General features: G+C 55.5%; 41 protein-coding genes and 18 pseudogenes (2 of these 59 cut by a window edge). 35 read left to right on the forward strand and 24 right to left on the reverse strand.

From position 1 onward, the window contains the following. From MW898_RS21910 to MW898_RS26345, 4 genes are all read left to right on the forward strand, one after another. Window positions 1-245 carry the 3' portion of a TolB-like translocation protein gene (locus tag MW898_RS21910; protein WP_248910406.1) on the forward strand. 109 nt of this gene lie to the left of the window's left edge, so the window shows 245 of its 354 coding nt (coding positions 110-354); the start codon falls outside the window, past its left edge; it ends in the stop codon at window positions 243-245. 358 nt (window positions 246-603) lie between these two features. Then, a complete protein-coding gene (locus MW898_RS21915) occupies window positions 604-1,761 on the forward strand; it encodes an enolase C-terminal domain-like protein (protein WP_248910407.1) in 1,158 nt (385 codons plus the stop codon). Window positions 1,762-1,863: 102 nt separating this feature from the next. Beyond that, window positions 1,864-2,520, forward strand: a complete 657-nt coding sequence (locus MW898_RS21920; RefSeq protein WP_264556871.1) for an SDR family NAD(P)-dependent oxidoreductase — start codon at window positions 1,864-1,866, stop codon at window positions 2,518-2,520. Between the two features lie 4 nt (window positions 2,521-2,524). Beyond that, complete coding sequence (locus tag MW898_RS26345) at window positions 2,525-2,638, forward strand: SDR family oxidoreductase (RefSeq protein ID WP_368409229.1); 114 nt, start codon at window positions 2,525-2,527, stop codon at window positions 2,636-2,638. Between the two features lie 628 nt (window positions 2,639-3,266). On the opposite strand, the gene MW898_RS21925 is transcribed toward MW898_RS26345, so the two are convergent. Continuing rightward, window positions 3,267-3,425 (reverse strand): hypothetical protein, encoded by a 159-nt coding sequence (locus MW898_RS21925; protein WP_248910408.1) that lies wholly within the window; start codon window positions 3,423-3,425, stop codon window positions 3,267-3,269. Between the two features lie 222 nt (window positions 3,426-3,647). Here MW898_RS21925 and MW898_RS21930 point away from each other — a divergent pair, with 222 nt between their 5' ends. Then, window positions 3,648-4,517 carry an amidohydrolase family protein gene (locus MW898_RS21930; RefSeq protein WP_248910409.1) on the forward strand — a complete coding sequence of 290 codons (870 nt, stop codon included), beginning with the start codon at window positions 3,648-3,650 and terminating at the stop codon, window positions 4,515-4,517. Between the two features lie 8 nt (window positions 4,518-4,525). Here the strand turns inward: MW898_RS21930 and MW898_RS21935 are convergent, their stop codons facing one another. Further along, the gene (locus MW898_RS21935; RefSeq protein ID WP_248910410.1) at window positions 4,526-6,715 is read right to left on the reverse strand and encodes an LUD domain-containing protein; all 2,190 of its coding nucleotides are present in this window, start codon (window positions 6,713-6,715) and stop codon (window positions 4,526-4,528) included. Beyond that, window positions 6,716-7,243, reverse strand: coding sequence for an LUD domain-containing protein (locus tag MW898_RS21940; protein WP_248910411.1), 528 nt, complete (start codon window positions 7,241-7,243; stop codon window positions 6,716-6,718). It abuts the gene before it with no gap. A 194-nt stretch (window positions 7,244-7,437) separates the two neighbouring features. On the opposite strand from MW898_RS21940, the pseudogene MW898_RS21945 reads away from it, so the two are divergent. Next, window positions 7,438-8,100, forward strand: a pseudogene (locus MW898_RS21945) (alcohol dehydrogenase catalytic domain-containing protein); the annotation flags it as partial. Here MW898_RS21945 and MW898_RS26350 read toward each other — a convergent pair. From MW898_RS26350 to MW898_RS21955, 3 genes and pseudogenes are all read right to left on the reverse strand, one after another. Further along, window positions 8,031-8,219: pseudogene (locus MW898_RS26350) on the reverse strand (hypothetical protein); the annotation flags it as partial. The pseudogenes MW898_RS21945 and MW898_RS26350 overlap by 70 nt on opposite strands. Window positions 8,220-8,290: 71 nt before the next feature. After that, window positions 8,291-8,464, reverse strand: a complete 174-nt coding sequence (locus MW898_RS21950) for a helix-turn-helix domain-containing protein (protein ID WP_248910584.1) — start codon at window positions 8,462-8,464, stop codon at window positions 8,291-8,293. Next, the gene (locus MW898_RS21955) at window positions 8,398-8,799 is read right to left on the reverse strand and encodes a hypothetical protein (protein ID WP_248910412.1); all 402 of its coding nucleotides are present in this window, start codon (window positions 8,797-8,799) and stop codon (window positions 8,398-8,400) included. The genes MW898_RS21950 and MW898_RS21955 overlap by 67 nt, the downstream gene beginning before the upstream one ends. Window positions 8,800-8,859: 60 nt before the next feature. Between MW898_RS21955 and MW898_RS21960 the strand changes: the two are divergent. The 8 genes and pseudogenes from MW898_RS21960 to MW898_RS26360 form a co-directional block, all read left to right on the forward strand. Continuing rightward, a pseudogene (locus MW898_RS21960) lies at window positions 8,860-9,210 on the forward strand (zinc-binding dehydrogenase); the annotation flags it as partial. 186 nt (window positions 9,211-9,396) lie between these two features. After that, window positions 9,397-10,602 (forward strand): L-rhamnonate dehydratase, encoded by a 1,206-nt coding sequence (gene rhcD / locus MW898_RS21965; protein ID WP_248910413.1) that lies wholly within the window; start codon window positions 9,397-9,399, stop codon window positions 10,600-10,602. Between the two features lie 2 nt (window positions 10,603-10,604). Beyond that, window positions 10,605-11,633: a TIGR03560 family F420-dependent LLM class oxidoreductase gene (locus tag MW898_RS21970; protein WP_248910414.1), complete on the forward strand. Its 1,029-nt coding sequence runs from the start codon at window positions 10,605-10,607 to the stop codon at window positions 11,631-11,633. Window positions 11,634-11,790: 157 nt separating this feature from the next. Continuing rightward, a pseudogene (locus MW898_RS26355) lies at window positions 11,791-12,572 on the forward strand (IclR family transcriptional regulator). Window positions 12,573-12,598: 26 nt separating this feature from the next. After that, complete coding sequence (gene rhcF, locus MW898_RS21990; RefSeq protein WP_248910417.1) at window positions 12,599-13,450, forward strand: 2,4-diketo-3-deoxy-L-rhamnonate hydrolase; 852 nt, start codon at window positions 12,599-12,601, stop codon at window positions 13,448-13,450. A 391-nt stretch (window positions 13,451-13,841) separates the two neighbouring features. Continuing rightward, the gene (locus MW898_RS21995; RefSeq protein WP_248910418.1) at window positions 13,842-14,780 is read left to right on the forward strand and encodes a formylglycine-generating enzyme family protein; all 939 of its coding nucleotides are present in this window, start codon (window positions 13,842-13,844) and stop codon (window positions 14,778-14,780) included. Between the two features lie 174 nt (window positions 14,781-14,954). Further along, complete coding sequence (locus tag MW898_RS22000) at window positions 14,955-16,280, forward strand: GntP family permease (protein WP_248910419.1); 1,326 nt, start codon at window positions 14,955-14,957, stop codon at window positions 16,278-16,280. Between the two features lie 511 nt (window positions 16,281-16,791). Further along, window positions 16,792-17,259: a zinc ribbon domain-containing protein gene (locus tag MW898_RS26360; protein ID WP_373689898.1), complete on the forward strand. Its 468-nt coding sequence runs from the start codon at window positions 16,792-16,794 to the stop codon at window positions 17,257-17,259. Between the two features lie 745 nt (window positions 17,260-18,004). On the opposite strand, the pseudogene MW898_RS22005 reads toward MW898_RS26360, so the two are convergent. The 6 genes and pseudogenes from MW898_RS22005 to MW898_RS22030 form a co-directional block, all read right to left on the reverse strand. Beyond that, window positions 18,005-18,183 (reverse strand): annotated as a pseudogene (locus MW898_RS22005) (IS6 family transposase); the annotation flags it as partial. An 81-nt stretch (window positions 18,184-18,264) separates the two neighbouring features. Then, window positions 18,265-18,615 (reverse strand): annotated as a pseudogene (locus tag MW898_RS22010) (DUF6166 domain-containing protein); the annotation flags it as partial. Then, entirely contained in the window at window positions 18,612-18,971 is a 360-nt protein-coding gene (locus tag MW898_RS22015) for an HNH endonuclease (protein WP_248910420.1), read from the reverse strand. The gene MW898_RS22015 and the pseudogene MW898_RS22010, both read right to left, overlap by 4 nt. A 303-nt stretch (window positions 18,972-19,274) precedes the next feature. Next, window positions 19,275-19,661: a hypothetical protein gene (locus tag MW898_RS22020; protein WP_248910421.1), complete on the reverse strand. Its 387-nt coding sequence runs from the start codon at window positions 19,659-19,661 to the stop codon at window positions 19,275-19,277. Window positions 19,662-20,187: 526 nt separating this feature from the next. Next, the gene (locus MW898_RS22025) at window positions 20,188-20,601 is read right to left on the reverse strand and encodes a DUF7567 family protein (RefSeq protein ID WP_248910586.1); all 414 of its coding nucleotides are present in this window, start codon (window positions 20,599-20,601) and stop codon (window positions 20,188-20,190) included. A gap of 593 nt (window positions 20,602-21,194) precedes the next feature. Beyond that, window positions 21,195-22,109, reverse strand: a pseudogene (locus MW898_RS22030) (IS4 family transposase); the annotation flags it as partial. Window positions 22,110-22,244: 135 nt separating this feature from the next. Between MW898_RS22030 and MW898_RS22035 the strand changes: the two are divergent. From MW898_RS22035 to MW898_RS22050, 4 genes and pseudogenes are all read left to right on the forward strand, one after another. Continuing rightward, window positions 22,245-22,623: pseudogene (locus tag MW898_RS22035) on the forward strand (transposase); the annotation flags it as partial. A 178-nt stretch (window positions 22,624-22,801) separates the two neighbouring features. Beyond that, on the forward strand, window positions 22,802-24,166 hold the full coding sequence (locus MW898_RS22040) for a BNR-4 repeat-containing protein (protein WP_248910422.1): 1,365 nt from the start codon (window positions 22,802-22,804) through the stop codon (window positions 24,164-24,166). Window positions 24,167-24,452: 286 nt separating this feature from the next. Continuing rightward, window positions 24,453-27,743, forward strand: a complete 3,291-nt coding sequence (locus MW898_RS22045) for a family 78 glycoside hydrolase catalytic domain (protein ID WP_248910423.1) — start codon at window positions 24,453-24,455, stop codon at window positions 27,741-27,743. 142 nt (window positions 27,744-27,885) lie between these two features. Continuing rightward, window positions 27,886-29,538: a sulfatase family protein gene (locus MW898_RS22050; RefSeq protein ID WP_248910424.1), complete on the forward strand. Its 1,653-nt coding sequence runs from the start codon at window positions 27,886-27,888 to the stop codon at window positions 29,536-29,538. A 62-nt stretch (window positions 29,539-29,600) separates the two neighbouring features. On the opposite strand, the pseudogene MW898_RS22055 reads toward MW898_RS22050, so the two are convergent. Then, window positions 29,601-30,210 (reverse strand): annotated as a pseudogene (locus tag MW898_RS22055) (IS6 family transposase). Window positions 30,211-30,310: 100 nt separating this feature from the next. Between MW898_RS22055 and MW898_RS22060 the strand changes: the two are divergent. Continuing rightward, window positions 30,311-31,588: a TolB-like translocation protein gene (locus MW898_RS22060; RefSeq protein ID WP_248910425.1), complete on the forward strand. Its 1,278-nt coding sequence runs from the start codon at window positions 30,311-30,313 to the stop codon at window positions 31,586-31,588. 637 nt (window positions 31,589-32,225) lie between these two features. Here MW898_RS22060 and MW898_RS22065 read toward each other — a convergent pair. From MW898_RS22065 to MW898_RS22075, 3 genes and pseudogenes are all read right to left on the reverse strand, one after another. Beyond that, window positions 32,226-32,586 (reverse strand): annotated as a pseudogene (locus MW898_RS22065) (IS5/IS1182 family transposase); the annotation flags it as partial. A gap of 87 nt (window positions 32,587-32,673) precedes the next feature. Next, entirely contained in the window at window positions 32,674-33,996 is a 1,323-nt protein-coding gene (locus MW898_RS22070) for an endo-1,4-beta-xylanase (protein WP_248910426.1), read from the reverse strand. Window positions 33,997-34,683: 687 nt separating this feature from the next. Further along, a complete protein-coding gene (locus MW898_RS22075) occupies window positions 34,684-36,093 on the reverse strand; it encodes a sulfatase-like hydrolase/transferase (protein WP_248910427.1) in 1,410 nt (469 codons plus the stop codon). A gap of 510 nt (window positions 36,094-36,603) precedes the next feature. Here MW898_RS22075 and MW898_RS22080 point away from each other — a divergent pair. After that, on the forward strand, window positions 36,604-38,847 hold the full coding sequence (locus MW898_RS22080; protein ID WP_248910428.1) for a hypothetical protein: 2,244 nt from the start codon (window positions 36,604-36,606) through the stop codon (window positions 38,845-38,847). A 262-nt stretch (window positions 38,848-39,109) separates the two neighbouring features. Here the strand turns inward: MW898_RS22080 and MW898_RS22085 are convergent, their stop codons facing one another. Then, the gene (locus MW898_RS22085; protein WP_248910429.1) at window positions 39,110-40,492 is read right to left on the reverse strand and encodes a sulfatase family protein; all 1,383 of its coding nucleotides are present in this window, start codon (window positions 40,490-40,492) and stop codon (window positions 39,110-39,112) included. Window positions 40,493-40,646: 154 nt separating this feature from the next. Next, window positions 40,647-40,912: pseudogene (locus tag MW898_RS26365) on the reverse strand (RNA-guided endonuclease InsQ/TnpB family protein); the annotation flags it as partial. Between the two features lie 388 nt (window positions 40,913-41,300). On the opposite strand from MW898_RS26365, the pseudogene MW898_RS26370 reads away from it, so the two are divergent. Together MW898_RS26370 and MW898_RS26375 are read left to right on the forward strand one after the other, a co-directional pair. Further along, window positions 41,301-41,372 (forward strand): annotated as a pseudogene (locus MW898_RS26370) (hypothetical protein); the annotation flags it as partial. A 119-nt stretch (window positions 41,373-41,491) separates the two neighbouring features. Then, window positions 41,492-41,662: pseudogene (locus MW898_RS26375) on the forward strand (F420-dependent oxidoreductase); the annotation flags it as partial. Between the two features lie 26 nt (window positions 41,663-41,688). Here MW898_RS26375 and MW898_RS22095 read toward each other — a convergent pair. Beyond that, window positions 41,689-41,991, reverse strand: a complete 303-nt coding sequence (locus tag MW898_RS22095; protein WP_248910430.1) for an L-rhamnose mutarotase — start codon at window positions 41,989-41,991, stop codon at window positions 41,689-41,691. A 467-nt stretch (window positions 41,992-42,458) separates the two neighbouring features. Continuing rightward, window positions 42,459-42,797: a transposase gene (locus MW898_RS26525; protein WP_444881625.1), complete on the reverse strand. Its 339-nt coding sequence runs from the start codon at window positions 42,795-42,797 to the stop codon at window positions 42,459-42,461. Between MW898_RS26525 and MW898_RS26530 the strand changes: the two genes are divergently transcribed. Beyond that, entirely contained in the window at window positions 42,759-43,085 is a 327-nt protein-coding gene (locus MW898_RS26530) for a hypothetical protein (RefSeq protein WP_444881626.1), read from the forward strand. The two genes, MW898_RS26525 and MW898_RS26530, sit on opposite strands and share 39 nt — an antisense overlap. A 546-nt stretch (window positions 43,086-43,631) precedes the next feature. Here the strand turns inward: MW898_RS26530 and MW898_RS22105 are convergent. After that, entirely contained in the window at window positions 43,632-44,318 is a 687-nt protein-coding gene (locus tag MW898_RS22105; protein ID WP_309242262.1) for a shikimate dehydrogenase family protein, read from the reverse strand. A gap of 498 nt (window positions 44,319-44,816) precedes the next feature. Between MW898_RS22105 and MW898_RS22110 the strand changes: the two genes are divergently transcribed. From MW898_RS22110 to MW898_RS26400, 6 genes and pseudogenes are all read left to right on the forward strand, one after another. Next, on the forward strand, window positions 44,817-45,317 hold the full coding sequence (locus MW898_RS22110; protein WP_248910432.1) for an LUD domain-containing protein: 501 nt from the start codon (window positions 44,817-44,819) through the stop codon (window positions 45,315-45,317). A 3-nt stretch (window positions 45,318-45,320) separates the two neighbouring features. Continuing rightward, window positions 45,321-47,334, forward strand: a pseudogene (locus tag MW898_RS22115) (LUD domain-containing protein). Window positions 47,335-47,387: 53 nt separating this feature from the next. Continuing rightward, window positions 47,388-47,816 carry a sodium:calcium antiporter gene (locus MW898_RS22120; RefSeq protein WP_248910433.1) on the forward strand — a complete coding sequence of 143 codons (429 nt, stop codon included), beginning with the start codon at window positions 47,388-47,390 and terminating at the stop codon, window positions 47,814-47,816. Between the two features lie 143 nt (window positions 47,817-47,959). Beyond that, complete coding sequence (gene ddfA, locus MW898_RS22125) at window positions 47,960-48,223, forward strand: DdfA family disk-determining factor (RefSeq protein WP_248910434.1); 264 nt, start codon at window positions 47,960-47,962, stop codon at window positions 48,221-48,223. Between the two features lie 1,065 nt (window positions 48,224-49,288). Continuing rightward, a pseudogene (locus MW898_RS26535) lies at window positions 49,289-50,428 on the forward strand (IS4 family transposase); the annotation flags it as partial. A gap of 109 nt (window positions 50,429-50,537) precedes the next feature. Next, window positions 50,538-50,582 (forward strand): annotated as a pseudogene (locus MW898_RS26400) (hypothetical protein); the annotation flags it as partial. A gap of 54 nt (window positions 50,583-50,636) precedes the next feature. On the opposite strand, the gene MW898_RS25825 reads toward MW898_RS26400, so the two are convergent. After that, on the reverse strand, window positions 50,637-50,771 hold the full coding sequence (locus MW898_RS25825; RefSeq protein ID WP_264556857.1) for a hypothetical protein: 135 nt from the start codon (window positions 50,769-50,771) through the stop codon (window positions 50,637-50,639). A gap of 205 nt (window positions 50,772-50,976) precedes the next feature. Here MW898_RS25825 and MW898_RS22135 point away from each other — a divergent pair, with 205 nt between their 5' ends. The 5 genes and pseudogenes from MW898_RS22135 (at window position 50,977) to MW898_RS22155 (ending at window position 55,497) form a co-directional block, all read left to right on the forward strand. Beyond that, window positions 50,977-51,423, forward strand: a complete 447-nt coding sequence (locus tag MW898_RS22135) for a sensor histidine kinase (protein ID WP_264556880.1) — start codon at window positions 50,977-50,979, stop codon at window positions 51,421-51,423. A gap of 12 nt (window positions 51,424-51,435) precedes the next feature. After that, window positions 51,436-51,600: pseudogene (locus MW898_RS26405) on the forward strand (GAF domain-containing sensor histidine kinase); the annotation flags it as partial. A 395-nt stretch (window positions 51,601-51,995) separates the two neighbouring features. Further along, window positions 51,996-53,051 (forward strand): isocitrate/isopropylmalate dehydrogenase family protein, encoded by a 1,056-nt coding sequence (locus MW898_RS22145; RefSeq protein ID WP_248910436.1) that lies wholly within the window; start codon window positions 51,996-51,998, stop codon window positions 53,049-53,051. Window positions 53,052-53,141: 90 nt separating this feature from the next. Then, window positions 53,142-54,731, forward strand: coding sequence for a DUF5060 domain-containing protein (locus MW898_RS22150; protein ID WP_248910437.1), 1,590 nt, complete (start codon window positions 53,142-53,144; stop codon window positions 54,729-54,731). Window positions 54,732-54,846: 115 nt separating this feature from the next. After that, window positions 54,847-55,497 carry a class II aldolase/adducin family protein gene (locus tag MW898_RS22155; RefSeq protein ID WP_248910438.1) on the forward strand — a complete coding sequence of 217 codons (651 nt, stop codon included), beginning with the start codon at window positions 54,847-54,849 and terminating at the stop codon, window positions 55,495-55,497. Here MW898_RS22155 and MW898_RS22160 read toward each other — a convergent pair. Further along, the gene (locus MW898_RS22160; protein WP_248910439.1) at window positions 55,482-55,679 is read right to left on the reverse strand and encodes a hypothetical protein; all 198 of its coding nucleotides are present in this window, start codon (window positions 55,677-55,679) and stop codon (window positions 55,482-55,484) included. The two genes, MW898_RS22155 and MW898_RS22160, sit on opposite strands and share 16 nt — an antisense overlap. A 165-nt stretch (window positions 55,680-55,844) precedes the next feature. Between MW898_RS22160 and MW898_RS26410 the strand changes: the two are divergent. After that, window positions 55,845-57,084, forward strand: a pseudogene (locus MW898_RS26410) (RNA-guided endonuclease InsQ/TnpB family protein). A 162-nt stretch (window positions 57,085-57,246) separates the two neighbouring features. On the opposite strand, the gene MW898_RS22170 reads toward MW898_RS26410, so the two are convergent. Continuing rightward, window positions 57,247-57,671, reverse strand: partial view of an MBL fold metallo-hydrolase gene (locus tag MW898_RS22170; protein ID WP_248910440.1) — the end only. The gene runs 439 nt beyond the window's last position; only the last 425 of its 864 coding nucleotides appear in the window; the start codon falls outside the window, past its right edge — the gene reads right to left on this strand; the stop codon is at window positions 57,247-57,249.

Here is a 57,671-nt window from a genome sequence, read left to right on the forward strand (position 1 = left end):
TGGCGTTCGACGATGGAACGGTGCCAATCCGGTTCGTCGACATTAAATCGGGAACTGAGCGCAACGTACTCCGTATCCCGACGACGCCAGTGTATATGGGTGGAGGTGACAAACGGATGCGCGTCGATCCTCATCCTGCCTGGAGACCAGACTATCGATTTGTAGTCTTCAACACGTGTCCCAATGGACACCGAAAGGTGTACATCGCCGGTTTCGACCACCTAGTCGGTGCCACTGCACTCTGAATTGGGTTGGTCGTGCTTCATCGTGAGTTTGTTCATAGGTCAAGTCTCTTCGGTTCGTTCAGTTCCTTGAAGTGGATGGATGAATAGCAGCCAAAGGAGATAAACAACCGATGTTGAAGCGATAAACGCAGGAATTCTCCCAGCGAGAGGTCTGAGAGCCACAAAAGCGATGAGACCGAATGAAAGAGACCAAGCAATGCTTAAGATGACAAATTTACAGCGCACACCACCACGCTGGAGAGAAGAAGTATTGAAATAGTTGTCCGAAGCAAATTCTGCCTCCAGCTGAAGAGGACAAACTGAATCGCTCGCCGGATTATGCGAACTATTAACTATTGACTCAATCAACACGCCAATCATGAATATACAAGATGTTCAGCTGTACCTCATTGACGAGAAAGCTGGTGGCCAGTCAGATGACTGGCGAACTGAGGCGACCATTGCCAGTCCGATGTCAGAGTTCGAAGCCTACGGCGAACAGCGGTCCTCGTGGATGGGCCCCGGGAACGACCCGTTCGCCATCGAACTTACAACGGAGGACGGGACGACCGGCATCGCAGTAAACTCAGCTGGTGGTCCGCCGGCATGTGAAATAATCGACGGTCACTTTCGTTGGTTCATCGAGGGGGCGGACACTTTCGACAGACGACGGATTTGGGAGCAGATGTATCGATCACAGCTCCCTTATGGACAACGCGGCGTTTCAATGATTGCTTTGAGCGCTGTTGACCTCGCGCTGTGGGATCTCGCGGGTAAGTTAACTGACCAACCAGTCTATAATTTGGTTGGAGGAAAAGTCCGATCACAGATCCCCTGTTATCTCACCGCCCACGAGTCGATCCTGAATCGCGTCGCGGACGAACCATTTTTGGGCCTGAAACTGGCCGCCCCATATGGTCCCGCAGACGGATACGCCGAGGGACTGGCCCGGACTGAGTCGATGGTTGCCAGGGCGCGTGAGGCCATCGGCGACGAACGTGAACTGATGTTGGACTGCTATATGGCTTGGGACAAAGAATTCACCGTCCGAGCCGCGGACAGACTCCGCGGATATGATATCAAGTGGTTCGAAGATGCACTTCATCCCGAATGCGTCGACCAGTACGCCGATGTGCGTAAACGGGTCTCTCCTATCCAGATTGCCGCAGGGAATATGGAGTTCGGTCATAAGGCATTCCACCAGTTACTTCACACCAGGGCCGCCGATATCTTGCAACCAGATCTACGCTGGGCGGGCGGACTAACCGAGGTGCAACGAATTGCGGAGATGGCCAAGCCATACGGTGTGCCAGTCGTTCCCCATGCGCCTTCAATCTACAGTTACCACTACGCCATCGCGAACCCGAACGCTCCATATGCAGAGTTCCTTGGGGTGTTCGAAGATGGTCAACTAACGGCACCCGATACACCTGTCGTCGGCGAACCGGAACCAATCGATGGGTTCATCGAACTCGATGACGCTCCCGGGTTCGGAGTCGACCTTGACCGGGACCGGTTACGGACCTACTCAGCATAGCCGACCACAGTGGATGCAGCACCCGAGAATGATGGATAGCGACTGGAAGAATCGGGAATGTAAACTTCCAAATTTAATATCAACTTAGGGCAACCGCTACGTATGGAAGATGATAGACTGGCCGGAAAACACATCATAGTCACGGGTGGTGCAACCGGTATCGGGCGTGGTGATACGCATCGCAATTGCGGGGGCAACGTCTCGGTGTTCGACCTCAAATCAGCCGTCGAAACGACAGAGGCAATCGCGGACGTCGGAAGAGAGGTAGGAAGTTACGAAGTCGACGTCACAGATCGCGCTGCGCTCACGGAGGCCGTTGAAGACGCGATACAGGCACGTGGGCCAATTTCTGGGTTAGTGAACAGCGCCGGCATCCAAACGAAACGCCCATTTCTCGAGACGTCACCGGATGAGTTACTCCACCAACTGCGCATCAACGTCGGTGGCACGTTTATCGCTTCCCAGGTAGTGGCGTCCCATTTGGCGGACCACGACGAGGGGGGTGCAATTGTTAATATTGGCTCGCTCGTCGGAGCTGGGGGTCCGAATCGGGGACAGGCATCGTACGCTACCTCGAAGGTAGCCATTGCTTCGATCACAACGGTGATGGCGATGGAACTAGCTGACCACGATATCAGGTGTAATGTCATTCACCCTGGTGCGATCGATACGCCCATATTGGCAGCGTTCGCTGATGAATCGGAGGATGAGAGTTCAGAACGGACCATAGACGGTGTCGGCTTGCAGATAGACACCTGACCGAATCGACAAACCCGAGGACATCGGCCACCTCTGTGTGCTCCTCCTTTCGCAAGAGGGTGAATGGATGACAGGTCAAAACTTCATTGTCGATAGTGGCATTGCCCACGCAGGGTGATCGACAAATAACGACGACTCCGAATTGTTGTAAAACTAGAACAGCTATGCTCTTCTCGCTTTTGCAGATACATCGCCTATAATGGTCTCCGAGAGGGAGACGGTGGAATTCTGGGTTTACTCTCGTCGAAAACAATCTGATGACTAATTCCGGTATTATCGGTATGTCTATTGCATATCGAATTGAGCCTCGAAGATAAACACGGAATAGGAAACGACGCTCGGAACCAGAAACCGAGGGATTTCGAAAAGGTAACTGCTCAGGACACAAGCCTGTGGGGGTATCCCCTGCCTGAATCCAGTTTGAATCAATAAATACCATACCTTTACACAACTATTATTGTAAAGATGTTCAGCAGCCCTTTTGCACTTAGCTCAGATAATGCCAACCAGTCAATAGAGACGTATTGAGAGTCGTCATATGATGGGCTCATTCCGGAAGGCCATACGCCAATGCCGGATAGTATCCCAAATGAGTGGTCATAACCACGTTCGTGTAGCACGGACTGCGTACGGTATTTTTGTTAGTAGGGCTATTATTAGTGTTTCTCATACCCTGTCACCCGCCTATGTAACAGCTGTGGACTCAAATTCTTTCCGGTATTGTCGGAACCTCATGGGAATTTCGATTATGTCATGCAGGGCAACTCGGTCATCCATATTTTGTCTTTATCCATGACGGCTGGGCTCAACGTTTCCTCCCACACCGCAATAGCGTCGTTCGCCTCGATCTCCTCACCGATTGCGACCGAGTTTTCAAACCACCAGGAAGCCGTACAAACGTCCATCTTCCTCGAATGCACCGTATACATACACCCCGAAAGGAGCCTAAGAGAGGCAGCTTCGAGGACGTCGGGGAACGTCCTCGTAGTCCACTTGGTGCGCTTGCTGCTGTCCGCCTTTGATTCACAGACGGAACGCTGTTCACGCGACTCGACCAATTCTCGATTGATTCATCGTCGTATTCCAGCAGTAAGGTTTAGTGTGATAGTGCACATTGTCGATATTGAATGATTGATGCACACACCCATGCGTGGGGGCCTGCCAGTCAAGACTATCCGTGGGTAAACGGCTCGATACTAAACCGCGTCGAAGCGTTCGACGTTCACACTGTCTACACTGCTGAGCGCCTCCTGCGAGACATGGACAAGAACGGTATTGATGAAACGGTAGTCGTCGGCTACCCCATCAATGAGTGGACTGATAATTGGTACACACGACACGTCGTTGCAGAATACGATCGGCTCCATGGAATTGTGATGCTTGACCCGTTCGCAGACGACGCTATCAAACAACTTGAAGCCTGTCTCGGAACCGACGGGGTTATTGGATTCAGACTCGGAGCTGCCTGTCCGTACAACCAGATGTGGGAGGCGTTTGACCCCAGCGTGACGTGGTTGCGGAATTGTATCGAGAGAACCGATTTCTGGAAAGCGGCACTCGAACACGACGCTGCGGTCCAGATACTGTGTGACCACTCCCAACTCGGTCAGGCACTCGAACTCGTAGAGACCTACCCGGAGCTTACCTATCTGTTTGACCACTTCGCCCACGCAAGCCCCGAAACACCAACCGACAATGGCACATTCGCACAATTCGAAGACCTCGCAGCATACGGTAACGTCGCGGTAAAAGTCTCTGAAATCGTCCACATGTCCGAGTCATCGTTTCCATACGAAGATATGCACGACCACGTTCGATGGTTCCTCGAAATGTTCGGCCGAGATCGAGTTATCTGGGGTTCTGACTACCCGAACGTCAGTGACGTTGCGAGCTACGCCGAAGCGTGTAATTGGCTTAAGCAAGTGGATTCAATCTCTGCCAAAGACCGAACGTGGATAACAGAAAAATCGTTCAAGCGTCACATTGGGATAGACTAGCCGTCACATTATTCGCCGCTCATCAGTATCTCGACTGGATGCTTTGGTTGATGATCAAGCAGTGAATCAATCTGTTCGAGACAGGACGTACCACTCGCGACGACCGTTCTGCTTCGTACGGTGTCAGTCGTTAGCTGCTCGCGAAGGCGCTTACCGACGTCCATACTCAGTTCATAGTAGTCCGTCTTGTAGCCAAAGCTGCCAGCCATTCCACAGCATTCGACTTCAGACGTGGCAACGTTGTATCCGCAAGCCTCTAACACCGCAACGGTATACGGTTCAAGACCGAGTGTTCGCTGTTGACAATGACTGTGATACGCAATTTCTGAACTTGTTGATTGGAGCGATAGTTGGTCTGGGGAGGCACCATTCTCGAATAGTCCGTAGAGGTACTCGAATATCTCGTAGCTGTTGTCGGCTAACACGCTGAACGCATCTGTAGCGATAAGGCGTTCGTACTCTCTCGTGAACATCGCGTGGTCGCTCGGCTCAATGACAACGATGTCACGGCCGTCCTCGATGTGCGGGATAAGCGCGGTCGAAACCCGTTCAGCGTGGTCTGTCGCGGTGGCGACCATCCCTTGTGAGAATGGTGCTCGCCCACTCGAAGCCACGTCCGGAACGACGATATCGACACCGAGAGCTTCGAGCGTGCGAACCGTTGCTTTTCCTCGTTCAACCAGCACGTGATTCGTGTACAAGTCAGGGTAGAGTACAGCGCGACGCATCGGGTTTGATACCGTCGAGTCTCTGGTCGCGAACCATTCGACTAATGTCTCTCGTTCGAATACGGGAAGCTCACGACGTGTATCGATACCGAGAACGCGCTCCATCAAGTGGCGCGAGACTGACGTAGCGGCGATCCAGTTTGAAATTGGAGCGGTTGCACTCCCAAGTTTGGCAACTGTTTCAAAATTACCGAAGAATCGCTTTTGCAACTGTGGACTTTGAGATTCGTGATCTGGAGTGAGACCATCAACGAACCAATCGGCGGGATGTTCGCTGGTCTGATTGACTCTATCGCGCACCACCGTGTTTATCCACGGAATGTCAATCTTGACCGGGCAGGCATTCACACACCGAGTGCACCCTGTACATAAGTCGTTGAACTCACCAGCGAAGTCAAGTCCTTCAATACCCGCTTCCCAGCCGGTAGCGATGCCTCCAGAATACGTCTCACCCCCGAATGCATGACCGCCGACGCTTTGGAAATTCGAACACGAATTCGAACAGGCCGAGCACCGAATGCAGTAGAGCGTTTCGCGCAGCTGATCGTCGTCCCGCATCTCCATGCGGCCGTTATCGACCAAGACGAGGTGGAAGTCGCGGTCAGCGCTAAATTCCGAAATTGGGGTGGTATCATTTTCGAAATCTACAACGGGGGTTTTGACCGGCGGAGTGAGAAGTGAGACGTAGGAGGTGATGTCCTGTCCGGTACCAGAGCGCCCGATGAGTTCGATGAAGGAGTCGAGGTCTGACACAGAGGGAATGACTTTCTCAACGCCGGCAACTGAGATTTGCGTATCAGTGGCAGCAACGGATTTTCGGGCGTTCCCTTCGCTTGTTACCAACGCTATTGTTCCCGTGTCAGCAGTGATGAAGTTGGCGCCAGTCATACTGACCTGTGCATCCATTATCTGCTCACCGAGCTCCTCACTGGCAAATTGTGTAAGTTCCTCTGCCGTATTCAGGGACTCCTCGGGGACAAATTTCTTGGTGAACAATTCAGCTATCGAGTCGCGAGATTTGTGTATTGCAGGGGCGACAATGTGCGATGGTGATTCGTTTGCGAGTTGGAGTACCCACTCGCCTAGATCGGTTTCGACCACATCGACGCCATCACGTTCTAAGACGTGGTTCACCTCGAGTTCCTCGGTGGTCATCGATTTCGATTTCACGACCCGGTCGGCATCGCGGTCGGAAACGACGGTTCGAATATACTCGTTTGCGTCGTCCGCGTCGGCGGCGATGTAGACGGTTCCACCGTTGGCTTCGACTGTTTCGCGCAACTGTTCTATGAGTTCGGGCAGCCGTTCGATAGCGTCTTCCTTGATAGTACGCGCTTCGTCTTTTAACCGCTCGTAGTCTGCAAGGTCGGAGATAGAGTCGTAGCGTCCCTGATTAAATTCGTAGGTGTTGGCTTTGATTTCTGCTCCCTCAGTCCGCATCAACGAGCGTATCTTTTCTTCGTTCGACATTTACTTAGCATCCTCCGTCAGAATGAGCACCTGTACGTCACGAGGACCGTGGGCACCTTTAACGAGTGCGCCCATGTCGGCAGTCGCACTTGGGCCAGTAGCAATGATTGCGCTTTGTGGTGTGTGGTTGAACTCGGTTGCGACCACGTCGATTGCTGACTTCATCGAGTCGAGAAGGTCCGCCTCACGAATCACCACAATGTGGCGTTCGACGAACAGGCTCACCAATTCGCTCCCGGCGTCCGTGAGTGTAAGAACAAGCGAGCCGTAATCTGCGATTCCGATACTCGCCCACGTAATGCCGATTTCCGCGGATCTAAGCTCCGCAGGCGTGGGGTCAATAGTTACGTCTGTTTCGGAAAGTGAGAGCGACACATTGTCGAATGTGTCACCGAGCGCAACCCCCACCGCGGGAGCATCGACGAGTTTGTTGAGATGTTGTTGGAAAGATGAGGTGCAGACTCGAGTAACCGAGACACCCTTCTCAGAAAGGGAGTCCTCGAACTGCGATAGCGTTGCTGAAGGCATCGGTATCCCTCTATATTTCCCACTCCAGTATCTAATTTGGGACTGCGGAAAATTCCATCTGAACGAACGGAAGTGTCACGGAAAACGCCAAAGTGAGGCGAAGTTCCGCGGTGTTTCTGAGTTATCACTCAAAATTATTAATCAGAGAGTTCTGAGAATCTACATGGATGAACGCAGCATGTCTACTTGCAACTATGAGGACAATTATTCAAACTATATCAAGTTCGGTATAAACACAGAATGGGACGTCCCCACCCCTGACGTAGACGAACTACTCGTCAAAGTCCATACAGCGAGACTCTGTGTGAGCGACACTCACGCATTTAAGTACGACGGAGGCTACGAGTGGATTCCAATCCCACGTATCATGAGCCACGAATACCCCAGAACCGTCGTCGAAACTGGCGAAAACGTCGAGACGTTCAGTTTCGACGACAAGGTCGTTGAAGAACCGATTTACAACTGTGGGCACTGTTTCCAGTGCCTGAACGGTCGATCGAACATCTGTCAGAACTTCTCCATCACTGGTATGCACAAAGACGGTGCCTACGCCGAGTACGTCACCGTTCAACCGAAGCACGTCCACGCAGTCCCAGACGACGTACCATTCGATCATGCAGCGATTACCGAACCGACGAGCGTCGCGACGCGTGCCGTACTCGATCAGTCCGTCACGACACCGGAGACAATGTGCTCGTCGAAGGTCTAGGTTAAACGGCGTTCTGGTCGCCGCCGTCACCGGTTCGATTAGTGCGAATGTCGTTGTTTCTGGTCTCGAACAAGACGCTCAGTATCGTCTCCCACTGCTCTCAAACTTTGGAATCGAGACAGTCAATGTGCAAGCCGAGGGCGGACTCATAGTGATTCTCTTCTGTCCAACAGTAGAAACTCTTTCCCCCGCGTCGGTGACAGCGCCAAGCACTGTCACCTTGTCCCAGGAGTTCGAGGTCTTTATCGTTGGATTTGACCCGACCGGGTACCAGCCACGCTGTTGTACTGTTCCGACGTGCTTGGTGAATTGATTGACAACAACGACCGTCTTCTCGGCTAGTTCGGGCCGTTTTTTTGAACTGTCTCTTGAAACTCCGCTTCCTCCTCGGGATTGGCTTCGTGATTCCGTGGCCGTGCTGTCCGCCCAAACAGCCCGGACTCGTTCAAGAGCGTGGATGCGTGGCTTTCGCTGTATTCGACACCGTACTCCGCTTCGACGTAGTGGAGCAGAAATTTTGGCGACCATACTTGCTGGTCGTAACCGAGTTCAGTTGGCGGCTCTTGCGGTTGTTCGAACAGTTGCTCGCGCTCATCGGATTCGAGTTTTGAGGGACCGCTGACCGAGGACCGTCGTAGGGAGCCTGCTCAATCGGTTCTTCAGCGAACCGATCGAGCCAATTGCGGATGGTTTTCTCGACAACACCGGGATGCTCAGTGAATGTATCGAGATGATCACCCTGCTTACGCCCGATCGCCGCGAGAACGCATTCTCGTGGCTTCCCTCCATCCGCTTGCTCACAGACCTCGTGGAGTTCTTCGAGCGTGATATCATTGAACCGACCCATTACCGACGTTACGCATTCTGTCGGTAAATCACTTCACTAGTCCCTGTCAGTAATCGAATAAAAACTCAGACTGACGGAGTCGGGTTCGACGTCGTCTTCGATGCGACTGGACACCATAGCGGCGTCGTTTCGGGCGTCGACGTAGTTCGGAAAGCGGTCAAGTCGTCGTTGTCGGCATCCCGAACTTGTCGAGTAAACTGGGCCTCACATATGCCGTCCGTGGCGAGGTGGATATCGTCCTACGGGTCGACGTGGAAGAACTTCGAACAGGCACTTCGCCTGATGGAACGTGGTGAGATTGCCGTGGACAAGATTCTCGATACAGATTATAGCGTCGATGCCCCGGCAGCGGCGTTCGATGCGTTCCTCAACTCAGAGACCTGCAAACCAGTGTTTCAATTCGACAGTTAAACGGTCGAAGCCACGGGTGTGACCGCCAAGCACCTACTTTTGCACAGGTATAACATGGCAGACTACCCTGAATTTGTGGTGATTGATCCTCGAACGACGAGGCATGCTTACCAAACGGCGAAAAAAGTGGGACGACAGAAACACTTTTGTGTGTGTCGTAGAATATGAGGTTGTATCATCCTCATTATGGAGATTACAGATATCTCGACAACGAAAATCAGCAACGAATCGTGGGGCGAGTTCATTGAGTTCCCCCTGGTTACGATTATGTCGAAGTACGATGAGTACTACAATGCCAGCGGCGAGAATCCACAGGCCCGACGAAAGTGGATGGGTCCTGTGGGAGACGTCGTCGTTGAGGTAGAAACTGACGCTGGAATCACCGGCGTCGGCGTTGGAAACTGGGGCACCGGTGCTATCGCCACCGTGATCGAAGAAACGCTTTCTAAGATCGTGGTCGGCGAAAATCCGATGCAACGGGAGCATCTCTGGGAGCAGATGTACCGCGCGACACTCCCTTTTGGGCGAAAAGGTGTCGCCGTCATGGCGATTAGCGCGATAGACCAAGCGTTGTGGGACATCGCCGGGAAGGACGCCAATGAACCAGTGTATGAACTGCTGGGTGGCCCAGCCAAAGACGAGATTCCCGCATATGCATCGAACCTCCATCCCGTCGATATGGAGAAGCTCGAACGTGAAGCGATCCAGTACGTCGAAGAGGGATTCGAGGCGATGAAGCTTCGTTTCCGCCACGGACCTGAAGACGGTCGAACAGGGATGAAAAAGAACGAGGAAATCGTCGCGACGGTTCGCGATGCGGTCGGCGATGATATTGAAATCGCGGGCGACGCCTACATGGGCTGGTCGGTCCAGTACGCCAAGAAGATGACCAACCGACTTGCAGAGTACGACATGGCGTGGATAGAAGAGCCAGTCATCGCAGACGATATTTCTGGCTACGCGGAAATTCGCGAGGCTGCCCCGATGCCCATCTCCGGTGGCGAACACGAATTCACTCGCTGGGGCCACGAGAATCTTCTCGAAGCAGGCGCCGTCGACATCCTTCAACCTGATGTCGGCCGTGTCGGCGGGATTACCGAGCTCACGAAGATCGCGGACATGGCGGAAGTGCATGACGTGCCAGTGATTCCCCACGCCGGGACTAATCCAACACTCCACGCAATCGCCGGCCACACGAACATGCCGATGGCAGAGTACTTCCCGATACCCGAATGGTTTGAAGAAGAACAAGTAAACCGCGAATCAACCTACGCTGACGCCATCTTTGAGAACCCACCGTCGCCAGAAAACGGGTCGATTCCATTGCCCAACGAGCCCGGAGTCAGTACAGAGTTAAACCGCGAAGCGCTCCAACACTTTGCCATCAAATAACGATGACTGACATCAGCTTCGAGTACAACGTTCCAGTCTTCGCAGGCGCGCCAGATGCTGGGACCGATCCAATCCACCGTGACACGCCACAGTACGAATCCCTCGACTGGGAAACGACAAAAGCGGGCGTTCAGAAAGCCGAAAAACTTGGGTTCGACGCAGTGTGGGCACCCGACCATCTCCTGTTGGGTCGTGACCAAGCAGAATACGAGTGCTGGACGCTTCTCTCGGCAATCGCTGGATTCACAAAAGACATCAATATCGGCTCACTCGTTCTTTGCAACGACTACCGAAATCCCGCACTCGTCGCCAAGATGGCAGCAACGCTTGACGTGATTTCGGCGGGGCGACTGGAGTTGGGTCTCGGAGCCGGATGGCACGAACCCGAGTACGAGGCTTACGGGTGGGAATACCGAGACGGCTTCGAACGACTCATGCGACTTGATGAGTCGATTCGACTGATAAAACGGATGTGGGGCGCTGGCAGCGAAGGCGCGAGTTTCGACGGCGACCACTATCAAATCGAAGACGCGTCCTGTATGCCCCAACCCGTTCAGGATCCACACCCGCCGATACTCGTCGGCGGACAGGGTGAAGAGGTCACGCTCAAGCTCGTCGCTAAGCACGCCGATATCTGGAACACCGACGTGTTCAATGGAGATGTAGGGACGATCACACGAAAAACCAACATCATTGAAAACCATTGTGAAACCGTTGGACGTGACCCAAACGAAATCGAGTATTCGTGGGACGGACACATTATCTGCACTCGTGACGAAGAGAGATTGGACCGTTTCCTCGACTTGATGACGCCCATTCAGTTCGAAGAGGAGTATCAAGACCAATCGAACATCGAGACGGAAGCCGATGCCCGTGGGTATTTCATCATGGGAACGCCAGAGGAATGCGCCGAAGCCATCGAACGTCGTATCAACGCTGGCGTGACAAAATTCCAAGGATGGTTTGTCGATTTCCCCGAGATGGATGGAATGGAGCTATTTGCAGACGAAGTGATTCCACAGTTCAACTGAAGAACCCGGCGGTCGCAGTCGACGGTAGACTCCATTCATGCAGTTTTCTTTTCGGCCAGAGAGCGGTTCAGTGTAGTAATCAGCATGATACAATTCGTCGCACTTCTTCCAGTCATAGCGGTAAGATATTTTACGAATAAAAACTCTATGTCAAGGTATGACATCAGACGTGCCGGTCAAGGCGGTAAAAATCTCCCTCGAGTTAGTAGACTTCATTCAGGATCTCGACGGCGCTGACGTCTCCAAACTGTCACAGAAGATGGGCAAGCCAACGAGTACCATCCACGACCACCTGCGGACACTGGAACAGATGGAATCTCTCGTGAAAGAAAGCGGCAAATACTACATCAGCACGCGACTCCTCTAACAGGGTGCATACGCACGTAGTAGGCAAAAGGCATTCAATATTGCTCGTCACGAAATCAATGAACTCGCACAGATTACCGGCGAGCATTCGAATCTAATGATTGAAGGACACGGATATGGTATCTTTCCCTACCGGTCGCGAGGTGATGACGCCGTCCGACTGGATACGCACGCACGAATGCGAGTCCCGCATCAGACGACGGCACTGGGGAAACGATACTGGCGAATCGCCCACGCGACGAAGTAGAGGCGATACTCGACCGCCACGGATTAGAAGCTGTTACTGACCGAACGATTTCGGACTGTGAAGGATTGTGCAACGTATTAGAGGAAGTTCGCAAGCAGGGTTTCGCATTCGACGACGAGGAACGGGTCAGAGGGACGCGGTGTGTCGCAGAACCCATTCTAATTCAAGACGATTACGCCATCGCTGCAGTGAGTGTCTCAGGCCCAAAGAGTAAGATGCGCGAGGAGAGATTCAGAGAGGATCTTTCGAATCAAGATCTTAGAAGTGCAAATGTCATCGAGGTCAACCTCGCGTACTCGTATATCTGCACTGAACACAACAGTTAGGTATGTTTGCGTAGGACAGACAAACGATGCAACTCGTTCGCTACAGTGCAGGGAGCACTCCACAGTGGGGAGTACTCCGTGACGACCAAGTTATCCCATTGTCCGGTCTTCAGGAAAAGATTACATTCCAGCAGTTGAACAGCCCCGGGTTCTTGAGAGTCATTAAAGACGCCGCGGCGGCTGCCGAGTCCGAAGCAGTGCCCATCGAAGACGTGAAATTGCTGGCACCAGTTCCGCGACCTGGAAAAATTGTCTGTGTCGGGCTCAATTATCACGATCACGCCGAAGAACAGGATGAAGAGATTCCTGAGCGTCCACTCCTCTTTGCGAAGGCGGGTACCTCAGTCACAAACCCAGATGACCCCATTGTCCACCCAGCAGACATCGAACAAGTTGATTTCGAGGTTGAACTTGGTGTCGTCATCGGTCAGACTGCCAAAGATGTAAACGCCGAAAATTCCTTCGACTACGTTGCGGGATACACTGCAATTGACGACGTGAGTGGGCGTGATGCACAGTTTGAGGATGGCCAGTACTTCCGGGGGAAGAGTTACGATACATTTGCGCCCATTGGCCCGACCTTCGTTCCTGAGTCGGATATTGACCCGCATAATTTAGACGTGGCTTGCCGTGTCAACGGAGAGACAAAGCAATCATCCAACACTTCGGAATTCATCTTCGGTGTCGATGAAATCATCGAATATATTAGCGGGATCATGACACTCCGTCCAGGGGATGTTATTTCGACTGGGACTCCGGGTGGGGTTGGCATCTTCCGTGTTCCGCCAGAGTTGTTGGAACCCGACGACATAGTTACCGTCGAAATCGAGGGAATCGGTGCACTCACCAATCAAGTGGTGGCGGAAGACGAGATTTGACGACGCTGTCAGTACCTTCACAGAGCGATAGTACATAGACTGCAAACCAGAAATAGGGATTCCACCGGTTGCCTAATAGACCAACGAATAATCCGTGATGGTGCTGCGAAGAAGGAAACCTCCGATATGCGTAAGCGAGATTCAACACCTTCACCCACTTGGCATGACTGGAGTAGTACGTGGATGTATGCCATAGATCCCCGTGCATCGTGCGACGTCGTATCCCGACTATACATCATTATTCGGTCGCTTCTCAGTTCATTCCCAGAAAGTAGAACCATGGTCCATTTTTTGATTGATTGCCGCATCTTTCCCCAATGTTAATGTATCGAATTGCCCATCTCTAAATATGACTGGGGGAAAATCACCCTGTTGCTCTGGGTCGAGAGATATGGTCGAAGAGAGTACGGTAGACGTTGATTCTGAATTTTCGGGAACTCGATCTTCAAAGACAACAGAAACCCGAACGAGGCGAATGGTGAAGATAGAAGGCAATTCATTTACGATGGGGACGGACTCGAAAGTCGGGTACCGCGCAGATGGCGAGGGACCCACTCGCGAGGTGACCATTGACCCATTCTTCATCGACAAATATGCTGTGACGAATGCTGAATTCCTAAAATTTGTGAGGGAGACGGAGTATGTTACGGACGCCGAACGATTCGGGTGGTCCTTCGTTTTCGAAGATTTCGTACGTCCCAGAGACAAAGATAAGGTGATTCAGAAGGTTTCCGGCGCTCCATGGTGGGTGGCAGTACGAGGAGCAAACTGGTTTCGACCGGAGGGACCGAGTTCAAACGTCTTAGATACGCGGTTGGTACATCCGGTGACGCATGTGTCTTGGCGTGATGCGACGGCATACGCAAATTGGGCAGGGAAACGGCTTCCGACAGAAGCAGAATGGGAATATGCGGGGCGTGGAGGGCTTGAACAGACGCGATTTCCGTGGGGCGACGACCTCCAACCAGATGGAGAACATATGTGTAACATTTGGCAGGGAGAGTTTCCCAAAACCAATACTGATGCCGACGGATTCATCAAGACAGCACCAGTGAATGAATTCCCAGCGAATGGATACGGACTGTACAATGTCTCTGGGAATGTGTGGGAATGGTGTCAAGATTGGTTTAGCGCGGACTACCATACCACAGATTCATTCGATAGTGTAAATCCAAGCGGCCCACCAGACGGTGACCAGCGAGTGATGCGTGGGGGATCGTACCTCTGCCATCGGTCCTGGTGCAACCGCTATCGCGTCGCTGCACGGTCCAAGAATACACCAGACAGCTCAACAGGGAATCTAGGCTTTCGCTGTGTAGTCGATTTGTGATAACCTCTCAGTCGGCAGGATACGTCAAACACGGAACGTACTTGTGCTGCTCCGATCGAAAACGACCAGAGATATTGGCTCTATCGAACGGGCTTCGAAAATAAAGATAGTATGACATCATGGATGTGGATGAGCCTCAAAAGACATATGAACTAGGAATACTTTTTCGCCGTTATGCTTTCGCCTGCAGACCTAGTGCTACAGCTAATGATTGCTGTAGCGATCATCGTAGCGCTCATAATTATCCTTGACATCCATCCATCGATATCTTTGATCGTTGGAGCACTGTACATAGGTTTGGCAACCGGATTGGGAAGTATGACCACGGTTGAGACAATTGGAGATGGGTTCGGTAATCTAATGAATAGTATTGGTATTCCAATTATTTTTGGGATAATGATTGGAACGATTTTAGCTGAATGTGGCGGTGCACGAAAAATCGCGGTGACATTGGTGGACGTCATTCCTTCAAAATATGCTGCGTATGCTATTGGATTGGCTGCAGTGATTATTTCAATTCCTGTCTTTTTTGACGTGACCTTTTTAGTTTTAGCTCCGGTAGCAATTGCAGTTTGGCAGGAAACAGACGTCGAGTATCCAACAATCGTTGGAGCGTTGGCAATAGGAGCGGGTGCAGCACATACATTCATTCCGCCGACACCGAACCCCCTAGCTGCAGCAGGTATTATTGGATTTCCTTTGAGTAATATGGTAGTCGCTGGGTTGCTAGTTGGAATTCCAGCTGTGATTATTACGATTGGCATCTATACACGTATCGTTCAGTTCGTTTGGAAGCCTGATAGTGATATTAAAGAGATCCCGTTTAACGCTCAAAACAACACGTTGGAAAATACTCCTTCGTTTCTAGCTTCCCTACTCCCCATTATCGCTCCAATTCTTCTAATTCTATCAGTTAGTGTTTCGAGAGCACTTACTGGAGATGTAAGCACTCCAGTTCAGTTCCTCGGAAGCCGAATAATTGCTCTTTTGATAGGCCTCGTCATAGCTGTGGTTGTCTTCGTAAGGGTTCAAGGCCTTGAGGATCTTTCCGACCAGTTTACTGAGGCATTGGAACCAGCTGGTCTGGTGTTAACAATAACAGGTGCCGGAGGAGCTTTTGGAGCTGTCGTTCAAGAATCAGGGTCTGTTGACTCGTTGGTAGACGTTATCGGTATCAGTGGCAATGGACTTGGCATCTTATTATTGGCGTACGCTCTTGGGTTAGTGTTGCGTGCAGTGATTGGTTCAGGCACAGTGGCGGGTATTACTGCGATGACGGTTGTAGCAGGAATTCAGACAACCGTCCCAGGTTCAGCGTTAGCCATGGCGGCTCTTTCTGGGGGGCTAGCCTTTGGTCATATCAATGGTAGTGGTTTCTGGATAGCAACGGAATTATCAGGTCTCGATGTTATGGGAGGATTCAAGACCTTCACTCTAGGACAAACTCTATGTTCAATATTCGGACTTACCGGGTCAGTGATCATTGCACTGATAATGTGATAATCTCTAGGATAGCGACAACAGAGAGATAATCGGGATGCACAGTACTCCCGGTCTTGAGCTCCCCAAGTGAACCAACAGAAAGGGGTGGTGGGATTCGTCTTTACGATGAAAAGCTGGTTCAGTGATGACGCCTGTAAGGACGATAGCAACGGATTATCAGCCACTCTCGTCTACTCAGTACGAACCCGTTTTTTGATGAAACCGATTTCTCAAACAGGAGTGGTAGTGATGAGTTGCGGTGGATTGAGAATCCGATTTTGAACGGCAGCAAATAGTCAAATTGCTCTGGACGTTTGTGGATCACCCTGAAGTTCAACAGAGTCGTTGAACATCAGTGCATAGCTCCAAGAATATGAATGCGAATAAAAATAGAGGAAAACGAAAGCCAAAGATTAGGCAAGTGATTGATAACCACGATTTAGGGGTTTGGTGAGACTCTGGCCCGGAGGTGGACTGATCCAAAGGCGGCGACAGTCTCAAACAGTTGGCGGAGTTAATGAATCAATAAATGTTGAAAGCAACATTTCGTAATATAAATTCAAACTTGTTCAAAGTAGAAGTAAAGGATATGTACACTTTGTTAACCGGCGATGATACGACTGAAGGGATGCGCGTCCAAGCTAAAAATACCCTTCAATCGGATGGTGTAAATACAGACCAATTACTCACGGATTTTGTCTCTCATCAATCGATATACACGTATCTCACGGCCACCCGAGGTGTCTCAAAGGGATCAAAATCAAGCAGCTGTGTTGACAGTAATACACAAACTATTCAGAAGCTACGTGGTCGCTCGGTAGCAGTGATTGAGCAAAGTTTGAAATCTCTTCGGAACACACAAAGACTCCGACTTGGGGATTTCAACGGCCTTGTTGAAACCCAGATATACTGTCGGGACTGCGGGACTCAATTTGAGGTGATTCAGTTATTGGACCGCGATGAGTGTGACTGCGATATCGGGACGGATTCTGACTAGGTTTATTAGCGGTATCCTCATCCGATTCTTGCGGTGTGAGCTTCTGATGAATAATCGGTGACAATTGTTCTACCGCCATTTTGTAAAATAGCAATTGAATGGTTGACTCTGTAAAATCGCCACGCTCTGGCTGATTTGACCGTTGCCAAGGATGCTACCGTTGTAGATACCACAGTTCACGACGAACGCACAAGATTCTCACGGTCACGTTCGGACTTGAATGGTAGCTCGGTCAAGACGGATGTCGAGTCTTGGATTGGCGGCTTCGAATACCCTGTCGGTGTTGTACACTGGCAGTGAATCGACGACGATATCGCTCGTGAAGGTTGAACTAATCTATTGAAAACGACTACGAGAAAATATTCCCAGAGAACCTGTTGAGACAGACGCGTTCCCCCGTCAACGCTGTGTGAGGGTGTACTGGGAACACACGCACACGGAGGGACTGCTATTCGAGGCCAGTTAAGAGTCTGTGCAGTGCCTGTATAACAATCGATAATAGTGAAAATATTGCTGCCCCGCTATGAGATTCCACCACCATTTCGTCAGCTGTCGTAGTTAAAGTTAAGGTTCTGTCGTAAGTACACTATTCTGTATGCGTTGCCCCAAATGTAGCCACACGCTTACCGTCTACGATGCGTTCTACGACAGCGAGTTTGTTTGCGACCGATGTGGATACTTCGTTCCGCGAGGTGTGGACTGAGAAGGCAGTCCACCGTCCAGCTGACCTAGTCTCTCGGAGTACGCGGATTCTCGCGTGACTGCTCACCCACGAATTATTGAAGCGGTCGATTCATATCTAAAGAGTGTGAAACTGCTTTTCGGCCGGGGTCGATCGACTACGTCGGGCCGACCACTCAATCCTAACCGAGAGAGGGCAGTCTGATAACCGTATCTACCGACGAGAAACACAGCTTCTGAGAGACGACTCACTGTTCTCGGTCGATTCTGCGTTCGTACAGGACTTCTGGGTTGGTTTTGGCATGGATTACTCTCTGACTGTTGGTGGACGGACGGTGCGACTGGCTCGTCGACTGTCTCACGAAGGGCTGCATCGATCTCGCACCAGGTGAGTCGCCAGCAGCCGTCTGGTTCTGTACACTCCAGCTGGCCTAACCACCTCGGTCTTGAAGGACATGTACTCCGCGAGTGCGACCTCCTCATCGTCGGGTAATCAAGTAGAAGGGCGAGCAAGAGTTGCGCTGGGCCACTGCCACAGTATCCTGACTCGAACCCACTCGGACTATGAGTGGCGAGTTCGAGGCTTCTCTCAGGTGTCAGTCGTGTTCCTTCAGGCATTCGCGTGACAATCAGTTGTCCTCGGCGTCGTTCGCCGACGTAGGCCTCCGATGTCATTTGAACCGTCCTCGTTCGTCGTGTTCTCGTTGAAGATTTCCTAACTCCGTTTTTGAGGGACGAATATCCGTCCAAAAGCCGTGTCGCTGGGCGTACTGGCCTCGGGTTGGGAATTCGAGATTCTCCGGACGGTTGTCAAACCGAATCCCGTTTCGGTGGGGGACGTCTTTCCCGGCGACGGCGTCGAATCCGTGTTCGGCAATCATAACGAGCCGGTGGATGCCGACTGATTTGGTCGATCCACGGTAATTCGACGCGCAGACCACGTATCCGCGATCGGTAAAAACAGCTGGATGAAGACGTCTATTCGTGACTGCCTCGTACGCACTGCGACGGGGAATGTCGAAGCGGTCCATCCAACTCCAGATGGTCGCTTACTCATTCCCCAACTCGTCGGCATTCTCGTTCGTATTCAGATACTGTTCCCAGTAGAGTTCGCAAAGGAGTGACTCATCTCTCCACAGTGTTTCCGTGTTCGTCATAGTTCAGTTCGCGAGATGCTCATTTGAGTACCCCCGCACCCCTCAGGGGGTGAAAAACTGCCCAACGAACAGCTGTCCGGATCTGTTAAATTCTTAATTACTGATAAGTTATTGAGGCAGTGCTGAATACAGAGCCTATATTCAGCCATGGAGCGAACCGTAGTGAGACTCGGACGGTTAGATGAGAGGCTCACGACGGAGGGACGTTGGATTCCTATACCGTACTCTGGATTGCTGGTTCAGATGAGTCCGAACCGCTTCGACCACCTTGTCCACGTCATCGACTGCATCTCCTAACTTCGTGATGACCAATAGGACATCACTCGTTTCGAGTTCTTCAACGCGCCGTGCCGGGGCGCTCAGAATAGTCTCGCGTCCGATTTTGACGAGACACGCTTCGCTGAATATCGTCAACCAGCCTAATTCCTCACAGATTGATGCGCGACGGACTTGGAAGCTATACCATTCTTCAGGTAGATATATGCTACGCGTGTGGAAGGGAGCGACCCATTGATGAAGTTCGACAGCTAACTCAATGAGTTTTTGACTCGTTTCTTTGGGCATGGTTTCGACGGTGAATCCTGCTCTATCAATCCACAGAATAATCGTTCGACTCTCTCCGGGAGAGGCGAATCGGTGGCTCGCGTGACGTGGAAGGCCATATCTTGGTACCAGAGGGTAATGTTCCGATACCTGTAGAAAGCGCATCGAACACTTCCGCTGTTGGCGTCCAGGCTGAGTTACTATCATTGACTTCTTCCGAATAAAAGACCGTCTCTGTACCACCCTCTTGGTGTGTTTGGCAGCCGAGTCCTAAACACCTGTTTAGGAAGCGCCGAACATCATCCGCAGTGGGGTCGTCCTTGAAGACGAATTCGACATTGAGCGATTCAAAACTCATCTGTAATCCCCAATCTACAAGTTGATACTACCAATATCTTTGCAATAACCTCGTGCATTCTCTTCAATGGATAGGATGCATTGACAGTACGTCGAGAGAGAGAATCCACAGCTTTGTTCTGAATACAGGCTCTATATTCAGCACGCCACATCTATCAAGATCTGAGGGCTTCCATAGAAACACCTCTCCTCACGCCAAGTAAGATACCTCAGCAGGTTCTTCCATGCCGTCGAACTCACCGCACTCGACCGGATCCCAGTCCTTGCTGGGTTCGGGACTCCACCAGTCGATCTCGTAGGCACCCGGTGCGCCGAGAATCTTTACCCTCGCCGAACCGCCAAGAAGGTCACGACGAAGTTTTTCGTCGACGTGGAGATTCCAGGTCGTGTCGGTATCGAAGCAGGTGAGGACAGTTTCCTCGTAGCCACGATCCTCTTGCGATTCTTGGAGTTCAACCTGCGTGTTGCAGTGCCTGCAGAACACTCCCTCGAAGGGGATGTGGCTGAACACCTCGTGCCCGCAGACCGGACACCAGAGGAACTCGAACAGTGCTTCGCTGTGGCGGTCAATAACGTCTAGACAATCAGCGAATCTTTTCGAGATGGGGCTACAACACAGCCTATGTCGGAAAGTGGCACCTCGGCGGCGTCCCACGGGATAAGTTCACCCCACCGGCCCACGCCGTCACGGATTCGATTATTGGACCGTCTACAACTGCCATCTTAACTATTTCAGTGGCCATTATTATCGTGACAACCCGAAAAAAGAGCATTTTGATGACTACGAACCGGTTGCGTTGACAGATATGGCCCTCGAGTTTCTCGATGAACAACGGACAGAGGAAGACCCGTTCTGCCTTGTCGTGTCACCGCACCCATCCCACGATCTATACTAGGACGTACCACAACGCTATCGCGCCCTCAAACTGCTGGTCTGTACAAATCCATAATACGTTCGGCCGAGACGACATCGTATATAGATCATATAGGAAATTTGATATAAGTACATTCCTCCGATGAGCCCACGCATCTGAAGACTGTAAGATTCTGATGCCTCGTTGACTGCCTGCGGAACTTATCTTTGCCAGTCTTCGCATCAAAAACTCAACCAGACATAGAAGTGAGAGTCATCGATGACTTTTCAGAGAATCCTCCTGAGTTCGGAAAGAGTACACTTCAAGAAATCATTAATATCTTTCACAATAATTGAAGATTAATGAAATACAATTTCAAAAGGAGGTAATTCTCTCGTCGGCGGGCGTCACGAAGCATCAACTTCAGTAGGTTCTGCAGTGGATGACCGAACGACTGGGCCAGATCTTCGAGGATGAGCTAGGCGAGAGACCGGAAGGTCTTCGCCCAGTGTTCCCGGGGGAACACGGTCTCTGGAAATAGCTCCTGGAACACCCCGGAGTAAGGCTCTGCTGACCGTCAGCATCAGCAGAGCCGCCGCTACCAGCAGCTCGACGATCGCTGGATCACTCGTCTGAAACTTCTCTAACCCGTACAGCGCCGCAACCTGCCTGGGAGTAAACACATCGGACAGGTTCGTTACGTACAGATGTAGTCGTCAGTGTCCGCAACGAGGACACCGATGACGCGGAACTCCATCGTGGCAGTCAACTGTTTTCCGGCGTATGCCTGTCACTTGAACGTGATCTCCACGGTCACATCGGTGATTTCGCGTGTGAGATAGCCCAAAACGTCTTGGAGGTGACGCTCTGGCAAGGAAATAGCGTCCGCGCCGTTTTCGTCGCTTCCCAACGATCAGCGGATTCGCGTTCGACTTCAGCCGTATCACGAAAAAGCCGCTGTTCTCTTCGACAACTCGAAGCGGCGAAAACTGTAGAATCTAAGGTCGAATAACAACAATCGCCCTCGCAGCCAGCTCCGAACCGGGAGTTGGCTGCTCTCGTGGGTGCATTCGCCGGTGAGCTGGAACTGCTCTAGCGTCTGCATCGTAGCGCTGTGCACGAGGTGAAGCTTCGCGTCGGACTGATCCACATGAGTCGCCGGAAACTCGCTTAGGAGCCGATGCAACCTCAAGACGGTTCCATCGGCGATCAGTACTTCGCGGAACAACTCGAACTGTGGTGCAGTCGTGTGGGGAACCATGAACCTCAAGCGCACGCGGGGGAGGTCGCTTGATAGACCTAGATATACTGTAAATCAGACGTTTAATTTGTTCAGAGGGGCCGACCCAGCTTTGAGCGCTACGCCTCAGGTTGCTAGCGCTCTATAGCGACTACCGAAATCCGAGCCATTCTGGACGTTCACTGCACGTCCGAGAAACGTCACGACACACAGCTCGGCTGACAGGTCGCTCGCCGCAACGTGGTCGACCTCGCCAGCATCGCTGCCGGCAAGGGCTACGACTGGATGGAGTTCCGCGAAAAACTCCGCACTGCTCAAACATCGCGGGTTCCGGGTCCATCGATCATGCGCACGACGCGCGGATCGATGGGGCTAGCTACCGTCAATAAGTCATGTACAAAACCGTTTTCACGACGATCAAGCGCACGCTCAGAGACGTCGTGTATGCGTAATCTCAGTTCGACGAATTCCGTGAACTCATCCTGATAATGTATGTTTGGCTTACAACATCAAGCAGTTGCTGAAGCAGTGAAATCAAGTTACTTCTGGAGATTTTTCGCGCACAAAAGATTTAATACATAAGAAAGTTCATTGCTATTTGCGATATGGCAACAGGAAACACAAGAGAGAATAGATCAAATCGAGTTAAACGATTCACCCGACGGTCAGCACTAAAAATTGCTGGTGGAACGCTTGTGGGTGGGTGCGCTATGAACGCCGTTACGGCTACGTCAGCACACAAGCAACCCGATTCGGAACAGGATTACATCACGAATACGGCGTCCGATCACCCTACATCGGGGGGAAGTACACCTACGGCGCACTACTACAACGGCTCGACGTACTTCACGTATCTCGGTGGGTGCGACGATTACTTCGATCCGTTCGCCATGAGTTACGATCATGCGACCGGCACGGTCAACGGCCCAGTCCATATCGGCGACAATCCGCTTGCAGATGTCGAAGACGGACATAGCGTTCCAGCGATAATCGTCGATGACGACGGGTATATCCACGTCATCTATGGTGGACATGGTCATTACCGGGGCAGACAAACACACGCCGTCTCGAGAACCCCGGAGGACATCTCTTCCTGGGAGATCTTGGACAACATCGACCCGGAGACAACGTATCCGAGTTTCATCAAAAAACGGGACGGAACCCTCTACCTGTTTTATCGAGCCGGGAATCACCGGGATGACTGGGTCTACGTCACATCCACAGACAACGGCCGAACGTTCAGCGACCCGACCGCCTTCGCGTCCGCTGGAAACAGACGCCACGGCCTCTACGGACACGATGTTTCCTATGAAGACTCCTGGTACCTCTCGTTCTATAAGGGTCGAAACGGTTCGATCCACGTGACCGGGCTGTATCACGCATGCCACGACTCCTACAGTTACCCGCTCGAAAATATGCCGGAGCCCAGGCACGGGTACAACCGCTTTGGTACCTATTATTTGCGGATGAATCCGGATGAAACGTGGGAGAACGCAGCAGGGGAGTCTATCGACGTACCATTCGATAAGACCCTCGCCGACGAAAAGCTCCGTCTCTACGATACTGGCCCGGATTACGTCTTGGCAGCTCCATGGATGGGCTACCACGATGTCGGTGGCAGTAATAGCAATACCGCCCACGGTGTCTACGACACCCCACACCTGGTCTTTCCGACCAGAAACGGGATGTCCGGTGGGTTCACGTTCGCTCGCTGGGGTGGCGACTCCTGGGAGATCCACGAGGAGGGAACTCCCTGGGGACCGATGTTCATGAAGTCACCGCAGGACATTCGGATCTACCAGTCCGACAGGGTCGCCTGGGGCGGACCCGTAAATGACAGCGAACCAGATAGCGGGGAATATCGGTCCACCGATGGTGGAGAGACATGGGAGAGAGTAGGAGACGTCCAGAACGACCAATTACACCAGCAAACTGTCGCGTATAATTATCATAACGATGCGAAGGTGATGGCGCTCAATTACTCTGATGACAGGGCGAAGAACGCACAACGGATTTACCTGTACGGAGACTCCGGGTTCGTCAGGCCGGACGAAAATCCGACGTGTCCCGAATGACTAGGAGGGTTCTAAGCCTTCTGTAGTGGGGTAGCTCACTGTGTTTGACCAACGGTCGAGTTGATTCGGAGCGACACACCTCACAGAGGATTTTCTACCTCAACCAGAGCAGACAGTTCGGTATTGTCTATCGTAGAATTTGACAGACATCGCTCAAACGAACGCACCACTACGTGCGATCGACCGTACAAACGCTTTCACATTCTACTATATCATCGTGCCGAGTATGAAACACGTGATAGAACAGCACGGAAAAGAATAACTACGAGCGCACTGGGTATCAGTTATGTCGAACCACACGGATGAACCGAACAGCGTGACTGTTACCGATCTCAGAGTTGAATACGAGGCGGAGCCGAACAACGTGGTTCCGGACGAACCGCGGTTCTCGTGGCAGGCCGAGGGCGGACAGCGTAGTGAAATTCAGACCGCCTATCAGGTACTGGTCGCTCGTTCGAAATCGGACCTCGAACGGGAGCGCGCCGGGATGTGGGACTCCGGGAAGATCGAAGCCACCGATTCGACGAACGTTCCCTACGACGGCGTTCCGTTGGACCCGGGGACTGATTACTACTGGACAGTTCGGATCTGGAACGGAGCCGACGAACCCAGTGAGTGGGCACAGCCGGCCACATTCTCGACGGCGCTCGTTGAGCAGCGAGACTGGGAAGGCACGTGGATCGGCTACCAACCAGACGGCGGCGACTCGAACGGGTACCGCAGTCACTGGCACAGTGCAGACGCGGACGCCGAAGAATGGGTCCAGGTCGACCTCGGTGCCGAGCAGGAGATCGAACAGGTCGAACTGTACCCGGCCGACCCATTCGACGGACCCCAGACGCCCGACGGCATGCCGGTCTCGTCTGTCTACCCGACAATGGATACGGACCGCGAACGCGCCGCTGGATTCGGATTTCCCATCCGATACCGGATCACCGTCTCCGACGATCCCGACTTCGAGAACGCTCGGACGGTGGTCGACCGAACCGATGAAGACCAAGACAATCAGAAAGGCGATCCGATCGCTGTTTCCATCGATTCGCTGGAAGCACAGTACGTGCGGGTTACGGCGACAGACCTGTACGAATTCGACCCGGCCGACCCACCGCTTGGCAACGCCCGATTGAATACCGACTACGTACGCGAGGAACGCCGCTCCTGGCAGACGTTCGCACTGGCCGCGCTCTCTGTCCGGGACGCTGACGACAGAGACCTGGCGATGTCCGGGTCAGTCACGGCCTCCTCAAGCGTCGAGGAAGCCGCGTGGGGGCGGGAGAAACTCGTCGACGGCCACTACGTGTCACAGATGGCACCTCAATCGCCGCTTCTCCGGACTGAAGTGGATCTGGGCGGCGACATCGAACGGGCCCGCGCACACGTGTGCGGACTCGGCTACGGTGAACTGTACGTTAACGGCGAGTGTATTGGCGAGGAGGTACTGAACCCCGGCTGGACCCAGTATGACGAGCGTATCCTCTATAGCAGCTACGACGTCTCGGACCAGCTCGAAAGCGGTGAAAATGCGCTTGGCTTGTGGCTGGGACAAGGTTGGTTCGGTCGAAACGCCGGAGATTGGACCGGATTTGGGTCCCCACGGGCGATACTCCAGCTCGAGATCGAGTACGTGGACGGAACCACGCGGACGGTCTCGACCGACAGCACGTGGAACGCTGCACCAAGCCCTCTCGTGGAGAACGACCTCTATGATGGCGAGCGGTACGACGCGCGCGAGGAGCGAGACGGCTGGGCCCAGCCAGGATTCGACGACTCCGACTGGGTAGGCGCGAGTATCGTCACGTCGCCGGGTGGAGATCTGGTTCCACAGCGAACGCCGCCCATCCGCGTCACCGAGACGATAACGCCTGTTGAGGTCCTCGACCGCGAGGAGGGGCCGATCCTCGACTTCGGTCAGAATCTCGTCGGCTGGCTGGAACTGACCATCGATGGTGCCGACGCCGGCGACGAGATCGAACTCCGACACGCGGAGGTACTACTCGAGGACGGAAGTCTCGCACTGGAAGACCTCCGGAGTGCGGACGCGACGGATACCTACATCGCGAAGGGTGATGGTACCGAAACCTACGAGCCGCGCTTCACCTACCACGGGTTCCGCTACGCTCAGGTTCTCGGGTACCCCGGTGACCTCAACCCCGAAGATGTCCGGGCCAAGGTCGTCCACACGGACGTCGAATCGGTCGGCGAGTTCGACTGCTCGAACGAAGAACTCTCGCAGGTGCAACAGAACGCCCAGTGGGGACTACGGGGGAACCTCCACTCGGTGTTGACAGACTGTCCCCAGCGTGACGAGCGGTTCGGCTGGACCGGCGACAACCACATCGCCGCGCGGGCGCTGTGCTACAACTTCGACGCGTCTCTGTTCTACGAGAAGTGGATGGACGACCACGCGGACATCCGGTCCGAACACGGATACATCGCGGATACGATCCCCTACGGCTACGGGGGGATCCCCGAAGACCCGACCTGGGGAGTCACGCAGGTGACCGTCCCGTGGCACCTCTATCGCCACTACGGTGACATCGGGGTCCTCGAACGTCACTACGAGGGAATGCGGAAATACGTCGACTTCTGGCAGGACGAATCCGACGGCGGGATCGTTCCCGACGAGTATGGCACCTACGGGGACTGGCTCGCTTTCGAGAACAAAGACCCCGAGTTATCAAGTCGCGGTCTGCCCAGGGATCTCTTCAACACCGCCTTCCAGTATCACACGACGGACCTGTTCGCCGAAATAGCGAACGTGCTCGGTCACGAGGACGATGCACGTCGGTACGCCTCACGCGCCGAGACCGTCAAATCGGCGTTCAACGACGAGTTCTTCGACGCAGACGCCGCCCAGTACGGTCCGGGAACGCAATCGTCGTACGCGGTCCCGCTGTACTTCGGACTCGTCCCCGATGAACACGTGGACGCAGTCGTCGACAATCTCGTCGAGAAAGTCCGCGGAGACGGCGGGAAACTTCAGACGGGGTTCCTGGGGACTCGTCCGCTCATCCACACTCTCGTTGACCACGGGTTCGAGGAGGTTGCCTACGAGATTGTAAGCCAGCCCGAGCGACCGGGCTGGGTGTACATGATCCGGCAGAATGCGACCACCATGTGGGAGCGCTGGGACAGCGACGACCGAATTGGCGACGGAATGAACTCGTTCAATCATTCGCCGTTCAACTTCGTCTCCGAATGGTTCTACTACGCTCTGGCCGGGCTTCGGTTCGACGACTCGATGCACGGACGCGGAAGTGTCGAGGTCGCACCGGCCATCGTCGACGACCTCGACTGGGCAGCGGGCCATCTCGAAACCGTGAGCGGGCGTCTCGCGTCGCGATGGGAGCGCACGGACGACGGCCTCGCCTTCGAAATCGAAATTCCGTGGAACACGACGGCGACCGTTCGCCTGCCGGGAGGCGACGGGGTAATTGTCGCTGAGGACGGGACGGTCTTCTGGGACGGCGACCAGGAAGGGATGCTACCCGCCGGCGTCGAGGAAGCGACGCTGGACGACGGGGACGTGACGTTGACGGTCGGTTCCGGCGTCTACGAGTTCGTCCTGGAGAACTGACGGAACCTTCCCCGGTCTTCGCGGTCGTTATTCATCTCCGATGCCGTGGGTTGTCCGTACTGGACTGGAGAATCGTTGCGGACTGTGATGGCAGTGAGCAGTCGTCCATAAACGGTTTCACAATACCCCGGGATAGGGAGTCATGGACGAGACCAATCGTCCCAACATCGTGTGGATCGCGATGGAGGACACGACGCCCCGGTTTGGGTGTTATGGCGACAATGTCGCGCAGACGTCAAATATCGACGAACTGGCTGCGGACGGCCGCCGCTACGATAACGCGTTCTGTACGGCAGGCGTGTGCGCGCCGTCTCGCGCTTCTGTAATGACCGGACTCTATCCACCGGCTGTCGGTGCTCACCACATGCGGACAACGTGGGACAGCGACGTCGCGCCCGAACTCCCGACACCGTATGAGGCGGTGCCGCCTCACTACGTCACGGCGGTCTCGGAGTGTCTGCGCGACGCGGGCTACTATTGCACGCTCGACTCGAAGACGGATTACCAGTTCGGCGAGCCGTTCACCATGTGGGACCGCCATGGTGAGGGCGCGGGCTGGTGGGATGATGACCGCGATGATGACCAGCCCTTTTTTGCGATGTTCACCAACAGCGTCACTCACGAAAGCGGTATGTGGGGCCCAGAGATGACAGATATGCGTGGGGGTGGCACAGTCGATCCGATCGACACCGACCCCGACGCGGTGGAGGTACCGCCCTATCTCCCGGATACCGACCGAACCCGCCAGGCGATAGCCCGCCAGTACGACAACATCGTCACCTCAGACGTGTGGATCGGCGACCTCCTCAACCGACTGGAAGCTGACGGCCTTGCCGAGAACACTGTTGTCATGCTCTGGTCGGATCATGGCGAGGGACTCCCGCGCAAGAAGCGCTGGCCCTATGATTCGGGGACTCACGTCCCGCTGATCGTCCGTTGGCCCGGCCAGATCGATGGCGGCGAGGCCACAGACGATCTGGTAAGTCTGGTAGACCTCGGCCCAACGACCCTCTCGGTCGCCGGCGTCGACGTCCCTCAGTACATCCAGGGCCGGCCGTTTCTCGGCCCTGAAGCCGACGATGAGTGCCGCGAGTACGTTTTCGCGACGAGGGACCGCTACGACGAGGAGTACGATATGATGCGGTCGGTCCGCGACGAGCGCTACCGGTACGTCCGCAACTACTACCCCGAGCGACCCTACGTCCAGTGGATCCCCTACCGGAACCGCCATCCGGCCATGGAAGAACTTCTAGAGCGAGACGCGAATGGCGAGCTGACCGACACCCAGGCCCAGTGGTTCGCCGATACCCGCCCCGCCGAGGAACTGTATGACCTTCAGGAGGACCCCCACGAGATCGAGAATCTCGCCGACGACCCAACACATGAAGACGTCCTCGAACGACTGCGGGGTGCGCTCGATGATTGGCGCCAGCGGACTGGCGACCGTGCGGCCGGACGGGAAGCCGAGTTGGATATGCGCGAACGCGTCTGGCCAGATGGCGATCAGCCCACGACCGCCACACCGACGTTCGTCCCGAACGCGCCGGGCAACCGTGGACTCGAACCCGACAACGACGGCGGTACCTTCGAGGGACCGATGACCGTCAAACTGTTCTGTCCCACCCAGGGGGCCTCGCTCGCCTACACGACCGACGACAGCGAGGATCCCCACTGGGAGCTGTACAGCGGTCCGATACATCTGGACAGGGGTGAGAGAGTCCGACTCCGGACCAAGGCCGTCCGGTACGGCTACGCTGAGAGCGACGAGCGCCAGGCGATCTTCGAGGTGGAGTGACTCAGTAGTCGGGGCGCTGTCTCGTCGAGTTGTCCAGGTAGTGTTTAGTTAGTGGCATTGTGTCAGCAAGCAAAGGTTTGAAGCCATGATTCGGCGGTTTCTGGATTCATGTGACTGAAGCAGTTCGAGAACGACGACGTTCGGCGCTTCAGTTCCCGGAAGATCCGTTCGATCGCGTTGCGATTTCCGTGACGACATATCTGAAATTGGAGTCCAGCTTGTTGGAGTGCAGTTTGGAGGTGTTGAGCGCCATCGACTAGAAAGACAGCAGTTTCGACATCATGTTTTTCTCGCAGTTCGCGGAGGAAGATCTCGGTGAGTACTGTTGTGGTCGTCGAAAAGAGTCGGATGTGAAGCAGGTCGTTGGTTTCGGGGTCTGCGGCGGCGTACAGCCAGAATTGCTGGTCGTTGATCCGAATCACTGTTTCGTCGAGCACGATCTAATTCGGGACTGACCAGGTTCTGGCTGTAGATCGGCATCCAATCGTGAACCGCTTTGCGACTCCGCTCGACACTCATGTCTGCGAGCAATTCAACGGTATTCGACAGCGACAGTCCCGAAACGTGCGATTGAATACCTAGCGCCATCGCCGGCTCGGATGTCCACTCGCGCTCCACAAAATCCAAATCGGCACAGTCTCTATGTCCGTTAAGGCGGGTGATCTTTGGCATGGACACTAAAAAATCTCACCGTCTCACTTTTCACGCTTAACTAAACACGACCGATGCCTCTATGCAAAGTGTTTTAACGCAATCCGTTACATAGAAACGCGTGTCACGGATCACTCGTTCAACGTTAGACAAACGATTTCCCCGATACGACGCTTTCGACCCCGACGTGCCGGCGTGGTGTGTCACACCCGACAAAAACGGGTTCATCCACCGCTTTTTCGAGACCTCGCCGATCAGCCCGTCCGGACGCTATCTCGCGGTGACGAGACTACCGGTTGAGGACCGCCTCCCCGATCCGGGTGAACGCGCCGCACTCGCGGTCGTAGACCTGACGACCGGCGAGCGAGAGACGGTCGGGACGACCGCAGGATGGGACACGCAGATGGGTGCACACGTCCATTGGGGCGACGACGACACCGAGCTGTTCTACAACGACCTCGACACCGACACGTGGACACCGTACGGGGTGAAACTAACCCTCGAGAGCGGTGAGAGGCGGGCGCTCGATGGAACGGTCTACGACGTCTCGGACGACGGTGCCACCCTGACGAGCCCCGATCTGCTGAAAACGCGCATGACACAGGCGGGTTACGGTGCTGTTGTTCCGGACGAGATGATCCCACGAAACGATGGGGCGCCGGAGAACGACGGCCTCTACGTCACCGATACCGACACCGGTGAAACGGAACTGCTCGTGTCTGTCGCCGAAATCGTCTCGGAACTCGATCTCGACTGTTCTGACCACGGTCCGGGCGACTACTACGGCTGGCACTCGATGTGGAGTCCCGACGCAGAGCGTCTCCTCTTTCACCTGCGCTACTGGCCCGAAACCGGCAGGCAAAATCGGTGGGTATCCAACCTCGTCTCGATGCGGGCAGACGGATCGGACCTCAGCCTCGCGATGCCATCTGAACCCTGGCAGCGGGGCGGCCACCACCACCGCTGGACACCGAACGGTGAGCGTGTCACGATGAATCTCTCTCCGGCCGAAGGCGAACCGATCCGGTTCGTCTCCTTCCGGCCGGACGGCAGCGACCGTCGCGTGCTCGCTGACGACATCGTCGGTTCCGGCCACCCCTCGCTCCACCCGGACGGTCGGTCGCTCGTCACTGACACCTATCCCTGGGAACCGATGGCGTTCGACGACGGAACCGTGCCGATCCGGTTCGTCGACGTCGAGGCCGGTACTGAACGTCACGTGCTCCGCGTCCCGACGGCACCGGTGTTCATGGGTGGGGACGACAACCGGATGCGTGTCGACCCCCACCCCGCCTGGGGACCGGACTACCGGTTCGTCGTCTTCAACGCCTGTCTCGATGGGCACCGAAAGGTGTACATCGCTGACTTCACCGACCTAGTCGGCTCCGCCTCGGACTGAGAAACCGTTCGCTGCTGCTCACCCGAGAGTGAAGTTGAATCGCACTCGGAATCGTCACGCAAACGGTCTCTATGCTCGGGGGTACTCTCGACGCGCCAGTCCTCGGGGGCGAGCGCCGTCTTGAATCGCTCGGGCTCGGCCTACGCCGTTTCGCCGTCGTCAGTTCACAGTTTCACCGACCAGTAGTAGGTCGCGTCGGCCCGGAGGCGCGGTCCGTCGTACTCGACGCGGAGGGCCGTCAGTGGTGTCGGCTCGCAGTCGGCTGCGGCATCCGACACAACTGGACTCTCACTAGCGCTCCGATTAAATGTTTGGTCAGCGGTGATCTGTGGTGTGCCCTATCTCGTAGGATTCTTCGAAACGACCGGTCACGACAGCACGGAAGTCCACCGTCTTTCACACGGTTGTTCCCGCCGGGACACTCACTCGGAAACGGGTTTCCGGTGACGTGTCGAGTGCCGTGCGAATTGTCAGCGTGGCGTTTCCGCACGGCGCTCAGGCGAGCAGTTCACGTGACCACGGCATCGGCCCCGTGTTGTACGAGTTGGAAAGAGCGGAATCGGTAGCGTCGTCGGAAGACGACGGCTAAAATTTGATATTAGTTGCGGCCGACGGTCGTCGCGCGCGGGTTCTTGGGGGCCCACTCAACGAGTCTCTTGAAGACATCGTCGAAAACGTATTCGAAGTCGGTGAGAAAGCGGTCGATGGCGTCTCTAGATGGTGTTTATAGAGTCTGAAGTAGTGCCAGACAAGGCCGTACTGAAGTTCTCGTGCAACCGGGCGTATGCCGTAGACGTCCTCGTAGTAGCAGTGCAGAATGCCACGAAAGAGATGTGGCTGATGAACTCGTGTTCGCCCCCGCTCGAGGGGGCGAACACGTCGTATTTCAGGCAATTCGAACTCAAGGTGTTCAAACAGCGGCACCGTCTTGGTAGCCGCTCGTTCAAGAAGTCCTCTGCCGAAGCTACGTCTTGCAGGGTTGCGCTGGCGTTGGACACACTTCCCGCACCCTGCTGCTTCGTACATGACGCTTCCTGTGACACTCCCGGTACACTTTTGCAAAGTGGCGCGAGTGCGCTCTTCCGTCAGAGTTCGACGACGTTTCTGTCGTCGTCGACGGTGACAGTTGCCGTCCGAGTTTCGCCGTCGACAACGGCGTCAACGACGTATTCGCCTTTGAATCCCCGAGTTTCATACGTCCCCTCCGAATCGGTTTCCCCGCATTCCTTAGTCCACCACGTATCGAATACGAGTTCCTTGTACACGTCGTGGTGCGGGCGGGTGCTCCAGTCCTCCCTGAAAAAGGCGGCATCGTCACGCCAGTGCGTCGGTTCCCAGATCCCCCACGTGATGACTGAGGTTACGGCCGGGTGACTGAACGTATAGATGTAGAAGTCCCGTGTGTAGTCCGCCTGCAACTGTTCGGCCTGCTCGGTGGGGAGTTCCTCTTCGCTCCAGTCGTCCGCGAAGTCGTACTCAGTGAACTGGATCTCGAGATCAAACTCGGCGAACCTATCTAGTCGCTCAAGTGCCTCCTCCGGTGGAACCAGTGTCTCCGGGCTGAAATGACCCATAAAACCGAGGCCGTCGACTGCGGCGTCCTCTTCGAGGAGATACTCGATCATGTCGTAGTAGCGCTCGCGGTATCCCTCTGTCTCTTCGTCGTTTCGGAAGGCTGCCTCGTTGACGAATAGTGTCGCTTCAGGATCGCCTTCCCGGGCGGCATTGAGCCACTCTACCCAGGCCGAGGGATCGGAGTCAAAGCGGTCACGCCAGACACCGTCCATCTTGACTGGGTGGTTGATAACGTCCCATTCGTCGATCCCCCAGGCGAGTTCGCTGGCCACGTCACGGGCGTGTTCAGTCATCCTCTCCCGGAGCTCGTCGTCGTCTTCTATTTCGAGGATTTTTTCCGGAGCCGCGCGACCCGACCACATCCAGAGGATAGTGTGACCGTGAACGGGAGTATCACGGTCGACGAGCCACTGCACGCCATCGAAGCCGACCTGGGTCCCTGAATTCGTCCCATCGCCCCAATCCCACGTCCAGGGCGGGAATCCGTCGTTGATTGTCCCCTTGTTGAACAACGTGTGGAAGGCTTTCTGAAACTGTTGGGTTTCGCTTTCGGTCATCTCGTCGTTTTGCCCGGTCAGCGCGTCAGAGTCGACTTCCACGCCGAAATCGAAGGCGTGCTCGGTCATCGTGACATCGACCGTGGCACCTTCGACGGGCACCCCGTCCTCGTCGGTGACGTGGACTTCGAGGTCGGCCTTCCGATGTTCGTTGATGCGCTCTGCTGCGGCCGCTCGCCAGTCGGCATCCGGAGCTCGCCCCGGATAATCGAAGTCGCTATCGTCGCCTGTCTCGAACTTGTGGTGGAGTGAGTCTGTGTTATCGTTGTCTGTCATAGTTTTCTCATCTAGTCTGTTTGGGTTCGGTCAATGTTCGTGAGTGGATTCGATTCGAACAAACCAGATCGTGATGGCCCTACGAAACTGGGCATCACAAACGGAGTGGTCTTAGTGTTATACAGCTATCTATAGGGTCTATATGTACGATTCTAGCGTAGGCCATATTAATATAGGGGGTTGATGACATCTTGTCCGCTGTCGTAATAGTCCGTCGTTGTGGAATTTGTTGACAACGGATCTTGTCTTTAGGCTAGGCCCTTAATCCACGGTACGAAGACGGCAAAAGCTGTGTCTATAGTGACTTGGGGTGACTATTCAGGGCCAAACAGTGGCATCTTGTTGAGTGCGAAATTTAATAGGTTACAACCTCCATTTCCGTGAGTCTAGTTAATACGAATGTTTCGAGAATCCATCGATGTAAGATCAAAATTTACTCTGATCTAAAAACAATATCTAACTTAGGAACGGGAATTGGTAGGTGCAATTACATTACTATCGTCGGGTGAGCCCATCATCGACGGAAGCAATTCTAGGTCATCGGAATCAGGATCGCATTTTCCTAGTCTGGAATAACTCTCGTCACGGCCGGTGCCAGCATCTGCGCATCGTACGGGGGAGCCATCTCCGTTCAAACACGTTTGGGGTACGGTCTGTTCTCCTGTCGCGCTCTGGATCTCGGCATGGTCAGACGTTTGGGGCGTACCCGGCGTCGGAGTAGTTTGGGTCGGCGTCAGGGCCGTATCCGAGTCCGGCAAGGCGATCCCGGAAGTCAGTGACGGCGTTGATGTATTCGGTCTCGTTGATGCAGTTCGTTGTCTCTCCGGGATCGTCCGCGAGGTCGAATAGGACGTCCGGGTTGTCCGGATAGTGGATAAACTTCAAGTCGTCCTGCTTTATCATACAGTGGTCGCCGTAGGCCGAGAACGCCTCGTTGTCCCATCCGTCGGCGTCCCCTTTAAGCAGGGGGACGAGGCTCCGACTGTCGAGCGTGTTGTCGTCGGGAAGGGGAACACCCGTGAGGTCACACAGCGTCACGAACAGGTCACACAGGGTGACGTTCTCTGTTACGGTTTTGGGCTTTAGTTTGTCTGGCCACCGTATCACCAGCGGGACGCCAGCACTGGCCTCGAAGTAGTGGCCTTTTTCCCAGATCTCATGTTCGCCGAGCATCTCCCCATGGTCGGAGGTGTAGACGATGATCCATTCGTCGAGATCCTCACCGACACGCTCTAATTCGTCGAGCGTACGCCCAAAGTACTCGTCGACAGTCTCGATCATCCCATAGTAGGCGGCCGTCGCACGACGTACCTCGCGGGGGCTCACGGACCCCTTACGGTCGTCCCGCCGGCGTTGGTCGTCATCGCGAACAGGGACCCGGCGGTGGCTCAGCACGTCGTGGTCGAACGCCTCCTCATCGACGTACGGGTCAACCCGTTCGAGGTAGTACTCGAATCGCTCCTGGGTGGTGAAGTAGGGATAATGGGGCTGGGAGAGACTCAGTTTCAGCACAAGCGGGCGGTCTTGCTCCTCCCGATCGTAATAGGGATTGAGGAACCGGTCAGTGATGTAGTTGCAGGCACCCTGCATGCGGTACTCGTCGAGGCGGCTCTTCCATCCTACGTCCGAGTGCCCGACGCCGGCTCTTCGTATCTCTTTGGCGTCCGACCACTTTCTGCGGATATGACTGTACCGCTCCTCGGCCTCCTCGTCAAGGCGGTTAACGTTGCTCCCGCCATAATAACTGATATGCTGTGTCCACCCCTGGTCCTTGTCCTCGCCAGTGTGGTGGAGCTTGCCCGCGGCAACGGTGTCGTAGCCGTACTGCGCCAGACGCCGAGCGAATGTCATCGATTGAGGCGGGAGGTCTTCGCCAAACGTCTCGCAGCCACAGGTCCGCGGAAATTGTCCCGACATCATGCACTGACGGGCCGGCACACAGCGTGGCGAAGGCGTGTAGGCGTTCTCGAAGACGACACCCGTCTCGGCTAGCCGGTCGATGTTCGGCGTTCTGACGACGTTGTTACCGGCGTATCCGAAGACGTCGGGACGATGCTCGTCGTCCATAAGAAACAGCACGTTCGGCCTATCAGACATACAACTTATACCCAATCGGTGGAATTATAAAACCTTCGTAAAGTTATTAGGTTTCGAACAGAAACAGCCGCCCACACAGCCAATTCCCGGTGTGGTCAGGCTGCTTCCGTGGGTTCGTTCATCAATATGGGAGAACTGTGTAAGCGCTGACTTGGTCATGTGGTGGACTAAATACAACTGTGTCTCAGATTGATTCCTTCGGATCTCTGGAAACTCTATAAGGTGTTGATACAATCTGATGACAGTTGAATCAGCGGTCATCGTATCACGGGAGTGGATCAGTTATAGTGGATGGTGCGGGGCGCCTCGACCTCCCTGAGCGAGTTTGCGAGAAGATCGATTCGGAAGTTCCGGAGTTTCGGTGTACGCTCCTGTGTAGCACATTGTTGCTGTCTGGCCGGTACACATGAGCAGGAGATAGCCACGACGACTTTCGATCGCCGAAGAAGCCGACGGTGGCACTCTGATCACCGATACGTTTTTTACCGCATCCTGACTGATCGGGAGATGATGAATAACGATTCCACAGCAGACGGAACCGATCCAGCCACTGGCCCGTTCGACATTCGGAAAGCACCCCTTCCAGATCGGGAAATCAAGCGCCTGTATCTTGATTCACTCGAACGGTACTCTAACTACACAGCGGATCTCTGGGAAGAGTGGCCGGAAGCCGACCACGCTGGATACTTCGGGAACGGGATTAGTCACGGGAATGAAGGTATCCGAGCTAACGGTGCGACGGCGTTCGTTCACGCGCTGCTATACAAAGAACGCAAGAACCTAGAGCTGACCGAACTATCCGCCGACGAGTTGAAACGGAAAGCGATCGCTGCCATCCGCTACTCTGCCATGACGTACGTCACGGGCGACTACCCGACGGTCGACGGCAGCAAGTGGGGTGCCGACGGGTGGCACCATCGACAGACGTCGCTGTGGGCCAGCACTGTGGGACTGGCGGCCTGGTTGATCTGGGACGAACTGACCGTCGAGACCCGGGAATCCGTTGAGGCGATGATGGCAGCCGAGGCGTCAGAGTTCGTCGAAAAGAACCCGTACAGCGGGCTGGAGTACGACACGATGGCAGAGGAGAACGCCTGGGGGACGACCAGTCCGGCGCTGGCGGCGAACATGTTTCCCGACCACGAGCAAAGTGACGCCTGGCGGGAGGCGGCACTGCAGCACATGATGAACTCGCTGTCGACGGCGGTCGATGCTAAGGACGACACGGTCGTCGACGGTCGGGCCGTCAGCGAGTGGATCGAATCCCATAACATCCATCCAGACTACACGCTGGAGAATCACGGCTTCTTCCACCCGGACTACGCGTCCGTCGCGCCGATGTATCTCGGAGATTCGTCCGTGTTCTTCGGATTGGCGAGCAATCCAGTTCCCGGTGCCGCGACCCACCACGTATTTGATATGTGGGAGCTGCTGCAGAACATAACGACTGCGACCGGCGAGTGGGCCTATCCCAGCGGTCTGGACTGGTCACTCCACTCTTACGAGAACGTATCGTATCTGGCGTGGTTGGCAACTTACTTCGATGACCCGGTAGCACGGACCCTTGAGAGCCGGGAGATTCAGTACGCCGCGAAGCGTCAACGGATCAACGACAATGGGCGATTTGTGGGAGACAGCGCGCCTGACGACGGATCAGAGGGTTTCTACCGTGATGCCGTCTCGGCGCGCCGGATTGGGTTCGCCTACCTCCACCACAAACTGTGGGGTGCGGACGACGACGCTGTCCCCTACGAGGACTTCGCTAGAGCGATGCACGGGACGACGGAACTCACCCACGTCGGGGTCGTCATTCACCGGACGCCCTCCAAGTTCGCCTCCGCATCGTGGCTCCACAACGTCATGGGAAACGTCACTCCGGAGAGCCAGTCACATTTGAACGAACCCTACGTGATCACCCCCGATCAGCGGACCCTGATCGGGAGACTGACGGACTCGGACGACGAACTCGCGGCAGAGGACTACACCGTTACACTGGGTGACGACGGGTTCGCTACGGCGGCCGAACTACGCGAAGGCAATTTCGACCGCTATGTGGCGATCCTCTCGCTGCCAGGCAGTCCAGTTGTGCAGTTGGAGCGAGCCGTCGCGGACGAGGACGACACGCTTCTCCGGGAGCGCGGTGTCCCGCTCGCGATCGAGAACGACGAATTGACTGGTGGCAAGCGGACCCTGTTCACGGAGACCGGCGAACGAACAGTGACAGCCGGTGACGCTCCTGACCGGATCGAATTAGACGGCCACTGGGCGAACGTTGACGACCGACTCGGAATGGTCGTTCTGGATGGGTCGGAGATGGTCTACGTCGGCGGCCGCGGCTATAACCGACCGGGAGCGCGAAAAGACATGTGGTACGGATCCCACTCAGATGCGACCAACGTAGACGCGTCCGGTACCGACGTGATTAACCGGGCGGCCATCGTGTTGCCGAACGTCGACCACTCGGATACGAAAACGGTAGCGACAGCCGCCGAATCGCTCCAGTTACCACAGAACGTGGTGGGAATAGCCTTCAGCGATCCCGGCGAACGCCAGCACATCGCACTGGCCAACCTAGGCCCGGACCACGAAACACTCACCGTCGAAGTCGATACAGGGGGCGATCAACAGCCGGTCCGGGAGGTCACAGCCGAGATTGACGGGCTGATGGCTGCCTTCGCGACCTGGCAGGACGGCGAGCTGGTGGCTACCTCTGGAAACTACGACAGACAGGAGCAGTCACTGCTGGTTGAGTGAGTGCGACCAGCCGAATATTCGGTGCCGTGAACACGGCGTATAGTGGATTGTCTGCGTTAGTCCACGGCTCTCAGAAGTGCTGTTTCACGGGGCTGTGACCCGCTTCGCTCCGACGTTAGCGTGCAACGACATGGATCCAGCGCTCGAAGCCGCGACTGACGGCTTCATTCGCGTGCCCCCCTCTTTTGTTCAAAAACCGAACTCGGAGAGAATCGTATCTGCGGATAGGTTCTAACAGCTATGGTGAATATACCGTGCGAACTTACCGCAGTTCCTGAGCTTCCCACACCTCCGTTCCCGGCCTCGTGACGGGACCGTCGAGTAAGGGGTCGTCAGTCGCTTGCATCCAGTCGTGAATTCGCTGGCGGAGATCGCGTACATCCTCGGTGTAATCGGAATCGGGATCGGGGCCCGCTCCGGGCGCCCCGAACAGCCCCGACGAGTCCGGCGGCGATAGAGCGCCCCTGCCCGATGCCAAATTCTCCTGCTCGTGTGGGTCCTCACGCAGGTCGTAAAGTTCCTCACGCGGACGTTCGGTCGTGTAGAACTCCTCACAAACCTCGCGGCCTGCCCTGCTTCCCAGGATGTCAGCCGGCAGGTGGACACGCTGCTGTTTCCAGAAGTTTCGGACGTACTTGAAGCGCTTCGTGCGAATCGTGCGCATCGGTACATAGCGTTCGTGCCAGGTCATTTCGGCGTAGACGTGGTCGCGCTCCTCGTAGTCGTTGCCTGTCACCATCGGAAGGAAACTCCGGCCGTCCACGTTGGCGGGGACTTCCACTCCGAGCAGTTCCAGTACCGTCGGGAGGACGTCAACGTGGCTCAACAGTTCATCGTAGCGCTCCCCGCCATCGAACACTTTAGGCAGTCTGGCGATGAAGGCGACCTCCAGACCCGGATCGTAGCAGGTTCCCTTGGCTCGCGGCAAGGCCAGCCCGTGGTCGGTCGTGAAGACCACGAGTGTTTCCTCGGCGATGCCCACCTTCTCGACTGAGCGACAAATGCTCCCTACCGCGGGGTCCAACGTATGGTTGAGAACGCCATTGAGGTCCGCAACCTGCTCGCGGACCCCCGGTCGATCCGGCAAGTACGGCGGCACTTCCACGTCCTCAGGGTGATAGCGCTCGTAAGCCGCGTCGTCCACGTGGTCGCGCCGTATCGGAAGATGGGGTTCATCGATCGATAGCGACGCGAAAAACGGACCGTTGTCCGTCAACGACTCGACATCCTCTGAGAAGGTTTCGGAAACGTTCGAGGCGCGGCTGTCCGTCGTGTGGACGCGCCCGTAAATACTCTCGTCGTCCTTCTTCACGTGCTGAAAGCCGAACAGGTGTGTCGAGTATCCGATCTGGGCCAGGTGTTCGGGGAGCGTTGTCTCGCTCTCGGGGAGTTCCCACCCCCAGGTTACCTGTCCCATCAGGCCGTTATTATGGGGGTACCGTCCCGTCATCAGACTGCCGCGACTCGGACAGCACTGCGGGGCCGTACAGAACTGATTTTCCATGAGAACGCCGTCTGCAGCTAATTCATCGATATTCGGCGTTTCGACGCCCCTATCGTAACAGCCGAGATTGCGTCCGAGGTCGTGACAGTGGACGAGCAACACGTTCGGTCGGTTGTCGTTACCGTTCGGTGTCTCTACCATGACGATGGCGACGATGCCTCGGTGAAAAAATCTACCGTCTACATTCGTCCTCCATTCTGTAGTCAGCAGGCCACTTGCGCAGTGGTCTGTGCAGCGGTCTATACCGATTCCCCATCGCCGCCGGAAAGTACAGACTTCAACCCGATATCGAGTGTCACTCGTCAGTACCCTCGACTGACGTCGTGGGCTTGTCAGTGGACTCCACTTCTGCCGTTGAACCGACGGAGGCAGTGTATTCGCCGTTCAGATTCAGCGTCCCTGAGGTCAACGCACACTGACAGGGTGCGCTTCTGCCTGGAGACGTTTGCCTCGGGTGGAGCTGATTCACTAGTTTGCGCGCAATATTCTTGTCGCATTGTAATCCGCGTTCAGTTCGTATGCACACTGCTGGCAGATGAACTGACGTTTCGACTGTCGATGAACCACCATCCCCGTTGCAAAAATCTTATGTGAGTCTTAGGTAGTGGTATATACGAACCGGCGGCAGGTTGATTATAGAAATTACAGATATCGACGTCACGAAGGTGAGCACAGAGTCCTGGGGCGAGTTCGTGGAGTTCCAACTGGTCACAGTGATGAGCCAGTACGAGGGGTACAACAACGCGGAGGGCGACAACCCGCAGGCCAGCCGCAAGTGGATGGGACCGGTCGGCGATGTGGTCGTTGAGGTCCACACAGACGCCAGCATCACGGGCGTTGGCCACGGCAACTGGGCGACTGGCGCGATCGAGACCATCGTCGACAAGACGCTCTCGAAGCTCGTCATCGGCCAAAACCCCACGAACGCAAGAGACTGTGGGACGACATCATGTACCGGGCAACGATCCCGTTCGGCCGGAAGGACGCGGCCATCGAGGCTATCAGTGCCATCGATCTCGCGCTCTGGGACATCGCCGGCAAAGAGGCCGGGAAACCCGTCTACGAACTGCTCGGGGTCCCGTTGAGGACGACATCGACTGCTACGCGAGCAACCTCCATCCTGTCGACATGGAGACCCTCGAAGAGGTCGCCCGGGAGTACTTCATCATGGACTCGCCCAAGAAGTGTATCGAGGCCATCGAAGACCGCGTCGACGCCGGTGTTACTAAGTTCCAGTGCTGGTTCGTTGACTACCCCGACTTTGACGGCATGGAGCTGTTCGCCGACGAAGTGATGCCCGCGTTCGACTGAGCGCGACTTTTGCTCTTCTTTGACCCTTAGATCATACGGTACACTTCGTCCAGCCAGATGTCGTCTTTATCATTGAGGATGTCGTCCATAACCTCGTCCCAGTCAGCCTGGGCGTCGCTCTCGGCCTGTACGTCTTTGATGGCCTCGGGGTCGGCAAGTTCCATGAATCCGAAGACGTGACCGTCCTTCTCGAACACGGAGTAGGTCTCCAGTCCGGCCCCGGATTCGAGGTACGCCGACTCGAGTTCCTCAGGTACTTGATCGTGCCACTTGCGGTAGTCCTCCCGATTACCGTCCCGAATCTCGAGGTGAAATCCGATTCGTTCCATGTGCTAAAACTAATTCCGTGACAACATAATACCTCGTAGTCTCGGCAATCCAGAGAGCCACCTGTGGACACGCATAGTGATTATTGTAGAATATTTCCGGATCGCTGCGACATTGGGATGGGCGCGTACCGGTCAATCGCTGCAATTACCACTATCAAAACAAGCTACATCAGTTGTCGGTGTATTCGTTTCCCGGTCCGCGGAGTTCGCAGTGATAGATCAACGAGTGTTATGATCGGATATAGGACTCTCGGTGTCTATGACTACCCGTTATTCAAATTTGTACTGCGAGTGGCGCCTCCCGGAGGTTAGAGCAATCGCATCGGGTATTGTATTTGGCAAACGAATTGTACCGAAGATTTGTTCCGGTATGTTCTGCTTTGTTGAATCTATGGACGGCGTAGCGATCACTCCTTGATGGCTTGTTCGAGGTAGTAGACCGCAGCGGTCAACACCAATTCACGAAACTATCGGTACCAGGCGATTGGCTCGACAGCGGGCCCGTACCGGCGTTTGATGACCAAAAACGCGCTCTCAGCCATCCAGCGTTGCCCGTACTTCTCGCTGTTCAACCGGGCGTTGTGGGCGTGGTCGTAGTGCGCGAACAGCCGATATTTGATGAGTGGGCGGACGCCGTTTGACCGGAGAGTCTCCCGCAGAGATTGGTCGCCGTAGCCTTCCTTGCCGGCAAGACCCCCGATCTTCTCGGTGTTTCGTAACGCTACCTGACGACCCACCTGTGTATCGTGTGGCCAGAGTGCCGAACAGTGCACGTTGAGGACGGCACACGACTCCGTATCGTCCAACTCCGTCGTCTTCAGCGTCCGTATGTGGCGATCCGAACGATCGATGTAGCGGCTGGTTACTGCCTCGCGGTCGAAAACGCGGCATCCAGCGCCCCATGCTCACCGGGATCGCAGGCGGTCGCCGACCGGTTGAGCAGTTGGCGCCAAACACGGGTAGGCACCCGCTCGAAGGACTGCTACAGCGTTGAGGGTGCCGGGAACTCGGTCCGGGTCAACTGCAAGACAGTGCACACCCGATCCATCTCGCTGGCTCAATCGGCGATTTCGAGGGAGGTGACGTCCATGTGAACCGACAAAAAATGCAACGTGAGGTGCTTCAAGCCGGCAAATCTGTTGCTAGCCGGGTCACTCACCATCACCGTGGGGCTGGCAGCGCAGTGCTTTTGAGCCAGCGACGCCGCTTACTTAACGAAGCGGAAGAGGATCTTAGGCACATTTCCTCTCTCCGCTTCGTTTCCATCTTCAGAGCGACGCTATCCTGCCGCTGTTTCCGGATTCAATAGAGCACATATCACATCATCGTAGGATTTTGTCGACATCGTCGGCAGCAAGGGAAGACAATTCGATCAGTGACTGAAAGTTATTCTCTTTGGTTCGTATTCGGAGTGATTTTATAGCCCTTTCTTGTCACACAGCTCTGTCGTCGAACCGGTAATATCGGGTGAAGTGGCTACCAATTCGGGAGTGATTACAGTAGTAGTAGTGTAATGTCTTATCGAAGTTGAGTAGAATTGGGACGTCAGATTTTGGTATTATCGGTCCAGAATACGCGAGCGGGTATCACTTTGAAGATTGCTGGTCTGTGTGGACCAGCGGGAAATTGCGACAGCACGTTCAACGGCAAGATAGGCACGGTCTTCGAGTACGCCTCAGCTGACTCAGTAACTGGTTTCTCGCCGTCTGAACATACATCCGCCTTCGGCAACTTAAGGTGGAGGTGGCTGTCTCTTGGTTGTCGGCGCGTTCGACCGTTCGGTTGGCGATGGCCACGTTTGCGCCCCTTGATTCAAAGCCGAAGGCGATGGCCCGGACGGTTCCGCCAGCGCCGATCACGATGGTATCCGCGCCGGTTAGGGCCACGTCGTGGTTTTCGAATGCTCGGAGTGTCCTCGAGAGGTCGAAATTATACCCGACTGGCAGAGATTCGTTGAAGTTGATCGTGTTGACTGCGCCGACCAACTCGGTCCGCTTGTCCGAGTCGACATACTTGAGTACGTCGTGTTTGAATGGTAGAGTGACTGTCAGCCCGTCGAAGCCGAGTGCTTCAGCGCCGTGGAACGCTTGCCCGATCCGATTGGGGTTGGCCTCGAAGGTGACGAACACACTGTCGATGCCAAGTTCGTCGAACGCGGCCTGATGCATCGGCGGCGAAAGCGAATGTTCGACGGGGTCTCCGATAATACCGTATACGTCGATGAGACTCCATTTGGCTGGACTAGTGAATAACTCATTCGTCCTCTCTTTTCTGGCGGACTCAAATTTCCGGGACAGACCCCTCGAACGCAGACTGGCCTGGTGGATCTAGTTGTCCGCACGCTCAGTCACTCGATAGCGTAGCGGGTTGAGAGACGTGTCAGTGTCACGGTGTCGACTCTGGTTGATTCCTCCAGTCAGTCAGCGAGTTCCGAGCACACGAACTCGAAACCAGTTCACGAGGACGGTGTGGCGCTCTCGCTCATCAGCGACCACCCCTGAGGAACGCCAATGCTTCGCTCATTGTTGATTCGAACTCCACGAACACGAGAATCCGGCCGCCGCCGAACGCTTCCAGATGGGATCCACGGTGCGATCACAGACTGAATACGGAGTGATGGGTACAAGATTCAGACGGAGACACTCGGCGTGGAGGAACACAGTTTCACCGAGGCGACCCGTTTCACGTCGAGTCCCGCCTGCACCTGAGAACATTGTACACACCAGACTGCCAGTAGTATCGTGCGTTTGCACCGACCACATATCGGTTACTCCGCACAGCCCCGGATCCCAAACCTGATTAGCAGGTGATACTCTGTTTCATATATGCCGACCCATCTTGAGTCGTTCGAGCGTTCGTCGGCATCCGTCGGCGTCGAATGTATCAGCGCCAAACCAGAAAAGGTAGCGGACGCTATCACAGATATAGCGACTGGGCCGACTGTCGGTGTCTCGCCCGAACACGAAGACGTTAGACTCCCAGATACTGTGGCTGTCGACCCGACCCCTGCCGAACTGAACCGAGTCGAGATCGGCGTGACGCCCGCGTCGTTCGCCGTCGCGGATTGCGGGTCGGTAGCGCTTTTGTCGGGAGACAACGGTAGTGAACTGGTGAGCCTCTACGTTGACCATTACGTCGCGGTCGTCGACGAGCGCGACATCGTTCCGAACATGGAGGCGGCCTTCGACCGGTTCGACGCGATGAGCGGAACGGGCGATGACGATGTCATACTCGCCACCGGCCCGAGCGCCACGGCCGACATGGGGGCGCTGGTCACGGGTGCGCACGGGCCAAGCAAGGGTATTGTCGTGGTTGTCGAGGACTGACAGATGAGAAAGGCAGAACGACTAAAGACGATCATGGCCGCCGAGGGTGTGGCCGTAGAAACGAACACGCAGGGATTCAATCGCGGCCGGTACGAGTCGGTAGAGCTTTTGTATAACTACGAGGACCTCAAAGACGAAGCCCGTGCGATCAAAGAAGACGCCATCGAACGACTGCCCGAACTCATCGAGCAACTCAGGGAAACAATCGAAGACAACGGCGGACGGCTCTGTCTGGCCGACGACGAGGCACCCTCTCACATCGTCGCGCCAGCGATACACAAGTCACGCGAGTCGATAGCTGACCTGTTCAACTAGGTGTTCGACCCTGAGAGCCCCCTGGAATCCGCCGCGGAATTGACGCAGTTCGCCCGCGAGAAACTCGGCGAGTGTATCACGGCCGCCGATGTCGGCATGACAGGCGCGAATTTCGTAACGGCCGATACCGGGACGATTGTACTCGTAACGAGCGAGGGGAATGCCCGGAAGACCGTCGCGGCGACAGAGACACACGTCGCGGTTGCCGGCATCGAGGAGGTCATTCCGTCGGTCACCGACCTCCAGCCATTCGTCGAACTGATTGGTCGGTCGGGGACCGGCCAGGACATCACTTCGTACACCTCCTTGCTCACCCCATCGGTCGATACCCCAGTGGTCGACTTCGCGGATGACGAAATGGCCCTGTCAGCTTTCGACTCTGACCGCGACTTCCACCTCGTTTTGATCGACAACGGTCGGATGGCGATGCGCGAGGACGACGACCTCAGGGAGACGCTGTACTGCATCCGGTGTTCGACCTGTTCAAATGTCTGTGCCAATTTCCAGCAGGTCGGCGGCCACGCCTTCGGCGGGAATACCTACTCGGGGGGTATCGCAACGGGGTGGGAGGCCGGTGTTGAGGGGCTCGACGTCGCCGCCGAGTTCAACGACCTGTGCACGGGGTGCTCGCGCTGTGTTGAGGCGTGTCCAGTGAAGATAGATATTCCATGGATCAACACGGTTGTCCGCGACCGTGTCAACCAGCAGACGGACGAGAATTTTGACTTCCTCGTGGACGGACTCACGCCCGACGTCGAGGGGTCGAGTCTACCCCTCCAGAAACGGTTTTTCCGGAAACTTTGAGACGGTCGCCAAGGTCGGTTCGGCGACGGCGCCGGGCCTCGAACTGGCTCGCCGACACGTGGGTCTCGCGGCAGGCGATGGACCGGTTCCTCGGGATCGACACTCGCCGTGACCTCCTGCAGTTCCAGCGTAAGACGCTCGTTGAGTGTTCGCCGACCGCGACGTCTCAGTCGAGAGCCCGCGACGGCAGGCGGTCCTCTATCCCAACCTGTATACGAATCACGTTCAGGTTGAGCGCGGGAAAGCAGCCGTCCGCGTACTCGAAGCGCTCGGCGTAGAGGTGGTCGTCCCATCGGTCGCGTCCAGCGGCCGTGCGCCGCTCTCTCAGGGGATAATCTCCACTGCGCGGGACCACGTCAATTGAGTAGCAGAGCCCCTCGAACCGGTCATCGAATCTGGCCGCGACGTGGTCGTCATTGAACCCAGCGCCACCGCGATGTTCGAACGCGAATACAACCGTCTGCTCGACGGATCCGCGGCGACGCTCGCCGAGAACAGTTACGAAATCGGAGAGTACGTCTTCGGGCTAGTCGAAAACGGTGCCGATGGGTCCGTGCTATGTTCCGGCGATGGCGATCCAGTTGCGTACCACAGCCACTGTCAGCAACGCACGCTCGGACTCGAACAGTACACGGTCTCGCTGCTGGAGCGGCGTGGGTTCGACGTGGTGAATTCCGACGTCGAATGCTGTGGCATGGCGGGGAGCTTCGGGTACAAGTCCGACTACTACGACGTGAGTATGGCAGTCGGCGAGGGTCTGCACGACCAGTTCACGACTAACGAGACACGCGATAGGATCGTCGTCGCCAGCGGGACCTCCTGTCTTGATCAACTCGATGATCTCTTGGAGCGCAGTCCGACCCACCCTGTGCAACTGCTGGACCCGGGACCGGATTGACCTGCCGACGCGGAGCCGAGTCGTTTCCCGGATACCGGGTGGTCTTTACCCTCGTGAGGACGATACTCTGCTCGCTGGCAGGCTCACGAGGGCTGATTGTCGGCGGTCAGGGCGTGCTTCACACGCTCGGATTCGATGACTTGTTTGTCGGAATCACGATTATCGCTTTCGGCACGTCGATGCCTGAACTCGCGACGTCACTGGTCAGTGCGTACCGCGAGGGGGCGGCCCTCTCCGTGGAGAACGTCATCGGGAGCAACATCTACAACATCCTCGCTGTCATCGGTCTCGTGGCCGTACTCGTCCCAATCCGCGTTTCCGTCTCGACGAAGACGATCGAACTGCCGCTGTTAGTCGTCTTCACCGTCGGCGCGCTCGTGCTACTTGCTGCCAGAGAACGCGTGTCGCGTGTCGAGGGAGCGGCGCTCCTGAGTGGGTACATCGGATTTATCTACGTCTTGGCACTCAGTCGTGGCATCTGAGTTGGACCGATGAACATTAGCAGTCGCGAATGTAGCAACATATTGTGAGCAAGGTGCTAGAACGGCAATATCCGACTATCAGACACTGGGAACTAACCGACAAGTAGACTTTTTAACATCCCGTACATTCTCTGTCCAGAGGTATGGTCGAGAATCCACACTCTAAAACGGGTGACGAAACCATCCAAGAGTCAATTACAAGCGCCGTAGTCAGTCGAATCGCAGCATCAACCGGCCGTGATGAAACCGAGTTGCCACCGCTATACGAGACGCTCGATCCAGATGCACTCGACGAACTCTTTTGCTCGAGTACCGCAAATATGGCTACGCTCTCATTCAAGTACGCTGGACAACAAGTTACGATCCACTCGGATAGAACAATCCATCTCGCACCACAGAAAGCGTAAAAGGCCGAGACGACGGCGAATAGAGCCAACACCTAGAAGCGTTTGATGAGCGTCACAGTGGCGACTAACCACTACAAAACCGCGTCGAATAGTGTTTGAGTCTTCAGCGAGTCATCCCGAGTTCGGCGAGATAGACTACGCTGCTCTGTTGAATCCAATGACGGCGGCCGGATCGGTGAATTAGTATTCAGCGTTTGAGCAGGAGCTGGCGAGAAGATGACTGGCCGGCGTCGGCTTTCTCTCTCCATAATCACCCTATCATTCGAAGTCCACATGTGAGGAGCCGTTACTACTGGAGTCTAATGACCGTGCATTCAGCCCCGGTCCCCACGCTATATCCAGATTCAACAGAGCAGACTACGCTGATACCTACGAGTGGCTCGACGAGGTGCAGTTTCTCTCCGACGCCGACAGACGCTGGCTGCTCGACGACGTAGCACGAGCGTTTTTCGATCCCTGCTGGTCGCGTGTACGCCAGTCTACTCTGTCGCTGCACCGTCGTACTATTTACACCGAAACACTGGTTTTGAGAATCCGATAGGTCGACTCCCAAACTCAGTTCTGAACTATCATATTGTATCGGTCCCTGCTGGGGCACCGTGCGGTGTGAGGTGGTGCTTCGGATCTCCAGCACAGATTCAGTACGGTCGTAGAAGTTGAAAGGATAGCCTGAGTTTGATACTGCCGTCGTACTCCGTATTGTCGACTTCCATTGTGTTGAGCTACCGAGTGAGAGCTCCACAAAATACGGGAGTTGCTATCAGTACAGGACCGGTATTATCGTCAATTTCAGCTCCAATACCGGACCGGGGACAAAGAGATTACAGTAGTACTTCTGTAATATCTAGAAACCAGGTACCAAATGTAGCCGGTATTTCCGGTAGATGTCATTGCAGAGAATGACAGTACCGCTTCGAATTGAAGGATTCATTCCAACACGAGTTCCCCTCTATCTGTCTTTAGCTAAGAGAAGAACCACGTGACAACGGCGGCTTATCGCGGCTACTTTTCGATAGGAGTGGGGAGGCGACAAGTGTGCACAACGACACCACCTCATCTCGAATTGTGCGTCAGCTCACTACGCATTTTTCCATCTGAGTTCCTCGAAGAGCACGCCGAGGAACTCTGCCCGGTCGAGCGTGAAGGGAAGCTTCAGTTCCAGTCCTCGTGTTCGGCTCTCGCCTGGGGCGAAGCCGAACACTCGCTGGGTTCAGACGCAGCTACAACTCGACCGCCGACGAGACGCTCTCTCCCGGTGGCTTCTGCCACCGGTTAACGCCGACACTCGCGGAGTATCTCTGCGACCTCGTCGTAACCATGCTCGACGAGGTCGCTGTTCCAGACGCTGTTGACGCTGATATCGACCGGTTCAGAGATGTGATGAGCGCTGATAGGACCGTGTTGCGGTTGCACGAGCTTCTCTCCGAGGAATTCAAAGCCCGTTACGAGGAGCAGGCTGGAGCGAAGCCCCACCTGCTCCACAACGTCACTGACTAGACGATCGAACGGGTCGACGTAACCGACGAGAAAACGCACGACAGCACGTTGTTCAAGACAGATTCGTGGCTGCATGGACCGCTCGTGTTGCTCGATCTGGCGTACTTCAAGTACCGCAGCTTCGCACTGATCGACGAGAACAACAGCTACTTCGTGAGTTGGTTGAAGTCGAACGCGAATCCGGTGATAACCGAGGAGTTGCGGGCCTGGCGCGGACGCGCCAGGCCCTTGGTGGACGAACAGATTCAGGATGTGGTCGATGATCTCTCGCGGAAGTACACCGACGTAGAGGTCCAAAGCGGAGTTCAAGCGAGGCCAGTACGAACGTGCTAGCTGGACACGAAGCGGCCCCGCGTCGTCGGCGTCCGTGATGAGGACGCCGACGACAACCATCTCTATTTTACGAATCTGCCGAGAGAGGAGTTTCTCCTGGCGGATCTCGAAATACTCTATCGGTGTCGGTGGGAGATAGAAACGCTGTTTCGTGAGCTGCAGACGCAGTGCGGACTGGACGAGTTCGACACAAAGAAAATTCTGCTGTATGCGGCGTTGCTGTCACTGCTGGTGAGTCGTGAGCTGTTGGATCTGGTCACTGAACAAGCCGACAATGAAATCGTGTTTCCGCCGGAACGCTGGGCGGCAACTTTCCGGTCGCACACCCAGCTCATCCTTCACGAACTCGGTAAGTATCTCGGCTACTCGCTACCGCGACGGTGTGGCTCGCACAGTTCACCATTCGGACTGACAGAGTGTATCGTCGGCAAGTCTCAGCGCTTCTCTTGAGCACATTTCCCCATGGATCGCCAGCCTTCTGTACATCTCGGGAACCGTATCCGTAGACCCGACGCCGCTTGCATTCACCCTCACGGCACTCGGTCTTTCGTGGGCAATCTTCCGTGCGTGGTTGCTTGACATCTCACCGATCGCCAGCGAAATTGACGTCAAGACAATAAACGATGGCGTGCTCGTCGTTGACGGTACTGGCTAGGTCGTATACGTCAATCCCCAACTTACCGAGCAATTCGATATCGACGACAGTGTAGTCGGACACGATATCGAAGATCTGTTGAGAGTTTCTCCTGTGCTGGACGAACAGTACCGAGAGGTCGTAAACCCGTGAGAACAAAGAGAAGATCGAGTTCGACGATCGGTACTACAGTGTGGACGTCTCGCCGATTTCCGACGTGCGTGACCAGCGAATCGGACAGGTGCTGGTGTTCCACGACCTCACCACGGAAATGCAGTGTTAGCAGGATCTGGAGGCGCGCAACAAATCACTCGACCGGTTTGCCAGCATCGTCAGTCACGACTTGTGGAATCCTCTTAACGTCGCAGAGGGACGGCTTCAGTTACTCGACGAGGAAAGAGACGGCGAGCACATCGAAGCGATCGAACGCTCTCTCGACCGGATGGAACTTCTGATTGATGACATGCTAACGCTCGCCCGGCAAGACGGCGATATCAGGACCAGGTCAGTCACCGTCGGGGCTATCGCCGAGTCGGCGTGGGAACAGGTGGCGACGGCAGATGCGTCACTCACTGACGAGACGAGTGACCTGACTGTCAAAGCTGATCCCGACCGATTGCAGCACCTGTTCGAGAACGCCTTCCGTAATAGCGGCGAACACGGTGGCGAAGATGTCGTCGTGACTGTCGCTGTGCTTCCCGATAGAGATAGATTCGCGATTACTGACGATGGGTAGGGATTCGATGAAGTCGACGCTGACACTCTCTTCGAGCGGGGGTATACGACCGACAGGTCGGGTACAGGCTTGGGCCTCTCAATCGTCGAAGGAGTCGTTGACCAGTACGACTGGTCAGTGACTGCCACAGACGCTGCGGACGGTGGTGAACAACTAGAGCTGTCTACGAAACCATGACTTGTCTAAATTGACTGTTTGTCTGAATAATGTCAATAATAATCTCCAACGATTACGATCGTCATCATTGAACAATTTCTCCATGATCTCGACGAAGAACACGACGTCGAACCCGCCGAGTTTCTCGTTGGTGACGACAGAATTTCTCAACCGCACTCGACCGGCTCGGCCTCCGATTTCGGATATCTCGCCACCAAAATCGCAACGGCAGCGAACGGATCTTCCATGAAGTTAACCGCCGCACTTCTTCGATTTCAAACTGCTTCAGCCACGCTGTACCAGAAACCGCCGAATCCTGACTCCAACACTTCTACTCAGCCCACAATGATATTAACTAAATACCATCTCTAATATGATAAAAATTTTTAAATAGTGTGGATTGATTTGTATGTCTGATGGAATACGATATAGCATTACTGCCAGGTGACGGGATCGGTAACGAGGTCGTAGAAGCGACGATCCCGGTACTTGACGCAGCGAGCGAGAAGTTCGGATTCGAGTTTCAGACGACATGGTACGACTGGGGGAGTCAGCGATACCTACAGAAAGGGGAGATGCTTCCGGATACAGCCTACGACCAACTTGCTGAACACGACGCGATCCTCCATGGCGCAATGGGGCACCCAGACGTTCCAGATCATATCAGCTCGACTGAAGGACATATTTCCATCCGTCGAGAATTCGATCACTACATCAATCTCCGCCCAGCGATACTCTTTGATTCCTCGTTGACGCCGCTCAAAGGTGTTGAAACGGAGGACGTCAACATCGTCTGGTATCGGGAGAACACCGAGGGTGAATACATAGACGTCGGTGGTCGACTCAACCGCGGTGGGTCCACAGAAATTGCTCTGCAAAGTTCTATCTACACCAAAGAAGGAATTCGACGGATCGCCAAGAGCGCGTTTCGTGACGCGAAAACCCGAAGCAAGAAGGTGACGAATGTCACAAAATCGAATGCGCTTTCACACGGCCCAGTGTTCTGGGACGAAGTCGTTGAGGAAGTCAGCGAGGAGTTCCCCGATGTGAGGCTTGAGAATATGTACGTTGACGCGGCGAATATGCATTTAGTCCAGCGGCCTGAAGACTTTGACGTGGTGTTGTCTTCGAACCTATTTGGAGACATCCTCACAGATCTCACGGCGGCCATTGTCGGCGGGCTCGGGATGACCCCATCGGCGAACCTTAACCCGAACAACGACTATCCGGGGATGTTCGAACCGGTCCACGGAAGTGCTCCGGACATCGCCGGGGATGGGATCGCCAACCCACTGGCAACTGTGTTGAGTAGCGGTCTTATGTTCGACGACTTCGGGCAAAGCTCCGCAGCCGCAGCCATCCGAGAAGGGGTAGAAGCACAGGTGAGTGACGAGACCGCTCCAAAGACGCCCGACTTGGGAGGGTCTGCGAAAACCAGAGACGTCGTCGACGATCTCGTCACGCGATTCTGATTCTCACAACCAGTTTCGCTTCGGTAACCAAGAGGTAACCCCCGGGACAGAGAAAGAACTATTACTCGGCTGCGAGACTAACACGGCGATATGGTAGTCAAACGTTTTTCAGTCAATGATTTCACAGTAAATGGACCAGTGTCGCATGAGAATCCTTTCGAAGTCGAGGTCACCGCTGACTTCGAACACGCGTCTGGGGAATGTATCGAGGGGATCAAGGGGTTCTACGACGGGAAGAGCTGGGTCGTCAGGTTCTCTCCGCCTTTGGAGGGTGAGTGGACGGGGACGACCCGCTCCAGCGAATCCGCCCTTGACGGCCAGGAATTCGGCCCGCTGGAATGCGTGCCCTCGACGAACCCGGACGTCCACGGACGGGTCCGGACGGACGACGCTCACCCTCAGCGCTTCCGGTTCGAGGACGGCACGGAATTCAAGCCACTGGGGTTCGAGTTCGACTGGCTGTTTGCCTATCACCAGGCCCAGCCTGAACCGTGCAGGGAGACGTTGGAGACGCTTGTCGACCGCGGGTTCAACTACGTTCTCGCCAACGTTTACGCCCACACGGGGTTTGGGGACTCAGACAGCGAGCACGTCTACGGGCCGCCCCCAACATACGTCTTCGGGGGAACGAACGAGGAGCCGAACCACGAGGTGCTGAACCCCGCGTTCTTCGACGACTTCGACGATCTGCTAGAGACTATGCACGAGTTAGGGATCGTCGTCCACCTGATGATGCAGGTCCAGAACAAGGAGGTCAACTGGCCCGAACGGCGCTCGGCCGACGACGACCGCTACTGGAAGTACGTCGTCGCGCGGTACGGTGCGTACCCGAATCTCGTCTGGGACGTCAGCAAGGAGTCATACAATATCCGCCACGAGGCCGGGTCCCACGACTATACTCGCGACCGGCTCGCCTTGCTCCGAAGGGTAGACGCTTACGACCATCTCGTCACTGCCCACGATCCCGACCGCGGCCGGTCCCCACGCCGGTTCACCCCGAATCACGACCGAGAAGAGCCCCCTATCGATGACTTGGTCGACTTTGTCTCCGACCAGATCGCACTCACTCGTCCCGGTCGGTACGCCCGCGAGGCGACGCTACGAGTCCGTGACCTGGAGGTCCCATACCTGAACGCCGAGAACGGCGCCGAAGTCGGCGTCGAAAATCTCCAGATCTTCGAGCGAGAGGAGTCGACCGGTCCCTGGGAGGAGGTCCTCGTGACGACCTGGGAAATCTACGTCGGCGGTGGCTACTCCTGTTATTACTACAGCAACATGGCCTGGGACCTTATTAAAACCGATCCGGAACCACCGGGATGGGAGCGATACGCCTACCTCCGTGAGACCCTTGATTCGTTCGAGTTGAACCCGATGACCCCCGCTCACGAACTCGTCTCCGATGGTTACTGCCTGACCGAACTCGGTCGACAATACCTCGTTTTCCTCCCGGATGGCGGTGACGTCGAACTTGACCTCACTCACGTAACCGGTGGCGGCGACAGCGACCTTGATCTAGAAGGAGACTTCAACGGCTTGGAGGCTAGCGCACTGGACGTCTTCACGGGTGAGCGCGAAACCTTACCGCTGTCCCACGACCCGTTTCAGGGATTCATGACTTCTATCGAGAACCCACTGTCGAATCCGGATCACCCCACCGCGATTTCGATCCGACAGTACTGAGCGAACAGCCTGCCGCCGCGGCCGCGATCTTAGTGTTTCGTGACCGTCGGCGGGGGTGCTCACGAGTGCGACATGAAGGTTTATGCGACACAGGAACGACCCATTGGGTGTTAAGATGACCGAGGAGACCACCATGTGGAGCGAGCGAGAGCAAGTGAGCGAACTCGGAAAAGAGCTGATCGCGCAGGGGCTTGCCAACGGGACGATGGGAAACCTTAGTGAGCGGTCGGGCGACTGTGTCGCCGTCTCGCCTTCAGGGGTTTCATACGAGGACGTGACACCGGAACGTGTCCCGGTCGTGACCCTTGAAGGTGAACAGATTGCGGGAGACAATGACCCGTCCAGCGAGACGCCGATGCACTGTCTCGTTTACGAACACCGCGACGACGTCGGCGGGGTCGTCCACACCCATTCGCCGTACGCGACCACATTCGCGAGTCTGGGGCAAGCGATCCCCGCGTCGCACTACTTAATCGGCTTCGCTGGCCACGAGGTTCCCGTGACCGACTATGGACTCCCCGGAAGCACGGAACTCGGACGGATGGCCGCCGCGACGCTGGGTGACGACTATCAGGCCGTGTTGCTCAAACACCACGGCGTGATCACCGTCGGGGAGACGCTCGACGCCGCCTTTGAGATCGCCCAGATGGTCGAGTACTGCGCTCGTATCCACTACCAAGCGCTGAACGTCGGCGACCCCGAGATCCTCCCTGAGAAGACCGTCGACGACCTGATCAACAAGTTCCGCTGCTACGGGAGGAACTGATGCTGGCGAATTCGGGTCGATGACATCGTCAACGAATTCGAAGAAACGAGTGCATCCACGCACGCCAGTTTCAGGACGGCATGGTCGCATCTCAGGCCGTCGTACTTGCTGTTCACCTCGTCGACGTGGGTATACTGTCCGTTGAGCGGCCACTCGGTGGCGTTCTCAATAGCGTAGAACACCCCTGTCTCGTTCGCGAGGGCTCATAATGGCTACAAGGCGGAAACCCGTGCCTTTAGGGCGGGAGGAAGCCAACATGACGGACACAAACCACGTTCGATGGCAGACCGACTCCCTCACGCCATCCCAAACGGTTATAAATGCGGCCTTCGGCAGATGAAGTACAGATGGTTGAGGGTTCACGCACTCGAACCGTCCCCGTCAAACTCGATGTGGACGAGAGTGCCGCTGAACTTCTCCACCAGACAACTGACCACTTCCTCGACGCCGCCAACTACGTCGTAGACGTAGCGTGGGAACCAGACTGGAAAATCACCAGCAAACAGAAACTCCACGACCTCACGTACTACGACGTTCGAGAAGACTCACCACTCCCAGCGAACCTCATGCAAGCCACACGAAACCGCGCCGCAGAAGCCGTCAAAGGCGTCATCGAACGCCGGAAGGAAGACGAGAAAGCCTCGAAACCACACTTCACGTCACGGTTCGCCAGCTACGACACCCGAACCGTCACCGCCAACGATGACCACTGCACGCTCGCCACAATCGACGAGCGAGCCACCGCAGAATTCGTCCTCCCCGACGAACAGCGAGATACGCCACATCGAAAGTACCTGTTCAACGACGACTTCGACGTGAAAGGAGCCACACCCCACTACGATGCAGTTGAGGACTGTTTCTACCTTCACGTACGGACAAAGGCCCGTCGTGGAGAATGATGAGGCCGAACAGGGCGATGCCAAGCACGTCTCCGTCCTTGGTGTTACTCTCGGCATCACAAACATCGCAGTCACTTCGACCGGGGAGTTCTGGGGCGGTGGCGAACTCAACCACTGGCATCGGGAGTACGAGAAACGCCGGGGCGGCCTGCAACAGACTGGGACTCAGTGGGCGCACGAGAACGTCCAGCGAGTCGGTCGAAAGCAGACTAGGCGGTTCGAGCAGATGCTTCACACCATCTCGAACGAACTCGTGGAGGAAGCTCTTGAGAACGACTTTACGCATATCGTGTTTGAGCAACTCAAAGGCATCCGTGAACGCCTACCGCACGCAGAGGCGGTTCACAAGTGGGCGTTCCACCGTTTGTTCGAGTACGTCACGTACAAGGCCGAGTCGGAAGGGCTTATAGTGAAGCAAATTAATCCGGCGTACACGAGTCAGCGTTGCTCGAAGTGTGGGTTTGCCCATGAGGACGATCGTCCACACAAGAATGGTCAGGGCGAGTTCGGTTGTCTGAAGCGTGGGTATAATGTTCACGCGGATTACAACGCGGCGAAGAATATCGGCCTGAAGTATCTCCGCGACCAGCAAAAGTCTGGGCGTGGAGACGCACCCGTAGACGTGCGCTTGAACAGCGGGATGTTGAACGTGAACGGCGAGTATTCGCCTACCGCCCTCAGCGGTTAGAACGGGAGTCCACGCTGAATACCACGCCCTAAGGGCGTGGTAGCTTACTCAATACCGAACTAATGGAACCGCTCAGTGGCGAGATGGGGCGAGACGGCAGAAACGAACGTTTCGCCGAAGTGCGACGCTGTCGGACACCGTTTCAGTCCAGATATCGCCGATTCAGCGGTCAAACACCCGCTGAGGGATGACTCCGGGCTCGTCTATCCGAAGGCGGTCGCCCACCCTGAGCTCGTCGACTACCCGCGGGTAGTCAAAGGACGCGGCATGGTCTCGTAGCGCAGCGGGATCGGCTGCGACACCTTTCCACATGCCATAGTGCGAGGGTGCGAGCCGGTCGAGCTGGAGAGCATTGGCCGCGGCGACAGCCTCGTCGTGGTCCAAATAGACCTTGCGGCGCTCCAGGACTTCATCGCGGTCGGGATAGTACTGTCTGGCTTCCGATCCCATGGCAAGCACACCAAGGTCGATGTCGAACTCGACACCAATACCGGCGAACGCGTCTGCGACTCTGCTATCGCCCCCATGGAAGAACGTCCCGGCATCGTGCTCGACGACGTATGTCACCTCGTCGATCGCGTCGGGGT

The sequence above is a fragment of the Halocatena marina genome (assembly GCF_023276375.1).
In the GTDB taxonomy this organism is placed as follows: domain Archaea; phylum Halobacteriota; class Halobacteria; order Halobacteriales; family Haloarculaceae; genus Halocatena; species Halocatena marina.

Excerpts from the sequence above, each read along its gene's own strand:
- MW898_RS21995 (WP_248910418.1), top strand. The coding sequence starts at position 13,842 with ATGGTCGAAGAGAGTACGGTAGACGTTGATTCTGAATTTTCGGGAACT.
- MW898_RS21970 (WP_248910414.1), top strand. The coding sequence starts at position 10,605 with ATGACTGACATCAGCTTCGAGTACAACGTTCCAGTCTTCGCAGGCGCG.
- MW898_RS21920 (WP_264556871.1), top strand. The coding sequence starts at position 1,864 with ATGGAAGATGATAGACTGGCCGGAAAACACATCATAGTCACGGGTGGT.
- ddfA (WP_248910434.1), top strand. The coding sequence starts at position 47,960 with ATGGTCGAGAATCCACACTCTAAAACGGGTGACGAAACCATCCAAGAG.
- MW898_RS22155 (WP_248910438.1), top strand. The coding sequence starts at position 54,847 with ATGACCGAGGAGACCACCATGTGGAGCGAGCGAGAGCAAGTGAGCGAA.
- rhcD (WP_248910413.1), top strand. The coding sequence starts at position 9,397 with ATGGAGATTACAGATATCTCGACAACGAAAATCAGCAACGAATCGTGG.
- MW898_RS22150 (WP_248910437.1), top strand. The coding sequence starts at position 53,142 with ATGGTAGTCAAACGTTTTTCAGTCAATGATTTCACAGTAAATGGACCA.
- MW898_RS22070 (WP_248910426.1), bottom strand. The coding sequence starts at position 33,996 with ATGACAGACAACGATAACACAGACTCACTCCACCACAAGTTCGAGACA.
- MW898_RS22050 (WP_248910424.1), top strand. The coding sequence starts at position 27,886 with ATGGACGAGACCAATCGTCCCAACATCGTGTGGATCGCGATGGAGGAC.
- MW898_RS26360 (WP_373689898.1), top strand. The coding sequence starts at position 16,792 with ATGTTGAAAGCAACATTTCGTAATATAAATTCAAACTTGTTCAAAGTA.
- MW898_RS21955 (WP_248910412.1), bottom strand. The coding sequence starts at position 8,799 with ATGGGTCGGTTCAATGATATCACGCTCGAAGAACTCCACGAGGTCTGT.
- MW898_RS22095 (WP_248910430.1), bottom strand. The coding sequence starts at position 41,991 with ATGGAACGAATCGGATTTCACCTCGAGATTCGGGACGGTAATCGGGAG.
- MW898_RS22000 (WP_248910419.1), top strand. The coding sequence starts at position 14,955 with ATGCTTTCGCCTGCAGACCTAGTGCTACAGCTAATGATTGCTGTAGCG.
- MW898_RS21915 (WP_248910407.1), top strand. The coding sequence starts at position 604 with ATGAATATACAAGATGTTCAGCTGTACCTCATTGACGAGAAAGCTGGT.
- MW898_RS21940 (WP_248910411.1), bottom strand. The coding sequence starts at position 7,243 with ATGCCTTCAGCAACGCTATCGCAGTTCGAGGACTCCCTTTCTGAGAAG.
- MW898_RS21930 (WP_248910409.1), top strand. The coding sequence starts at position 3,648 with ATGATTGATGCACACACCCATGCGTGGGGGCCTGCCAGTCAAGACTAT.
- MW898_RS21925 (WP_248910408.1), bottom strand. The coding sequence starts at position 3,425 with ATGGACGTTTGTACGGCTTCCTGGTGGTTTGAAAACTCGGTCGCAATC.
- MW898_RS22045 (WP_248910423.1), top strand. The coding sequence starts at position 24,453 with ATGTCGAACCACACGGATGAACCGAACAGCGTGACTGTTACCGATCTC.
- MW898_RS22145 (WP_248910436.1), top strand. The coding sequence starts at position 51,996 with ATGGAATACGATATAGCATTACTGCCAGGTGACGGGATCGGTAACGAG.
- MW898_RS22040 (WP_248910422.1), top strand. The coding sequence starts at position 22,802 with ATGAACGCCGTTACGGCTACGTCAGCACACAAGCAACCCGATTCGGAA.
- MW898_RS21935 (WP_248910410.1), bottom strand. The coding sequence starts at position 6,715 with ATGTCGAACGAAGAAAAGATACGCTCGTTGATGCGGACTGAGGGAGCA.
- rhcF (WP_248910417.1), top strand. The coding sequence starts at position 12,599 with ATGCAACTCGTTCGCTACAGTGCAGGGAGCACTCCACAGTGGGGAGTA.
- MW898_RS22110 (WP_248910432.1), top strand. The coding sequence starts at position 44,817 with ATGCCGACCCATCTTGAGTCGTTCGAGCGTTCGTCGGCATCCGTCGGC.
- MW898_RS22020 (WP_248910421.1), bottom strand. The coding sequence starts at position 19,661 with ATGCCCAAAGAAACGAGTCAAAAACTCATTGAGTTAGCTGTCGAACTT.
- MW898_RS22075 (WP_248910427.1), bottom strand. The coding sequence starts at position 36,093 with ATGTCTGATAGGCCGAACGTGCTGTTTCTTATGGACGACGAGCATCGT.
- MW898_RS22015 (WP_248910420.1), bottom strand. The coding sequence starts at position 18,971 with ATGGACCGCTTCGACATTCCCCGTCGCAGTGCGTACGAGGCAGTCACG.
- MW898_RS22085 (WP_248910429.1), bottom strand. The coding sequence starts at position 40,492 with ATGGTAGAGACACCGAACGGTAACGACAACCGACCGAACGTGTTGCTC.
- MW898_RS22080 (WP_248910428.1), top strand. The coding sequence starts at position 36,604 with ATGAATAACGATTCCACAGCAGACGGAACCGATCCAGCCACTGGCCCG.